This is a genomic window from Tolypothrix tenuis PCC 7101 (genome assembly GCF_963874875.1).
Taxonomy (GTDB): domain Bacteria; phylum Cyanobacteriota; class Cyanobacteriia; order Cyanobacteriales; family Nostocaceae; genus Aulosira; species Aulosira tenue.
In genome coordinates, this window is the sequence record NZ_CAWNJS010000001.1 from 5778969 (window position 1) to 5836639 (window position 57671).

Here is a 57671-nt window from a genome sequence, read left to right on the forward strand (position 1 = left end):
GCGGGATTCTGCCCAAATTGCAAGCCAACTGGAACGCTGATTGTCAGTAAAGGAGAATTTTGAGTATTGGTAGCACTAAATTCTGTACCATCGGCAAATATGAGGCTACTAGCCGTAGTTCCTAAAAAAGAGCCACCTATGTTTAGTTGAGCATTAGCACCAAAATTAATCCCACTCGGATTAATTAAAATCAAATTTGCGCCATAGTTTTCTCTAATTAATCCATCAATATTAGAAATTGAGCCACCTGTAACTCGAGTAATAATATTGACGATATTACTTCCATTCGGACTTTGCTTAAAAAAAGCTTCACTACCATTAAAAATAGAAAATTCTCTTAGACTATGGAATAGGTTATTACCAGCTTGTGTGCCTCCGGTAATTTCAAAAACATTATTAATTTGATTGACATTGCTTGGTGTCGGCAGCGTTCCATCTGAGGAAATTTGTGCCTGAGCGATATTATTTGTTAATATACAGCAAACAACTGTACTGCTAGTAAGTAAAATCTTCTGAGCAATCTGTTTCATTTGGAAAAATATAATTAACAGATTAAGTTTATTGAAACTTACTTAAGTACTCTTTTTATGTGAACTTTAAGTAAATTTTCAGGACACTTGGCATGAGACACCCTGGATCGCATCTGGCAAGTCATGAAACTGAGCCGATTTTTGACGGATTTAACCGTTTAAACTAGTATAACTGAAAATTTACGTGAAAATACTGACTTAAATTATTTTGTAGTTGGAACTGTCTTAATGCTTGTTGGTTAAAGGGAAAAAGGGGAATGGTAAAAGGGAAATAAAAAACTCCACCCACAAGGGGATGGAGTTTCCCGCCGACTTCCAATAAAAAACCTTTAACCTGTTCCCCAAAACCAATTTTGAGTTGAAAACGCTTAATTGAGTAGTATTGGAAACTATCTTCAGTGTTAGGCTGAGAGTAAAGCTTTGACTTGACCGAAACGGCGATCGCGTTTTTGGTAACTCAACAAAGCTTGATGAAATGCTTCGGTATCAAAATCTGGCCAGAGAATATCAGTAAAGTACATCTCTGTATAAGCCATTTGCCATAACAGAAAATTACTCAAGCGCATCTCGCCACTAGTACGAATCAGTAAATCTGGTGCTGGAGTATCTGCTGTGTAGAGATATTTTTCTACAAGGTTTTCATTGATTGCTTCTGCACTGAGTTGACCTTGTTGCACTAGTTGCGATATTTGACGACAGGCTTTTGTGATTTCGGTGCGGCTACCGTAGTTGACTGCAACAGTAAAGTGAATTGCTTGATTATGCAATGTTTCTGTCATGGAACGTTCCATTTCTGTTTGCAGAGATGAGGGTAAAGCTGACAAATCGCCAATAAAGGAAATTCTCACGCCTTCTTGATGCATCTGGGCTAACTCGCGGCGTAGCAATCGCTCAAATAAGTGCATGAGAAAGTCTACTTCTTCAATCGGACGCTGCCAATTTTCAGTAGAGAATGCATAGGCGGTGAGGGCTTTGATTCCCCAATCTTTGCAGCAGCGTAATAGTTGTTTGAGGGTGCTTGCGCCTTGGCGATGTCCGGCTATGCGTGGTAATCCTCGGCTACTAGCCCATCTACCGTTACCATCCATAATGACGGCTACGTGTTGGGGAATTTTTTCGGGGTTGAGCTCTGGGGGTAGGGAATTCATGAGATTTTTGGTGTTGATGAATATTATTAAAAGCTCACGTAGAGGAGAGTGTGAGGGGGTTATCAGGTTTCTAGTAGATTATTGAGATACTCTGGAGTGAGGCTGTTGTTCCATGTCCAGAGGCGGTGCATGGTGAGGGTGGAGGTGTATAGTAGGGTGGCTTTGTTGGTGACAGTCCAAGCATTCCAGTTGAGTGTCGCCATCATCCGGCGTAGGGTACGGATGAGGTTGTTACGTTGATAGGTTTGGGAACGGGTTTTGATGAGGGTTTTTCCTACTCGTATGAGTCCGGTATCGGGGAAAGCCCAGACTCCAAAGCCCCAGAATTTAGTCATGTGGTTGATTTCGTCTTTGGTGAGTTCTTCGAGAACATCTTGGAGTGCGCCTGTTGTGTGCGCCATCAACCACAGGTAAAGACAGGTTGCACCATATTCTGTAGCTACGCGATGTAAGCCGTGGCGATATAGGTCTTCTTGGGGATCATCTGTGGGGAGATAGCCTCTGACGATGCGCTGTTTAGGCGTGATTTTTTCACCTGTTAATTGGCTGTAAATCTTCATTAATGCGGGTGTGTGCTGGCGTTCTTCTTTTTCCCACAAGCCAATTTCTTGGAGTTCGCCGCCTTCACCAACTGTTCCACCAACAAACCGCGCCATTTGCGGATGTAATTTCTCTAAATACTTGCGGCTGGTTTGGGTATAACCGCGAATTGGGGCTTCTGTGTCCATTGCACCAATTAAAATGGATAAAAATATTTCTGGGTTTATGCCGATAATTTGATTGCGGTTAATAGCTTGCCAATCGATAGGTTTCCAGGGGCGCGGTTGGGGATTGGGAAACTGTAAAGGTAAATCTTGCAAGCGTTCATGGAGTTTTTCGGCTGCAAGATAGTTATTTATTAGAGAATTAATTCTGTGCTGTATTTGCCAGTAATTTAGACGATAAAAGCTTTGCGCCGCCGATGTTTCTATCTGTGGGCTGGCGGTATTCAGCATAATTTTTATACTTTAACTCTATGCCCAATAGCCTAAGCGATCGCACTTTCTGTTGTCAGTCGGCTGAAGTTGGCAGTTTTATCTGATGTGGTTGCAAAAGTTGGTAAAAAAGTAGGATTCACAGAATCTTATCCGAAAATTGGAGCAGAGGAATTGTAGATTAATCTATAGTTCTCATATTTCACTACCCTCTTCGCTACAGAATGGACGCTGAAGCAGCATTAGCATGGTTAGATACCATAATTCCTGCTCAGACCGGGGAACGGTTGAGCGATTTGCAAAAAGTTATTCTTGTGCAAGTTTGGTTGGGTAGAAAATATTTAGATATTGCCCATGCTTACGGTTGTACGGAAGGACACGTTAAGGATGTGGGTTCGCAGTTATGGAAGTTGCTGTCTCGGGTACTCAGAGAAAAGATTACTAAAAGTAATTGTCGCGCTACTTTAGAACGGGTGCTGAGAAAAACTGCGGCGATATCCGGTCTGATTGATTACTCAAAACCGTCCCAAGTTTCCGCTATTAAACCAGAGGATAGCAATTTTTTGGGTAGAGAAGATGCGATCGCTCACCTGAATACTTTAGTAAATCAGGGGTCGAAAGTCATTGTTATCCAAGGTGAAGGCGGTTTAGGTAAAACTACTCTCGCACAGCAATATTTGCAAAATCAGGGTTTCGAGTTGGTTTTAGAATTGTTGATGGCGAAAGAAACCCATAATATCACCTCAGCGCAACGGGTAGTAGAGGAATGGCTTAAACAAGACTTTGGTGAAGAACCGGGGGTAGAATTTGGTGTAACTTTGGGACGACTCAAGCGCCTACTTCATCAGCGGCGGATTGGGGTGTTAATTGATAATTTAGAACCAGCTTTAGATCAACAAGGAAAGTTAATTCCTCCCCACCGCAACTATTTAGAACTGCTGCGGATTTTAGCTGATGTTAGGGTACAATCTCTCACACTAATTACCAGTCGCGATCGCCTGTGTGAACCAGAACTAAATGTACATCATTATCGGCTTCCAGGTTTAGATCAAAGCGCTTGGCTGAAGTTTTTTCGCAATCGGGGGTTAACTATTGACCTTCCTAGCTTGCAAAAAATACATCGTACCTACGGCGGTAATGCCAAAGCAATGGGTATTCTCGGCGGTGCGATGCAAGCCGATTTTGGCGGTGATATGGCGCTTTATTGGCAACAAAATCATGGCGATCCTTTAGCCGCCACAGATTTAAAAAATTTAGCGGTTAGTCAAATTAATCGTTTGCAATCTCTCGATCCTCAAGCCTATCGTCTGCTGTGCCGTTTAGGTTGTTATCTTTACCAAGATATACCCACTATTCCAGCACAAGGAATATTTTGTTTATTATGGGATGTGCCACTTGCTGAACATCGCCAAGTCATCGCTTCCTTGCAAAATCGTTCTTTAGTAGAGTGCGTTCAAGGTGAATATTGGCTACATCCGGTCATTCAAGCTGAGGCGATCGCGCGTTTACGCATGAGTGATGAGTGGAAAATTACTAACCACAAAGCCGCAGAATTTTGGACAGCTAGTGTTACCCAAATTGCCACCTTTAAAGATGCTTTACAGGCTCTAGAATCCTATTATCACTATATAGAAATTAATGAATTTGAGTTAGCAGGTAAGGTGATTCTTAAGAGTCGTAATAATCAATGGCAGCAGTTTTTACCACTAGGTAGTACTTTATATCGCATGGGTTTAATTCAGCCCATACTCACGGCAATTAATCATATATTAACTCATATTGATGATGAACAAAATATTATCGAATTATACAATATTTTGGGAGATTTATATTGGATAACTGGTGATATTAATCAGGCGCTAACTTGCCAAGAAAAAACTATAAATTTAGCAAAGCAAGCGCTTAAATCACTTGTACATCAGTCAGAAAATAAACATGAAACACTTCACCCACAAGGTGATGGAGTTTTTAGGCATAGGGAACAGGGTATAGGGGATAGAGAAGAATTTACCAATGCCCCATGCCCCATGCCCAAAATGAAGTTTCCCGTCGCTGCCAATAAAGTTTACTATCTGAGAATGTTAGAAGTAGATTCCCTCTTAAGCATTGGTCTTTACAAAATAGATTTGTGGGAATTAGAAGCAGCTTTTGAGTTATTTCAACAAGTAATTTATCTGGCTCAAAATACCGCTCATCATCGCTGGGCAGAAAAAGCTTCTGTGTGTTTAGCTTTAGTTAATTCATCCTTAGGTTTATGTGATGCTGCCCATGAGTTAGCCAATATCGCCTATGAAAATCTTAAAAATGAAAAATTGCTCAAGAATGGCAGCTTTGCTTATTTTATGCAAATTTTAGGACAGACTTATGTAAATTTAGGAGATTTTTCTAAAGCCCATCAAATGTTTCATCAAGTATTGACTTTTGCAGAAGCAAGTCATTATATGCAAGTCAAAGCCAAAACCCTAAATAGTTTAGCAGAAATTTATCGCCAACAAGCAGATTATCAATTAGCTCTTGCCCATCATACAGAAGCAATTGAACTTTTGGATAAAATCGGCGCTAAATGTGACTTAGCAGCAGCTTATTTTCAGTTAGGGTTGACTTACAAAAATTTGAGCAAGATTGATGAAAGTCAAATGTATTTTCATCAAGCAATTCAGCTATTTACGGAAATCAAAGCACCAAAACAAGTTGCGAAAATTTCTCTAATTGCAAGTAGTTAAAATAAAGGAGGCAGAAGAGAGCAAATGGGTAGTAGGGGCACGGCATCAGTAAGATAATTTGATATTCCAAAAGATTGTATATGCCGTGCCCTTACAAAGAATTCATCTGTTGCAAAGTTTATTTGAATTGGTATAAGAATTTTGATAATTAATACTAATTCATATCAGGCGTAATTTTGAATTTTGAATTGGTAAGTTAAACCACATCTAGTTTTCATAATCTGAAATTGTATATTTATTGTGGGGGAGCCACTGTGTTGCGCGGGTTCCCACGGCAGTCCGCTCAAGTCGGGAAACCCGCCCACGCGGCTGCCTCCCCGTTGTAGCAAGTGGCGTTGGGCATCTTGCCAGTGGTGTCAAATTAACGTGAAACCCGCTCTTGTGCAAGGTTTCGCCCTCACCCCCAGCCCCTCTCCCACCAGGAGAGGGGAGCAAGAGATTTAGTTCCCCTTCTCCCTGAGGGAGAAGGGGTTAGGGGATGAGGGCGCGAGGTATTTGTACAACGCCCGCCCTATTAGTTCTGCAATCGCTGTTGTAATCTTGTGTAGCGCTGTTTATCTTCACTGGAGCGCACAGCTAGGGATATGGCTTTTTTCGAGCCAATGACAATTGCCAACTTTTTAGCACGAGTTAGCCCAGTGTAAAACAGGTTCCGCGACAGCATCATATAGTGCTGCATATATAGCGGCAAAATTACCACTGGATACTCACTGCCTTGAGATTTATGAATTGTGGTGGCGAATGCTAGGGATATTTCATCTAACACCCCCAGGAGACTCCCGCCACAGCGTCAGCTTCTCTACGAGACGCTCCGCGAAGGCGGTGAGGATGCCAGTCGCCTGCGGAGGGAAACCCTCCCGCAGCGCTGGCGCAGGAATGGGGAGTCCGCTTGAGATTCACAATGAAGTCGAGTTGTTGCGGAGCAGCAACAGACGACGGGGTGAGCGACGAGTGAGTAAATAAACTTTGGTACATAGGGGGTTTTATGTATTTCACAGATTTAATGGTAAAATGTGAAGCATGGAAAAAGCCTACCGCTACCGTTTTTACCCAACCACCGAGCAAGAACAGATATTGCGCCGGACAATTGGGTGTGTGCGGTTGGTATTCAACAAAGCTTTGGCGGCAAGAACCGAAGCTTGGTATGAGAGTCAACAGAAGGTTGATTACGTTCAGTCTTCTGCTATGTTGACGCAGTGGAAAAAGCTTGATGACCTCAAGTTTTTGAATGAGGTTAGCTGTGTGCCACTGCAACAAGGCTTGAGACATCTGCAAACTGCTTTCACTAATTTCTTTGCAGGTAGGGCTAAATATCCCAACTTTAAAAAGAAACGTAGCGGTGGTAGTGCAGAGTTTACCAAGTCTGCTTTCCGGTGGAAGGATGGACAAGTCTATTTGGCTAAGTGTTCTGAACCATTGCCTATTAAATGGTCTAGACAACTGCCAAAGGGGTGTGAACCTAGTACTATCACAGTTAGGCTTGAACCTTCTGGGCGCTGGTTTGTCAGTTTGCGGATTAATGATCCGACTGACGAAACTTTGCAACCAGTTGATAGTGCTGTAGGGTTGGATGTTGGGGTGAGCAGTCTTGTTACTTTGAGTACGGGTGAGAAGATTGCTAACCCCAAGGCGTTTGACAAGCACTATCAAAAGCTCCAGGTAGCCCAAAAGTCTTTGAGTCGCAAACAGAAAGCTTCTCGTAATCGAGACAAAGCAAGACTCAAAGTTGCCCGCCTTCAAGCCAAAATCTCTGACTCCAGAAAAGACCATCTGCACAAACTGACAACTCGACTGATTCGTGAAAACCAAACGATAGTGGTGGAGGATTTGGCAGTTAAGAATATGGTCAAGAATCACAAACTTGCCCGTGCCATTAGTGATGCTGCATGGGGAGAATTGGTGAGTCAACTGGAATACAAAGCCAAATGGTATGGTCGAACAGTAGTAAAAATTGACCGATGGTTTCCTAGTTCTAAACGCTGTGGCAACTGCGGACATATTGTTGATAAACTGCCGTTGAATGTTAGGGAGTGGGACTGTCCCAATTGTGGAACACACCACGACCGAGACATCAACGCCAGTCGAAATATTTTGGCGGTGGGACACACCGTTAAGGGAGCGCGTTGCGGGGGTTCCCCCCGTTGTAGCGACTCCCGTACAGTCTGTGGAGCGAACATAAGACCTGATGGGCATAAGTCTAAAGGGCAGTTGCAAAAAACCCGTAAGGGAAGGAAACAGAAACCCGAATCGTGAGGTTTGGGAATCCCCCGCTACACCCGTTCGCGGAGCGTTCCGCAGGAAAGGGTTAGCGGTGGGAGGATGTCAATTAGGTCAGCATAATCGTAAACTACTAAGCGCTCGCCATACTGCACTGTCACTTCCTGCTCCTCTGTATCAATACCTGCGATAATTCCCAAATCCCCATTGAAAACTTCGCGGTTGTAGTCATTCATTTGCTGAATAATGCGATCGCCTACACGTAAAGTCATCCCACCTCTAGTAATCTCAACTTTGTCGGGGCTGGGAGGGTTAATTAGCTGTTGCAATACAGTATTGAGGTTGCGAGTACCTACAACACCGCGTGTCATTGGGGAAAGTACTTGCACATCGGTAGCAGCATTAAATCCTAAGCGAGGAATTAAGTCTGTAATCAACTCGCAAATTGTTTGTACTCCATGTTCTGGCTCAAATCCTCCCCCATGCCACAGACAATCAGACACCGGCTGATCGGAAATTGGCTCGATTGTGGGAGATTGTCCGCGATTAATTTGATGTGCGGCGGTAACAATTGCACTTTGCTGGGCTTGCCTAAATACCTGTGTTAAGCGCACTACTGGCACTTGCTGAGAATTAATCAAATCAGCCAGTACTTGCCCTGGCCCCACTGAGGGTAACTGATCGATATCTCCTACTAATAATAGTTGAGCGCCAGCCGCCACAGCATTTATTAAAGAGTATGCTAAGAATAAATCCAGCATTGATGCTTCATCAGCAATAATTGCCTGGTGGGGCAAAGGATTGTGATTGTCGCACTTAAAACTCATGGTTTTTGGTTCAAATTCCAGTAAGCGATGTATTGTCTTCGCTTCTAGCCCAGTCATTTCACCCAGTCTTTGAGCCGCCCTGCCAGTTGGTGCCGCTAAAGCAATAGATTTGCCCATCGCCTTCCATAAGCTGACTATGGTGTGGGTTGTAAAGGTTTTACCTACTCCAGGGCCGCCTGTCAAAATCATTACAGGAGAATAAGCCGCCATTTCTACGGCTTGTTGCTGCTGTTCTGAAAGCTGAATTTTTTGGCTGCTGGTAAATCGCTCTAGCCAAGCCCGCACCCGAGGAATATCTTGTGCTACTGGTTGACTCAAACGCCGAGATATGAGTTGTGCTAAATTTTCCTCAGTGTGGTAGTAAGTTGGCTTATAACACAGTACCGTTTTCTCTGGTGTTTTCTCTCTAATTAAGTCATCTTTGAGTGCCATGTCTTTGATAGTTTGAGCAATGGCAGATTCTTGTGGCTGATGCTCATCAGTGGTGAGTAATTTAATGACACTCTCAGTCAATTCGCTGTCAGGTAAGTAGCAATGCCCATCTTCTGCGGCTGCACTCAAAGCATGAATAATACCTGCACAATATCTAAACTCACTATCTGGCGCAATTCCGATATTACGCGCAATTTTATCGGCAGTCAAAAATCCAATCCCATAGATATCGGCTGCTAGCTGGTAAGGATTTTCTGTAACTTTGGCGATCGCCTGCTCTCCGTACTGCTTGTAAATTTTTACTGCGTATGTAGTAGAAACACCATGCCCTTGCAAAAATACCATGACTTCTTTAATGGCTTTTTGCGTTTCCCAAGCGTTTTTGATTAACTTGATGCGCTTTTTGGCTATCCCTGGAACTTCAATCAATCGCTCAATTTGATGTTCGATAATCTCCAAGGTTTCCTGACCAAAGTGAGCAACAATGCGTTTGGCTGTGACTGGCCCCACACCCTTAATCAGTCCACTACCCAGATACTTTTCAATTCCTGTAAGTGTAGCTGGTTTGGTTTCCTGATAATTGACGACTTGAAACTGCGGGCCATACTGGGGATGATCGCGCCAAAAACCTGTTAGTTGCAGTGTTTGTCCTGGTTGAATATTGGCAAAGCTACCAGTAATTGTGGTCAAGTCTTTGGCATGAGGACGTACCAGCCGCGCTACAGTGTAGCCTGATTCCTCTGAGTAAAAAGTCAGGCGTTCTACTACTCCAGTGATGGTTTCGTAGTTAGGTGAGGCGTTGATTGTTTGCTGTTGATGGGTTGGGGAAGTGGACATTGCTCAATTAAAAATGCCGCACATCATTATAAGCATAGAAATAAAATTATTATAGTACATGAGTACTAAATGTTAACGGGCATTGGGCATTGGGCATTGGGCATGGGAAATTGGGCATGGGAAATTGGGTATTTCTTTTCTCCCCCTCTGCTTCCTCTGCTTCCTCTGCCCCCTGCCTCCTCATCCCTCTGCTCACCAACGCAACTGTATATTTTTATTAGCCCAAAGCCCCTATCTCTTTCAACAGAGCCAAATGCTTACTCACAGGAGCCAGGGTATTAGCAACAATCATCCCACTAGCGGCAACAGCTGGTAAACCGATGCCAGGGAATGTGGAATCGCCGCAGCACATCAACCCGGCTAAGGGTGTACCATGACCAGGAAATAAACCAGAGGCGGCAGAAATTGCAGGGCCGTAAGAACCACGATGACGACGTAAAAAACGTTCGTGGGTAAGAGGTGTACCAACCAAGGTGATTTCGCAACGGGTGCGGATATCGGGAATGATGCGTTCTAAAGCTTGCCACATTACCTCAGCACGCGATCGCTTTTGTTGTTCATATTCCTGACTTCTCCTATCCATTCCTTGCCAAAGTTTGTAGGGTTCATTACCAGGGGTATATACATGAATTACGTGCTTACCTGGGGGTGCAAGGGATGGATCGAGAATTGAGGGGATTGATACCAGCACAACATTTTGCGGTGCAGTGATACCCAATTGCCAATCATTGACCACAATATAATGGCAAGCTAAATCTGCTGGTAAACCTTGAGCATCAATACCTAAATGCAGATGCATAAAGCTGTCACATTCTGGTGTGGCTTGGCGTTGGTTGCGAAATTTTTCTGGTAAAGCCCCTTGTGGTAGTAATTTCAATGTATCCCACACCGCAGCATTAGACACAACCGCCCGCCGTGCGCGAATTTCTGCACCATCACGCAACCTCACACCTACTGCTCTATTTCCTTCTACCAAAACTTGCTCAACATGAGCGCCTAACATTAATTTTCCGCCATGTTTTTCTAGTCCTTGCACCAGTGCATTGACCAAAGCACCACTACCACCGACAGGGTAATCTAAAGTTACTCCGGGTTTGTACCAGTCGGCAAACATAAATGCCACTTCGGCGGCGTTAGTCCCTGATGCTGGTAGTCCCGAGAGCAGAAAACATAGTAAGTTTAGCCAATTGCTAATGAAGCGATCGCGGACAACATCATCCATAATGCGGGAGAAGGGCCCCGTTAATTTCATCATATTGCCAGCGTGTTGAGCCAGAGATGGCGCAAATCTGCCCACAGTTAAAGCCGCACCTATATCCCAGCGTAATGCAGCTGAAGGGAGAGCGATCGCAGCTTGGGCTAGTGGTGTCATCACCTCTTGCAAGCGTCGCCATTCAGACACCGCATCTTCTCCCCGCAGCCTAGCCAGGACTTCACAAAACTGTTCTGCACCAACAGATGTATCAAAATCACCCTCCGGTAGGCGACAGCCCCAAGTATCATAGGTCACACAAGGCAAATCAACCCCAATTACATCTAATACTTGTCGCAAAGGATTCACAGAAGGACTGTCAGACAACCCAGAATAAAGAGAAGGCCCCGAATCAAACTTAAATCCTTGACGTTCAAAACTGTGCGCCGCCCCACCCGCAATTGTATGACTCTCACACACAATCACATCAAAGCCATAGCGAGCCAGAACAGCCGCACAACTCAAACCTCCTATACCGCTACCAATTACAACTACATCTGTTTGGTTCATAGCCACTAGTCATGAGTGCATAGTCCATACTTATTGTGCCAAGTCTTGCACAGTCAACATCGGCGGCTAGTTTTTGTATTTGCAAGTTCCTTGGGCGATCGCTAAATCTTCAAAATCACTTCATCAAAATTGAGCAAAATCTGAGAAAAAGACGCAAAAATAGCGTTTTGGCAATTTGGCAGATCAATAATTTTGAACACTGATATTTTCTGGATTGTGCAACAGGAATGACAGAAGTTTTCAATTACTTCTGTACTTCCTAAAAGACATGAATTGCAACTAGTGATTTCAACCAGATGTAACAGTGTCGGTGCATAATCAGCTTCAACAGGAGATTATATCGTGTCCCGGTTAATTAAACGTCGTCAATTCCTGCAAGCAACCCTTGCAGCTAGCGCCAGTGTAGGAATGTCCTCTGTTCGCTCTGCCGCTTTTGGTGGGCAAGAATATGTAGAGGCGCTGGTTATCGGTAGTGGTTTTGGTGGTGCAGTCGCAGCATTACGCCTTGGTCAAGCAGGAATAGAAACCGTTGTCTTGGAAAGAGGACGAAGATGGCCAATCACCGATGCAGGTGATACTTTCTGCACATACCAGAATCCCGATGGTCGCTCAACTTGGTTAAGCCCAACAACAGTTGTCTTCAATCAAACTCCGATCAATGTCTATACTGGTGTTCTCGATATTAAGGTAGGTGATGGCATCAATGTTTATCGTGGAGCCGGGGTAGGGGGTGGTTCGTTGGTCTACAACGCTGTCAGCTATCAACCAACTCCAGAACTTTTTTGCCAAGTCTTTCCGCGCAGTATCAAATATCAGGAAATGGATGAAGTGTACTATCCAAGAGTACGTTCTATTCTTCAACCATCTCCTATCCCAGATGAGATTCTCAAGACTGACTACTATTTGGCCAGCCGCATTTTACAAGAACAAGCTACCAAAGCTGGTTTAAAATCCCGCAAGCTCGATATAGCTGTTGATTGGGATATCGTTAGACAAGAAATTGCTGGACAAAAGGTTGCTTCAGCGATTCTCGGTCAAGTTTACTACGGCATTAACAGTGGTGCGAAAAAGAGTTTAGACCGCAATTATCTCCGCATGGCAGAAGCTACTGGTCATGTGGAAATCCGACCTCTACACGTCGTAACGACGATAGAAGAATATCAGGCTGGGCGTTTTCGGGTTACCTGCAATCAAATCAATGAGCAGGGAGTTGTACAGTACCAAAAATCCTTTGTTTGTAATTACCTGTTTTTGGCAGCTGGTTCCATTGGTACCACAGAATTATTGTTGCGTGCCAAGCACAACCGCACTTTGCGCCGTTTGAACGATCAAGTCGGAAAATTTTGGGGAACTAATGGTGATTCTGTGGCTGCGATCGTCACCTCTGGACAAACTAATTCTACATTAGGTGGGCCAGCAACCATAGTCATTGAACATCTTGACAATCCCATCGCCCCAATAATTACTGAGCAGCTTCCTTTCCCCATTGTCCCGCAAGGTGTATTGGCTCCGGTGGCACTAGCAATTACTAAGCCAGAGGGCTATCTTACCTACAATCCTGTTAAGCAATCAGCTAATTTATTCTGGCCGAAAAACTCAGCTAATAATCAAAAAATTGCTCAAGCGAATCTATATACTTACCAAAAGATGAATCTAGCTAATGGTACTAGTTTTGGTAGAGAGCTAGACTTTAGCTCCACAGCTCATCCTCTTGGTGGTGCAACGATGAATGCTGTATGTAACACTTATGGACAGGTTCACGGCTATCCCAACTTATTTGTTGTTGATGGTTCTCTGATTCCAGGTTCAACTGCTTGTACTAACCCATCCCTAACTATCGCAGCCTTAGCAGAACGATGCATGGATCGCTTTCTCAACAAGACTTCTAAAACTAAGGAATGGGAGCGATAATAGCAGCTAGAGATTAAAATTTAGGGACTAGAGAAGAGAATTTTTTATATTTGGATTGTGAGATTTTCTTTAGCTAACAGCAATTTGAAAAAATAATGCAAAAATTCAGAAGGGCACAACATTGTTGTGCCCTTCTGAAGAATTTAATCTTATCCTAAAAAATCGTAATTCTTGTCAGGATAAGTATAGCTTTAAGCTGTGTAATAACTACCATTGAGAGAAAGGATGTTGAGCTAAATTACTATTAAAATACTTAGGAACATGGGAAACTTCTTCGCCAATCCAAAGTGGTAGTTCAAATTGCTGTTGCTCGTGGCTGAGTTCAACTTCTGCTAATATCAATCCTTTATTAACACCATCAAACTCATCTATTTCCCATATTAAATTACCGTATGCTATTTTGTAGCGAGTTTTTTCTATTAGAGGCTTTTCGCACAAAGTATTTAGCATTTCGCGAGCATCTTCTAGTGGAATGGGATATTCAAACTCTGACCTACTATATTGAATAGTTGCGCCCTTAATTGTTAAATATGCCTGGTTACCTGCTATCCGAACGCGGACAGTTGCTTCTTTTTTTGTAGAAATATATCCTTGAATATATAAACTACCCTCAGCTAGGTTTCTCCAACTATCTCCTTGAACTAGAAATTTTCTCTCGATTTCTGCTGCCATTGGAATTTAAAATAGATGTCATAGATATTTAAATTTACCAATAAGTCGTAAATGGTGGCAACCAAAATATCTATTGAATTTGATTTCTGAAAAATCTCAGCAAAAGCTTTGGTGGTGCGTTACGCCAAGGCTAACGCACCCTACTTCTTAGACATGATAGTAGTTACAATTTAGCTGTGTTAACTCTGCCATATCATGCTTTACATACCGTTTGTATTGGGAGTAATTCCTAATTCTTTTTTAGATTTTTTTAACTGCTTCCAGATTTTTTTTATTTGCCGATAAGCTTCGTCTGGTGAAAGTTTACCGCTAGTTTCCAAGCAGGAGATATAAGTGATTTTTTGAGAAAACTCTTGGAGATTGGCATTGAATAATAAGTTCTCTGGTGTTATTTGACCATAGTAACGACTGCGAGGATAGATAAAGTTTTCTTTGATAATGCGGTTTGATTCTGTCATAATAACCCCTTGTCTCTCAGAAAAAAATCAATAATTATCTAAAAATCTGAATTCACAATCACTATCCTTAACTACTGTAAATCATTATTGAGGTTGATTGGAGCGCACCATGAAAGCTGGAGAAACTTGCTCTGTTTAAATCCACATTGAGCAGGAAGGTTTCCTGATAGCGTTCCTATAAGTTTTATTACGCCATCAGCCGCAGACTGCAATAAACTTACCATTATTAGTTTTTCTAATTACTTCTGAGACTTATACTTATCATGCCTAGAATCATTGCCAAAAATCTTGAGATATGTAAATTTCTCAGCGATTTTAGCATTGCTAAACCCCTAAAATTTCCCGCTTAGGTATTTTTGCTAGGATGAAACTGCTATGGCATGATCCATCTGTCAGCTAAACTGAATTATTGAAGAGATCGCTTGTTTCATCTGTTGGATGCGTTAGTAGCGAAGGACACCTGTAGCAATGCTTTTTATGTATTACGGCTTTCACCTAACACAAGCTATGAAACTTAATCTTTGGGCAAATTTGAACTAGCGATCGCAAAGCACGTACAATCATGTTCGGTTATCACTCATCTGCATCTAATAGTGATTAGTCAGAATGTATTGGTGCAAGCAATTGCACTGTTACAAATTGACTAATTGTGCTTAAATTATTTAAATCAATATTAAACTTGCTTACCTATTTTATTTCTAAAGATAGAGACATTTTCCAAAAGTTGCAGCACACTGGTAAGAGCAACTTTTAGTTCCAATTATGGTGTGAAAATGTGGCTAAAATATGGTGTAGATAGAGATGGTATATTAGTAAGTATTGAAGATATCAGTAGTGGTAAAACTACACTTAAGTGCCCTTATTGTCAGGGTGATTTAATTGCTAAGAAAGGCAAGGTTAAAGAACATCATTTTGCTCATAATGAAGAGACTTGCCGCCCTGTAGCTAACCGAGAATTTCCCACTCTGCCACTGTATGATAATTTTAATATTCAACTATCAGGTAAGGATGTGGCACAGTTAAAATTACTGTGGCAGGAGTACGGAGCGCAAAATTATCCCATAAGTTCTTACTTAGTTACTCCTGGGTTACTCAAAGCAGAGATGTTGAAAAAAAATGTGTATTTCAGTCCGCCTGAATATGAATTTACGGAATTAGGTAAAATTCCTGCGGGGGCGTTAGAATTAACGCTATTCAACGAAGTTCAAGAACCCCTATTACTGAAAAAACTTTTGAAACTACAGTTAGCTGCAGAACACGCACTGCACAAAAATACTCCTGATTTAGCATCCAGGCTCACTGATTTAAAACTCTACCGCGCGCAACTCAAACGTATCTTATCTTGTACATTATATTTTTTAGAAGTTCAAACTAATAAAGGAACCCTCTATAAAATAGGAGTAACTGAGCGGCAAATAACTGAAAGACTAGCAGAAGTCAAAAAAGATTTACTCGCACATTACCAAAATGTTGCTATTAAGGTATTAGGAACCTGGGCTAATCGTGGCAATGTAGAATTATATTTCAAATATTGTTATCGTGAATTTAATTACAGGATACACAGTTTAACAGAATATTATAAATTTAATCCAGAAGAGATTTTAATCGTGCTGAACGACTTGCAACAAATGAAACTTAAAGTACTTTCGCAAATAGAAATAGATATTCTTGCTGAGAACTCTCGTTTAATTCCAATTGCTGTTTAATTAGCTCATACCATTGTTAATAGTAGGTAGGGGAAATGGCAACGCCCAGTGTTGTCAACTTAACGTGAAACCCTCTTGGTTGCAAGGTTTCGCCCTCACCCTGTGCCCCTCTCCCTCAGGGAGAAGGGAGCAAGAGATTCAATTCCCCTTCTCTCTCAGGGAGAAGGGGTTAGGGGATGAGGGCGTGAGGGATTTGTACAACACCCGCCGTATATAGCTTTTAGATTAAGTTGACACGTATGGGCAACGCCCTTGCCCTCTAGAAATATTGATGTGTCGCAAACATTAACTGTTTTCTTTGTACGGACTCAGCACTATTTCGTAGAGGGTGATTTATTTACCTGCAAATAGCTGTACATTAGGCGTGAGGTTGTTTCCAGAGAATCGCTGCCCAAGTTAGCTTATCTAAATATTTATTGATTTTTGCAATATTCACATATATTTTTTACAATTCGTTCATAATTTATCCATAGAAAAATAGATAAAATTTATACTTTCATAACTTGTTTATTTCTTTACTCCTACTTAGAAGTAAATAGTATGATCTTCATCACTACTTAATTTAAATATGCTGATTTATATCATTGTATTAACAGTCTAAGTGATTGATATTTGAAAAGGAGATTCCAACTATTGCTTGCTTAAAATTATGAATAAGAAATGGGCTGTTAAACGCATCACAATTAATCTCACATCCAACGAAGCCGAGAAACTTGAAAAATACTGCAATGTCACAGGTAGACCTGCTACTGATGTGATTCGGGAATTAATTCGCTCTTTAAAAACTGAAGTACCGGAGAAAGATAGTTGAGAAATTTAGCAAATACTGTAGGCGGAGATCAATACAGTTCGGTTAAGGGGAAAGGGAACCAGGGAAAAGGATTGAATTAACCCTTACCCCTTTTCCCAAATCACAAGGGAGATGCAAAATACTTATCCGAACCGTATTTGGGCAGCGATGATACTTGTTTAAATAAGAATTAAGTTTGATGCCAAATTATGTAATTTTAAAAAAAGAACGCGACAGATGGGTCGGGGCACGGCACCAGTAAGATAATTTTGATATCTCAAATTTGATATCTCAAAAGATTATGAATGCCGTGCCCCGACAAAAAATTTATCTGTCGCTAACCTTTTTTGAATTGGGATTACGAAGAAACTGGGCATGAGGTAGCAGTCATGGAAGAGTTGGGTACACCACTCGGTACTCCTGCTATGAGTGCAATTTGACCATCTGCAGTTCTAACCCATCCTTGCGCTTCGACCATAATCTCGGAACTGGAATCTAAACTTTTGATTTCTTCTTCTATTCGTGCGTTTGGGGAACTTGTTCGATCCAATGTTGCTAGTTCAATTAAGTTGAAAGTGCCTGTCATGGGGTCGAAAGTACTAGGGGGTAAACTACCGCGTCCAGTAATGATAAATTTTCCTAAAGGTTTGGCATTTGGGCCTTGAGGGCACACTTGAGCAAATTTAGTACTAGCATCAATGACATTAGAAGGTAGTTCGATGATTCCTTGGGTGCGTTGCAATTCAGGTTGATTGATATCAATTTGCCCTTGCACACCTAATTCCGAACTGGCAGTAATTTCACTTCGGTCTGTTGGGAAAGAAGCTGGCAGGATACCAAATAATCCTTCGGTGTTGATGGTGACGTTACCACCGTTACCTGTAAAAGCATTGGCGCGGATATCACTGTTTTCTTTGGCAACAGCTACGATCGCAGTGGCATTAATGGTAATGTTACCGCCGTTACCCGCACCTTGGCTAATCCCTGCGGTGGCGGAAACGTTACCACCACGCCGCAGCAGCAGTAAATCGGTGTTAAGCGTCATGTTTCCACCATCAGCGGCAAAAGATTCTGCATCGATTGTGCCTTGGTCTTTTACACTGATGCGTGGTGAGTTTACTGTCAAATTTCCTGCCTTTCCCTGACCGCGACTACGAACTGACAGAGCACTGGGAGTAGCATTTATATTAGAAATTCCTGTCACTTCTACAGCATCTCTAACATTAATGACCAGATTACCACCGCTGCCGGTACTTTTCTCGAATGTATCTGCAGCTATAACGCCACCACGGACAATTAAGCGTTTGGCATTTAAGGCTAAATTCCCTGCATTGCCAGAACTATTTGTAGATGTAGCGATCGCACTAACAAACTTATCATTTTGAGAAGTACCAACAACTTCTACCAGATCGTCAGCATCAATAGTTAGAGAACCTCCCTTACCTGAACTAACTGTAGCAGTTAATATTTGTGCCCCATCTTTAACTAGTAGGGAATCCGTTTTTAATGTCAAATCTCCTGCATCCCCCGTTGATTTTTGTATTGCCGAAGTAAACAAACCACTCCGACCATTAGGGCTGAAACCAATTAGTTGCATGTCTTGCGCTTCAATAGTTACAGAACCACCTTTTCCAGCGCCTATGGTAACAGTTAATATTTGAGCTCCATCTTTAAGAAGCAAGGAATGAGTTTTGAGTGTCAAATCGCCTGCATCCCCTGTAGAGTTTTGTAATGCGGAAGTAATCAAACCACTGGGAAACTGACCATTAGAACTGACACCAATTAGTTGCACGTTTTGAGCCTCAATAGTTATAGAACCACCCTTCCCCACACCAACTGTACCAGCACCTACTTGTCCCCCTTCTTTGGCAAGCAAGGAATCAGTTTTTATTGTTAAATTGCCTGCATTTCCTGTTGAGTTTCTGTCTGAGGAAGCAAACAAGCCACTACCCGTACCAATCAGTTGTATGTCTTTAGCATCAACACTCAACAAACCCCCCTTACCAGCGCCAAATGTAGTAGTTAATACTTGTGCTCCCTCCTTAAGCCGCAAGGAATGAGTTTTGAGTGTCAAATCTCCTGCATTTCCTGTTGAGTTCCGCTGTGAGGAAGCCGCTAAGGCACTACGACCAATAAGTTCTATTTGTTGAGCATCAATAGTTAAGGAACCACCCTTACCTGCCCCAAATGTAGTAGTAGCTACTTGTGCCCCATCTTTGAGCAGCAAGGAATGAGCTTTGAGTGTCAAATCTCCTGCATCCCCTGTTGAGTTTGGCTGTGTACTAGTAAATAAGCCACTACCTCTATCAATCAGTTGTATGTCTTGAGCATTAACAGTTAAAGAACCTGCTTTACCCGCACCAAATGTAATAGCACCCACTTGTGCCCCACCTTGAACTTGCAACTTGCTAGTTCTAAGATTGACATCACCTCCCTGCCCTTTTGCTTCTGGTTGTACAGCATTAAAAATTAAACTAATAGTGTTAAGATTGACGGCAATACTAGCATTGATATCGATATTTCCTGCTTGACTGCTATCAGAACCCATCCCACTTGCTATGCCTGCATTGAGGGCACTTTCGCCTGTCATTTCTAAATTCCGAGCATTTACCGCAATACTTCCGCGATCGCCTGCAGTAACATCTACTTGAGCAGCATTGCTGAGAAAAATATCACTTCTTTCTACGCCATCGGGAAAACTTAAACTGAGATTCTGTCTATCTGCATTTAATCCCACTGTTCCCACACCAGCCAAACCGCCTAACTCGACTCGCCCACCAAAAGCGTATAAATTTCCGCCATCCATTTGGATGTCGCCACCAACTAACAGCAAACTATTACCATCGGGTACGCGCAAACCCTCAGCAATAAAACTAGAAGATGGATCTAACCCAGAAGGCGCAACGGAGTTATTCGCGATCGCACCCTTGGTAATTTGGTTAAATAACAATGCATCAGGCTTGATAGTTAATAAGGGTGGTGCTTCGGGATTAGTAGCACTGAAGTTGCCTATTGTGCCAAAGCGAACTGCATTTGCTGTTGTGGCGACAAACGAACCACCAATATCCAACCTTGCATTAGCACCAAATAAAATCCCATTGGGGTTGATTAAGAAGAGATTGGCACTGCCTTGGGTTCCCAAAGTTCCGAAAATATTAGAAGCTTGAGTGCCTGTCACCCTTGTTAAAATATTCTCAACTCCATTCGGGTTGGCGAAATAAACTCTTTGCCCATCGTTAATATTAAATTGACTGAAGCTGTGAAAAAGATTGCTGCCTCGCCTAGCACCACCTTCAATGAGATCACCATTTGCGCCATTAATCAAAATATTAGGTCTAACAAGAGAACTTTCTGCGCCTAACGTGTTATCTGGGGTAAGTTGAGCGCGAACAGATGTGCTTGTCAATACTAAAACACCGCAGAACAGCAACAACTCAAACCCGTTCTGTCTTCTCAAATGGGGATGAATGCGCTCTTGTGAGTGACGGTTGTGGTGATGCATAGATGTGGTTGGGACTGGAATTACGCTATTGAACTATATTTCTGCCTTGATTTAACTTATGCATAATTTGGGTGACAGTAGAAAAGAAGCTGTCACGTCGCTTCTCTTAAGGAGACGCTGCGCGATCGCTCCAAATTCCCAATTCAAAATTCAAGCACGACCAGGATAAATCTGGGTGCTTGAATTGCTTCAGGGGAAATTGCAAGCATCGCTGCTTAGGTTGCCAAAAAGCAGTAGTTTATTCAATTAAATGTAAATTTAGGTGCCAATACCGTGAAGTTATCTCTGGGAAAGCGATCGCCAACTTTCCAAGTAATAACTTTTACAGGGTATAAGTATTACACTGTGAAATAATATATCCCACAAATAGGAAATATGGCTAAAATCATCGTTACAGGAGCAGCTGGATTTATTGGTTCTCATCTGGCAGAAGCATTACTCCAACAAGGTCAAGAAGTAATTGGTATTGATGAAGTTAATGATTACTATGACCCAATATTTAAGCGCAAAAATCTGGCACACTTACAAGTATTTCCTAACTTTACATTTATTGAAGAAGATATTCAGTTATTAGATTGGCCAGCACTACTTCAGGATGTGGAGGTAGTTTACCATCAAGCAGCGCAAGCGGGAGTTAGAGCCAGTTGGGGTAAAGGCTTCCGCGCTTATACCGAACGCAATCTTAATGCTACACAAGTTTTACTAGAAGCTGCTAAAGATGCCAAAAACTTGCAAAGGCTGGTATTTGCTTCCACATCCAGCGTTTATGGTGATGCAGAAACTCTACCCACTCACGAAGGAATTCCACCTCGGCCTGTTTCTCCTTATGGTATTACCAAGTTAGCAGCCGAGCGTTTGTGTGGGTTGTATCACAAAAACTTTGGTGTACCTTTTGTATCCTTACGCTACTTTACAGTTTACGGGCCAAGACAGCGCCCGGATATGGCATTCCACAAGTTTTTCAAAGCGGCTTTAGCAGATGAAGCCATTCCCGTTTTTGGTGATGGACAGCAAACGCGAGACTTTACCTTTATTAATGACGCTGTCGCCGCTAATTTAGCCGCCGCCACTGCACCTAATGCGATTGGCGAAATATTCAATATTGGTGGTGGTAGCAGAGTAGTGTTAGCAGAAGTCTTAGCGACGATGGAAGAAATAATTGGCAAACCCATCAAAAGAAACCATATAGAAAAAGCAATGGGAGATGCGCGCCACACTGCTGCTGATGTATCTAAAGCGCGGGAAATTCTAGGATATCAGCCCAAAGTTTCCCTCAAAGAAGGTTTGACCCAGGAATGGCATTGGATCAAGGCTTTGTATAGTTAAAAATTGACTGCGATCGCAAATACAGCAATTGAGTTTTCAACAATAGTAAATGCGATCGCAAAAGCAGTAAATGAGATCCCAAATACAGCAATTGGGATCTCATTTGCTATAAATGCTTATATTTTTATGCAATTAATTAAGCAAAACTTATTAATCTCAACAATTTGCAGGCGCACAACATTCTTGTGTCTTCAACCCACTGGTAATTTCCCCCCAATCCCTAATCCCCAATCCCTAATCCCTAATCCCCAATCCCCAGTCCCCAACCCCCACTACCTCGCCACAGAATACTCTTGCTGCTGAGATTCCTGGTTGAAATAGTAGTAACTATGACTTTCGTTTTTGGGAATCACACCATTCACAACTTGTCCTAAGACATTCTGACCAGATTTTTCCAAAATTTCACAAGCGATCGCTGCATGGACGGAATCAACTACCCCAGGACGAACGATAAATAAAACACCATCAGCCATTTGTCCTAAGGTGGCTGCATCGGCGGCGACGTTTAATGAAGGCGCGTCAATAATCACAAAATCGTAGTTAGTAGCATAAGTTTGCATTAAAGAAGCCATACGTTTTGAGTCTAATAAAGATGCGGGTGAAGGCGGTACAACTCCCGCTGTCAACACATCTAAATTATCTGTAACTTGTTTGATAGCTATATCACTTTCAGCCTGTCCAATAATTACATGGCTCAAACCTTGACTATTAGTGAGTTCCCAAATTTTATGCTGAACTGGACAATGTAAATCCCCATCTATGAGTAGAACTTGACGTTCTGTTTGTGCCATAGCTAGAGCTAAATTAGCAGCTACTGTTGACTTACCTTCTCCGGGAATGGAACTAGTAACCACAATAGTTTTTAACTCTTTATCAGCACTCATAAACTTCAAATTGGCGCGTAGCATTCGGTAGGCTTCGCTAATAGGAGAACGGGGATAATCTCTCACAACTAGCCTAGAAGGATAGATTTCTAAACCTTCCTGGCTATGATGATATGTTCTCGGCTCTTGAAAAAAGGGTATAACCCCCAACAAAGTTAATCCTAGTAATTCTTTAGCTTCATCAATTGTTTTAATTGATTTATCTTTGGCTTCTAAGATATACATATATGCTATCGCCGCTAAAGTAGCTAATAAACCTGCGCTGATATATGCAATTAAAGGTGAAGATACAGGCTTATCGGGAACTTGAGCCTCAGAGACTAAACTGGCATTACCAACATTTTGATTTTCGGCAATACGGCTTTCTTGCAGCTTTTGTAGTAGCAAAGAATATGTATTTTGCGATGCTTGAACTTTGCGTTCTAACTGTCGCTGCTGTTGCTCTAAACGGGGCAAAATATTGAGTCGTTGCTTATATGCTGATTGTAAGTTAGATAAGGCTGCAACTTTACTGACTAAACCTAAACGATTTGACTCTAATTTTACCAAATCTCCAGCAAGTTGTTGTTTGAGCGCTCCATTTTGAAAATTGTTATTATCTTGTGTTTGTGTTGTGCCTACAGCTTGTTTAATACGCTGGTTTAATATTGCTTTTAAAGCTTTTTGTTTGTTTACTAAACTGATGATTTCTGGATGATCATCCTGTAAAACAGTACGCCTTGCAGCTAGTTGCGATTCTAGTTGCTGAACTTCTTTGAGAATATCTTGCACTCCAGCAGTTTGGCTGACGTTAGTTGCTGCTACAGCCTGTTGCGAGGTCATGTTTAATTGCTGGCGGAGTGATTCAGACTGTGAGTTGATATCGGCAAGCTGAGATTGAGATTCACCTATTTGCCTTTGAAATTCTGTAACTAATTCAATTGATTTACTGGCTTCTTCTTCTAAAGAAACGACTTTATTTCTTTCCTTAAATCTTGCTAGTTCAGCTTCGGCATTACTGACGATTGATTCGGCAGTCGGTAATTGCATAGTAATAAATTTGCGGGCGGCGGATGCTTCTTTGCGTCGGGAAGATACATTATGATCTAAATAGGCGCGCATCACTGTATTCACAACTTCTGCGGCAACTTCTGGGTCTCTATCCCGATAGGAAATTTGGATGACATCCGCCCCCTTAATATCTTTTACTGTAAAATTCTTCAAAAATTCCCGTGGTTTTAAGGGTTGCCCGTGGTCATTTTTTAAGTCAAGCTCAATGATAGTTTGTTGCACTAAAGGAATAGAACGGATAATTTCTGCTTCTGTATTTAAAGGATTAGTTTTATCATCCTGTGTTACTGCTTCTAACTTGCCTAATTCTGGTGCTACTCCGGTCATAGTAGAAATGGTATTTGACCTTTGAAACATCAGTTTGCCCTCTGCCTCATAAGCTGGTTTTTGGAAATGTAAAGCCAGCAGAGTCAGAAACATTACTGGGAAGAAAACTCCTAAACTAGGGTACCAACGGCGCTGGATAATTTGCCAATATTTATCAAATGAGGATGCAGATTCGATTGTATTCATAACGGTTTTTGTTTTTATAATAAACAAATTTAAGTAATTACTAATTCGTAATTCGTAATTCGTAATTAAAAAGTTATTTCTCTTGCTATATAGTGATAGGATATTTTTCTCATAGGAAGCTTCTGAGCTTAACAAGATGAAAAATGATTTTTTAAATTAGTTGTAGAATTTTGATGGTGAATTGTGGCGATCGCACTAATTACCCTTTCTAAATCTGCGTTGGTTAAATTGGAACCGGAAGGTAAACAAAGACCTCTGGTAAATAAATCTTCGGACACCGCACCACCGATATATTCACAGTCAGCAAATACAGGCTGTAGATGCAAAGGCTTCCATACAGGACGGGATTCTATTTGCTGTTCTGCAAGGAAGAGGCGGATTTGTTCTCGATCTGCACCAAAGGCTTTGGGGTCGATTGTCAAGCAAGTAAGCCAGCGAGTAGCTTGACCAAAACCCACTTCTGGCATAAATTCGATTCCTGGTAGCTTTGCTAAAGCTTTTTGATAGATTTTAAAGTTGCGTCTGCGGGCTGCAACTCGTTCAGATAAAACCTGCAATTGACCTCGACCAATTCCCGCCAAAACGTTGCTGAGACGATAATTGTAACCGATTTCTGAATGTTGATAATGGGGAGCGCGATCGCGGGCTTGGGTAGCCAAAAACCGCGCTTTCTCTATTAGTTGGGAATCATGAGAGACTAACATCCCACCGCCAGAAGTGGTAATAATTTTATTGCCGTTAAAGGAAAAAATACCGATGCGTCCGAAACTTCCAGTGGCACGTCCTTTATAAGTAGCACCTAAAGATTCGGCTGCGTCTTCAATTAAGGGTATGTCAAAATGATTGCAAGCTTCTAAAATGGGGTCGATATCTGCACTTTGACCATATAGGTGAACCACAATCACAGCTTTGGGTAAATTACCAATTCTGGCGCGGCGTTCCAACGTTCCCCATAATAGATCGGGATTCATATTCCAAGAAACGCGATCGCAGTCAATAAAAACTGGCTTTGCACCTAAATAAGTAATGGGGTTCGCTGTAGCCGCAAACGTCAAAGTAGAACAAAAAACTTCATCCCCAGGCTGTACCCCCACCAATCGCAAAGCCAAATGAATCGCCGCTGTTCCAGAACTCACAGCCGCAGCATAAGGCGCACCTATCACTTGACAAAATTCCTGTTCAAAAGCATCGATATGCGGCCCTACTGGCGCAATCCAGTTAGTGGCAAATGCTTCTTTGACGAATTCTAACTCGCGATCGCCCATGTGAGGCGGTGACAGGAGAATTGGTTTCATGGTGGGGGATTGGGGATTGGGGAACTCGGGGCCCCCTCTGGGGATAAGGGGTAATGGGGATTGGGGACTGGGGACTGGGGATTGGGGAACTCGGGGCCCCCTCTGGGGATAAGGGGTAATGGGGATTGGGGATTAATAAAAACTCACAATTACCAATTACCAATTACCAATTACCCATTACCAATTAGAAAACTATTTAGTACAAACAAAATACAGCATTCCCTGATTTTGTTCTTGCAGAAAATCTTCTAGAGAAGTCGATAATTTGCCTTGATTTATTTGAAAATTAGAACCCAGTGCAACTATCTCAAAATTTGCTGCTTTGATAATTTGATATGCTTCTTCAACTCGATACCAATATAAATATGGCGGTTGATCGAGTAGCGATTGCAAGTTAGTATTTCCTGCATACTTCAATTGCGGTAGATATTGTATTGAGCGATTGACATGAGTAAGTTTCCTTAATAAGCGTAAATAGGCTAAATAAGGTAAGTAAAATGGACTTTTGGCTCGACTATCAAAATTCAGCAATGAAAATATTGCTGTGCCACCTGGTTTTAAAATCCGATATGCTTCTTTAAAAGCATTAAATCTGCCAGTTTCATCTTCAATATTACAAAGTACTTGTTGCAGATAAACTAATTGCTCGAATTCATTATCGTCATAACTTAACGATACTGCATCCTCAACAGCAAAACTAATACTATTAGTAATATCTCTTCGCTTTGCTATTTCAACAAATTCAGGTACATAATCGAAAGCATATAGATTGGTGAATCCTCCTTCTTTCATGCAGGAAATTATCCTGCCTCCACCTGTACCAGCCTCTAATGTTTTCAAACTTTCATCTAAATAGGTGGCTATCAAAAATTTATCAGAAGATGAGAGAGAATATTCTTTATATGCCCAAAAGTTAAATTCTACCGTACTATACATTTCTTTTGGGCTATATATTTTAACTGCACTTGCCATGATGATAAACTCCTGATATTTCTGGTAATCAATCACTATGCAATACTTGTCGGTTAAGAGGAACAAGGGGAATGAGAAAGTGGAAAGAAACAACCTTTAACCCAAAACAAATTTTGATTTCAAAATGCTTAACAGAGTAGTATTGAATCACTATGTTTCCTGATAACGATAGGCAGGAAAAAACTGAGAATTGAGTATGGTTTTAAAATCAAGATTTAAAGTCTTCGCTTGTAAGTTAACTAATTCCAGATATTTTTCTTCATCGAGAATTAGCCGCATTGTTAAAAAGTTATGCCGGAGTTTAGAAAAACTCGCTTTGAAGTTATAAAGATTTGTTGTAGCACCTCCTAATCCACCTCCTAAATGAAAAATATGATTACTACGGTTTTTAGCCCAAAATCGGACATAATTAATTTCTAAGGAACCTGGAGAAAGCGTAATAAACTTACTGCTAGTTCCACGAAAAACACTCTGCACTATACCGCTATATTCGGTATATAACCCAGCAGATGCTACTTGATTATCAATTTCAACGATACATAAATGTAATTTCTCCTTTAGCACATCTTTCATTTTTTTAAAATATTGAGCGTTAAAAGAATAGTAAATTTCTGCTGCTGCTACTCGCTGCATTGTTTCTTGATAAATTGCTGTAAATTTATCAAGATATTCATCAAAATTTACCATTCTTGCTGTTAAACCTACTTGCATACAGTAGTTAATTTTCTTGCGGCGATCGCGCTTAGTTTGATTCCAAATTTGTTCTTCAGAAAGATGCAAGTTAATATATACGGTCTTACCGTTAAATGTTAGAATTTTCTGATTATATAAAACCTCATTTAAGTTATGATTGATAATCGGATGTAGGCGAAAAAAAGCTGAACATACACCCTTATCTTTTAAGACAACATTTAATTTTTTAATGGCAGCCTCGACAAAATCTGGTGTAATCTTAGCTGCATCACTTAACAAAATACCTGGATAGCCATAAGGTGAAACTATATCAATACTTTCTATAGGTATTGATGTCTCTACCCCTAAATCATCACAATTACGTAGCAAATAAGGCGCAAATAAAATTTTGTCATTTTCAGAGATTAAGATGGCTTCAGCAACAGCTTTATTCCTCATCGCTTCTAATGCAAAATATTCAGGAATTTGATAAAAGTCATGTTTGATATTTTGCAATATTTCTCGCCAATAATTGCTTTCTAAATCAATTACCTGAATATTCATAAATCCTCAGATTCAAGGTAAATTAAATAATTTTGATTGCTGTAGGCTAACGCACCTATAATTTTAACGGTGCGTTGCCCTAAAATACCCTAATTTCTCTGGTTAATTTCTTCTAGTTTCTTGTTAACCAACTGCTCAAGAGTTGCTGTATTATCTTTAACATCAGCGAGTTGATGTTTAGCTTCTTCTTTATCCAAGAAACCAGTAATAACTTCTCGCGAAAGTAACTGTAATTCTGGATGATAACCTAATCTTTGGCTAACTTGATATTCTACTAATCCCGGCAGAATGCAATTAGTACTATTACCATGAATTTTGACTGTTGACCAGCCAAAGTCATCGAGAATTCTATAAATATCCTTCTCAGTTAATTGCAACACAAATGGCAGAGAAAATATTTGTATTTTCATGCCTGTCGCTGCATCTGTCACCCACTTTGTAGAACGTACTTCTGGTTCTATCCAGTGCCACCAGTTACGCCCCATAATTATGCGATTGATGCGATGTTTTACACAATAATCTTGAATTTCTTTGTAAAACATATCCCCGCACTTATAGCATGGATAACCATTTTTAAAGTTATTATCCATCATGTCTTTTACATAAGGTGCTAGGTCAATATTTAATACAACTAATTCTACTCCTAATTTGTCGCACAACTTTTTACCATTTTCAATTACCTGCTCAGGAATAAACCCATTTTGAACTAAAACAGCCGTTACATTTAAACCAAATTTTTGTCGTGCTGTAATCAGACAAACTGCACTATCCTTACCACCAGAAAAACCCACAACGGCATCCATATTTGCCCCCTCTTCTCTAGGAGTATGCAAAAATGTTTGTAATTCGCTATCCAAAATTTCTTGTTTAAAATTCTTTTTGTAAGTCATGCACATATTACAAACACCATCAGAGCCGATATAGATGTTTGGTATCCGCGTATCGAATAAACATTCCTGACATTCTACAGGCTTAATAAAAGGATTCTTACCTGTATTTACCCAAGTTTTAATTTGATTTTGTAAATGTATTCTCCGCGCGCGAAGATTATAGTTAATGCCGTTAATAGAAACTTTGCATTTATATGGAGAATAATCTTCCCGGAGGAATTGAGGAATTAGGAAATCGAAACTTTGTAATAAAGTATTTGCTTGGCTCATAAATACCTCGGATTCTCAAAATATTTTTTGTGAAAATTCTTGCCCAAGCTGGTATTAAAAATTAGCGAAATTGAAATCTTGTTTGATATATAGATAAAAGAAACAAGGGTAACAAGAGTTCTGGAGAATTGCTATATTTCGTACTAACGATGATTTCCAGTATTAGCAAAGTCATTTACTCTTGACTCTCTCCACTAATTTGTGACAGTAGAACGATAAGCCGGAAAGAAATTTGATTTTAGTAATGTTCCTACTTGGCTATTTAAAGCTTTGGCTCTTAACTCCACCAGATGAGCATACCTTTCTTCATGAATAGTTAATCTCAGCGTCAAAAAATTCTGACATTTTGGCGAAAAACCTGCTTTAAAATTGTAAACACCATCTTTACTTCCCCCATATCCACCCCCTAGATGCAAAAGTTTATTACCCCGTTCTTTTGCCCATAACCTGGCATAATCAAACAGTAGTTTATCTGGGGAGAATTTTAAAAACTTGTTTTTTGTACCGCTTAAGTAAGATTGAACTATTCCACCGCATTCTGTGAATAGACAAGCGCACATAATCTCACATTCAAATTCTACAATTCCTAAGTGCAATTTGTTACCTAATTTATGTAACAAATTCCTAAAATATTCTTGCTGAAAGTGATATAGCTGAGGCGCGCCTACTCGTTGCATTGTTTGATAATAGATTTCTAAAAAATCAGCAAAATATTTGTCAAAATCAACAATTTTTGCTTGCAAACCATAACGTTTCTGCCGATTAATATCTTTACGATGATCCGAGCGAGTTTGCCGCCATATTTCTTCAGCCGAAAGTGTTAAATCTACAGCTATTGTTTCTCCACTGATTTGGCAAATATGAGGAGGATAAACTTTCTCTAATCCAGCATTTAGTATAGGATGTAATCGGACAAAGGCTGAACAGATATTTTGCTGTCTAAATGTAGATATTAATTCCTGCATTGCTAATTCGAGGAAATCTGATGAACTAGCCGCAGCCTCACTCAATAAAATCCCAGGATAGCCATAAGGAGAAATTACATCAAAAAGTTCTGGACTTTCTGAGGGATCAGCAAAAAAATCGTGACAGCGACGTAGTAAATAAGGTAAAAAAAATAGTTTTTCTCCCTGAGAAATTACAATCGCCTTGGGAGTAGTATTAGTTCTTAGCGATTCTAAATATACATATTCTGGTAAGTGGTAAATATCGTGACGTACTGTTTGCAAAATCTGCATCCACAAAGGGTTGTTTAACGCGATGATTTGAATATTCAACATAAGGGTTTAATCCCATTGCACTACAAAGTCTGAAATGGTATTAACGGATTTGACGTACCAACATAAAAGCTTCAGCTGCACCCAGGCTAACAGTTGCACCCCGTAACTTAGCTAAAGCTGCGATCGCATCTAAAGAACGAGGATGTGGTGGTTCTTTGATCTGGCTTTGATAGCAAGTCATGGCTTTGAGCTTTTGCTCTAAATAGTTGGTGATATCGACAAATACCGTCGGGATAAAAGCCTCATCACCAGAAGGGGGAGCCCATTCTGTTTCGGAGAGAGTCTCATAACAAAAAATCTCACGCACAGAACAACCATTAATCGGGCGACTAGCAACCAATGTAGCTTGATAGACGAGTCGGTGATCGGCATGAATATCACCTCGATGTGGTAAGTAAATAATGTTGGGTTGCAGTAAGCGAATTGCCGTGCCAATAGCATCAGCTAACTTATATCCTGGGTAAATATCCAGCTTGGGAGCGAGAAAATCCAAGAAACTGACGCTGGATATACCTAAAATTTCATGAGATGCTTTTAACTCTTGGCGGAGTCGCAACTGCACCTCTGCTGGATAAATATCTGGATCGCCACAGGTAACTATAACAGCATGAACCTCATCACCCTGATCTATATGACGTGCGATCGTCCCTCCACAACCTAAAACTTCATCATCTGCATGGGGTGCAATAACTAATACATTGTTTTTCATAGCTTTACTAAATCACGCCCTAAAAAATTTCTCGTTTCCGCACCGCAACAAAAGAGAGTATCTAAAATTGACAAGTCAGGGATAAAACCTAATTCCGGAAAGGCTTGAGGATAGGATGGGTAAGCGAACTCTTGCCAAAGTAAATCAATCCCCGCCGCCGCAAAAGCTTCTAAATCCATATATCTTTTACCTCCGATACCAGATAGGTAAGTATCAGCCCCTACCGCCTGACAGATATTGATGAGTAATTCGGTTTTGTTACCTTCTACACCCAATGCAGACATATACACAATCGGTTTGTGAATGTGTAAAACATCCATCACCCATTGAATTAGCGCCATATCGAGTTCACACAGATAACGCCAATCTTGATTGAGTATTTGTTCCAGTTCCGGCGCATACTGATGAAAGTAGGGAGCGCGAGCATAATTTGTGACAATAGTTTGCCAATGCTTTCGCGCCCAAGGTAGTTCTGAGTTAATTAACATCTCATTAATTCGTTCTTCATCTCTGTTGCGATGGAACACTGGTACAGTTAGCCATTGCACTCCATTAGCGGTTTTAATTCGGTTGCGGTGTTGAATTCCACGCCGTTGAAACTGCACGCTATCCATAACTACAAAAATGTCGCCTTGTTGTAGTTTGTGAAAGAATCCCAGGTAGGGCAAAAATTGTGCTTGGTGAATTACCGCTATTTTCATAAGTTATTAGCCAAAATTAAAATGATAATTAACCGCCGATAAATGCTGATGATAGATACTTGGATAAGAGGCTAAATTTATTGTGCGTTTGGCAAATAATATCTATCAAATGGCTATTTATCTAATTTTTTACTGTCTGATATATTTGCATCTTTGACATAAACTCCTTCTTTGCGAAGCACTACAGGAATTGTTCGCAAGATAATTAAAATATCTAACCAAAAACTCCAGTTATCTACATACCACACATCAAAATTAATTCTCTGCTCAAGGCTATTATCTAAGCCACCATTAACAGCTTCCCAAGCTGTGAGACCAGGTAACATTAATAAACGTTTCTTTTGGCAATCGCTGTAGTTGAAGAGGCTAGCAACTAATAGTGGTCTAGGGCCAACTAAACTCATATCGCCACGAAGAATATTAAACAGTTGTGGCAATTCATCAAGATGGTATTCGCGCAAAAATTTACCAATGGGCGTAACTCGCGGATCGCCGCGAAAGGTATTTAGCCCAGCACCTAGATTAATTGCGCCATCAACCATTGTGCGAAATTTATAAATCACAAATGGTTTTCCCAGCGTTCCTAGGCGTGTTTGACAAAATAAAATTGGCCCCGGTGAAGTTAATTTAACTGCTAAGGCAATTGTCAGTAAAACAGGTAATAGAAGGAAGATGGCTATACTGGCAAGAATAATATCTAATAACCGCTTATATATTAGTTGCCATTTCATTCTTGGATGCTCTGCCAAAAATGAATTCTTAACTTTTTGCCATTGTTCTTCTGTCCATACATCTATAAAAATATTACCATAATTCGGGAATAATTTATTTTTTTGAAATTCATTTTTCATCAGAAATGCACTCCTTGGTTTAAAAAAATAAACATCTTGAAATTACCAATCACCAATTACCCCATTACCAATTACCAATTACCCATTACCAATTACCCATTACCCATTACCAATGCTCAAACATAAACAGGATAATTCACCTGATTTAAAGCCTCTGCATATAAACTTTCATGTAGTTGTAAAATGTGTTGTAAATCGTAATTAGCCATAATTTCCCAGCCACGTTTACCCATTGCTTTGGCTTCTTGGGGATGGTCTAATATATAGGCGATCGCATTTGCTAATTCTGCAATATTTCCCAACTGCACCAGCAAACCACAACCACCCTCTAGCAAATCGCGAATCCCGCGAATGTCGCTACCAATCGCCGGAACTTGCATACACAAAGATTCCATAATGCTTCTGGGTAGTCCTTCTTGTTCGGAAACGAGTATAGTAGCGATCGCACTGCCAATTAAAGTTGCAATATCCCGTCGGAAACCTAAAAAGCGCACCCTGTCTGAGATTTCCAGTTTCTCTGCTAACTGCTGCATCTGTGCTTTTAAAGGCCCATCTCCAGCTAAAGCCAAGCAACTATTCGGTCTAGCAACCTCAGCAAAAGCTCTTAATAAATCTTGATGACGCTTGCGTGGGATGAACTCGGCAATACACAGCAATAACTGAGTTTCTGCTGTTAATCCCATTTCTTGGCGTACTTGCAAAATCGCATCTGATGCAACTGCATTCACATTGTATTGTTGCAAATCAACCCCAATTCCTGGCATATAGCGCACCCTCTCTGGAGGTACGATATGATACTGCTTTGCTGCTTCTTCATCCTCGTAATTAATCGCTACGAGGTAGTCAGTCCAGCGACCAGCTAGTTTTTCCAGCGCCAAAAAGATAGCGTTTTGTAAAGGTTCGCCTCCACGGTAAAAATTCAAACCGTGAGATGTGTAAATTATCTTGGGTGTTCCTCCCTTCCTAACATCCTTGAGAGCATAGCGAGTTACAAAAGCAGGTACAGCTATATGTACATGAACTATGTCGTATTTTTCCTGGGCTATTACCTTACGGATTTGTGCCGGAGCAATTAAAAGATTTCGCGGATTTAGAGGATTGCGAGCAAAATCTACATCCCAAACCCGGTCAAAAGTTTGCAAACACTCAGCATCATTTGTCACCCTATCTGCCATAGCATCTACGCGCCAACCCCGAGCACGAAAGTAGTCAGCAAAGGGTAAGAAAAAGGCGCGGAGGGTTTGAGGAAGTGTGGTAATGATTAATAGTTTGTTCATTGGTAATGGGTAATGGGTAATTGGTAATGGGGATTAGGGAGGACAAATGACAACTAACTAATAACTAATGGCTCTTGACTCTTGACTCTTGACCTTTGACCCTTGGCTCTTGTACAAACAACTTCTACCCTCTACTTGCATCCAATTCTCTGTTTTTTCGCGCAGATATTGGTATAAATTATTTCTTCTAGATTGCAATAACTGTTCTCTGTAATTTCTGGCTTTCTGCAAGTTCCGGGCGGACATCTGAGCCATACGTTTTGGGTCTTCTATGACTTCGCAAATTTTGTCTGCTAACACCAGCACATTACCTGGAACTACCATATCTTCATCGGGTAGAAGTTCGGGAAAACCGCCGACAGTGGAACCGATGCAAGGTAAACCCCGTGCCATTGCTTCAATCATTGCCCTCGGTAAACCTTCTTGATGGGATGGTAAAACAAATAAATCGGCTCTATCTAACTCGGCGCGTACGGCATCCCCAGCTGGTAACTCACCACAAAAATAGACGCATTCTTTTATACCTAGTTTGGCGGCTCTGGCTTCTAATTCTGGTCGGTGTTGACCATCTCCCACTAAAACTAGCTCGAGATTTAGCCCCAGCTTGAGACATACAGCAACCGCATCAATTAGCACATCTGGAGCTTTATAAAGTTGATCCATTGTGCCCACAGTAATGATGGTGAACTGAATTTGATTCTCACGAGGGAGACGGGGAACAGAGACAAAAGCCTCATCAGGTAATTCGACGCTGGAATAGTTTGTTGAGAAAGCTTTCTTGGCTGGGGGATAACGTTTTTGCAAAGCAGATTCAGTCACATAAGCTGCTGCACAAGCTTTCATACACTGTGTTTGCAACTGACGCGGGAACCACCACCGGAAAAAAGGACGTAAAGGATTTTTGACTGCACCAGGCGCAAACACATCGTAGGGGTCGCCTATTACTTCCACAGCATAGGGATAATCATATCTGCATAACAGCGAATGCAGATGGCTGGCGATTTGGGAGGAAACACGCAAAATTACAGCATCACCAGGCGTAAAGGCATTTTTAATAGCTTCTTTGACTTTCTCTGCTACCAAAAGATACTGCCAAGGCCCTACGTAATAGGGTACAGCAGCAAAAGCAACTCCCTCACCGTCCGCCCGTTTCCAGTGAGATGGAACGGACTCAACTTCGCGGATACGAGCAATTACCCGCACATGGTCAAACACTGCCAAATAACGTTGATAGAATGAATGGGCAAATGTGGTTTGTGTCCAAACTGCTCCGTCGGGAGTGCGGTCAAAACGATGATCTAAGGTGAGGAGCAGATTCATTTTACTTTGTTGCTGTGGTGATGCCTGGTTCATTTTGATAAGCTCCGATTTTTATGGCGTTGCTCAATCTTATTTAAAGTGTGCTTTTTCAGAAAATTAGAATTCAAATGACGAGATTCTAAATTAGGGTTAGGGATAACTTTTCTGTCAGAAGTTAGGAAAATTACAAAGCTTGCTAAAGAGCCATTTTTAAATAGAAAAAATATGTAATTATCTGAATCACTGGCAAGAATGATAAAACAAAAGTTTATTAAAAAAGGTAACATTAATAAGCGGTCATCTCCCCTTGTCCAATCACACAAACACCGCCGTACTTGACCGACAACAATACCCAATGCAATAAACGCAATTGGAACCACATAAGGGCCAAAGTTAAGCATTGTTTCACCAGCCAGTCCATACACTTTGGAAGAGTTCAAAAATATAGGATCGTAAGTGCCTTTACCATATTGAACTTCCGTGCCTTCTTTCATCTTATCAGGTGGTTTATCCGGCATGATGGCGCTGGGTATGAGCATGGTTAATGCTGGTAAATATGTTCGCCCCCAAGCATATTCATAATCACTATCTTGGCGCAGAATTCTGTAGAGTAAAAAAGCTTGAACATCACTTCTACCAAGGTCTTGTAAGACTAAGCTCTGCCAAGAACGCCCCGATTTTTCTTCTAAAGTTACACGTGCTTCTTGCCCTTGTAAGGCGGTAGTAACTGCTTCTAAACCTCCTGTTTTAAAAAAACCATATATATACATAAATAAAACCAGAAATACTAGCCCGATCGCAATTTGCTTTTTAGAAATTTGGCGCAACCAAAAATGAATGATTCCAACTACCCAAAACATTGCCCAAATTGTGTTACTGCGGCTACCCCTGAGTCCACCAAATAAAAATTGTAATATCAAAAAAATAATTAAAACTCCTAACAATACTTTGACATTTTGCAGTCGTTTGTTAGTTTTGGCATAAATAGTAAATGCCATCATTGCCAAGATTGGGAAGCTTTCTGAAAGCACAAATAATATGCCCATACCTTGAAACTCATTTTCTCCGCCTCCCATAGCAGATCTATTAGCAGCTTCAATATAGTTAAGGATGCCACCAAATTTTTGATAAACCATCAACTGTAAGCTGGCAGAAATGATCAGCGCTATAGAAATAATTGGGAAAAAACGCTGATGATTGATTTGCCAAATTGTCTGTGTTGGTTGATTTTGAGAGGCATTAAAAATAATGTTGCGGGTAAAACGATAAATCCCCAGACCTAAAAAATTGAGTATGGCCATACCACCCAACCAAGGCCGCCAGTCTGTAGGGGGAATGATATCTGAATCAATCCAAAAGTCTAAACCAACATGCAGTAGCGGCGCGACGAAAAAGAAATGAAACCCTAATAAGCCGATAATTCCTACTGGATCAAAAAGATTCAATCGACCGCGAAACCAGTCAATAGCATCGATCCCAATGAGAATGCCACACAAGGTAACGGGAATGACAAACCAGTGCAAAAACTGTGCAGAAATTTGTAGTAAGCACAAGATGGTCAATAAGCAGATAAAAATAGCAATGACCAAACTATCTGGATATACAACTTGCGATCGCACTTGGCGTTGGTTCATACCATAACCTCGCAAGCTAGTTGTGTTTGATACATCCTCTGGAGATTCTGCACAGATGTTTCAATGCTCAAAGGACTCTGTTTGATTAGCTCTAGGGCATGATAACTAGTAATATTAAATACAGCTTTTCTTTGTGCTAACAGTGTCTCTGCCCACTCAGAAGCAGATTGTAATATTGACAGGCGATGAATTAGAGGCTGAATTATATCAACTTCTTGAGTAATGTCATCCGAAATAATACAGGGTAATTCTGCTGCTTGAGCCTCTAATAATACTAATGGTAACCCCTCATGCAGAGATGGTAAAAGGAAGACATCCATTGCACCTAGCATTAATCTTGGAATATCCGATCGCGAACCAGCAAAGATAACGCGATCGCCTAAACCCATCTGTAAAACTTGTCGTAAAATTTCTGGTTGCAGATAGCCTTCACCCAATAGCAACAGGTACATTTTGGGTTCCCGTCGGGCGACTTGGGCAGCAATTTCAATCAAAAATTGATGATTCTTTTGCGGGTGAAACCTACCGACGTGACCAATCACAAAGGCATCAGCAGGGATATTGAATTCAGAACGCACAGCTACCGGATCGACAGGATTTTGGAAGGGTTCGAGGTCAATGCCATAATATAGAAGCTGCCAGCGCGGGTCAGCTTGCCATTGGGAACCAAACAAGTCGGCAACGGCTTTGCGACTGCATCCCAAACCTAAGGTAGCGTTCTCGGCTATCCAAGATTTCATGACAGAACAATACCAACGTCGATATAATCCTGACTTTGCGTGTTCGGCGGAAATATCGTTGTGGCTGTGGGCAATGCAGATCGGTACACCTGATAGCCTAGCTAACCGCAGGGTATAGCCACTGAAGTGGTGGAGATGGCTATGCACAATGTCATAGGGGCCGAATTCCCGGAGAATTTGCCGGAAGTTGGCGGCGTAGTCCCAAGGTCGCCAGGGCTGTAGGGGACAGGGGATGATCTGACTACCCAAACGGCGAATTTCATCGTCGTAAGCACAGGGATCTGTGGTGTGAACTAAAAAGTCCATCTGAAAGCGATCGCGATCTATATGTCGCAGAATATGCATCAACCAAGTTTCAATCCCGCCTCTTACCATCCCGCCAATGACATGGAGAATACGGATAGGTACTTGATGATTTTTTTTGTAGCTGTCGATGGTCGAGGAATTAATATAAGTTGTCATCTTATCTCCTCAAATTAACGAATTAATATTTGATTTTTCCGATTTCAAGTAATATCGGCTTTTATAGGAGCAGAAAAAGCATAGTCTTGGGTAAATAAACCCATCCGACGTAAAAGTCGGTAAATATTGTAAGAAGGAGGATAGTTTAATAGTTGAGCTAATCGCCCGTAACTAGCACCACGATTACTGTATCCCTGGGGTAAAGGACGGTCTTTAATAGCTTGGATATCTAAGATATAGGCTGGTTTGTTATACAATTTCCAATATCCAGGATGAGTAAATAAACATGGTATTGATGCGTCAGGATATCCCCATTTTTCAATAGCCACACTACCTGAAAATGGGGTAAATAAACTGCGGATTTTATCCAAATCACCCAGCATAAACTCTCGCGTTCCATGAAAGTGAATCGGCACATTCATTAAAACTCTTCCCAAATATTTACAGGTGCGGAAACATTGAAATAAACCCCATTTGAGCGTACAGCCATTTTCTGCCCAATGCTCCATAGTTTGATTGCCAATGACTAAGTCAAAAAAGTCGTTGGGAAAAGATAAATCTGCTAAATTTTCAATTCTAGTTGCAACTGTTTTTTTACCAAAATATTCAACGAGTGAGTCGATACCTTCATAACTTGCTCCTACAGTTTGACAATAGTCTTTAATCAAACTCCAAGAACCACAACCTATTTCCAAAACCTTCATTCCCTCTTGAATGAAAGGCAGATAGTTCTCAACAATAGGAATTTCACATCCACCTAAGGGTGGCGGTGGCATTTCTCTACCTAATATTTGACTAGCTTGTATATATGCAGAACAGTTATTATCGATGAATTTACTACAATCTAAGCATATTGGCATAGTTTTTGTACCTCATAATTTTTCTGATTAACGAATATTAACTACTGCTTGAAAATTAGGACTCAGCATATAGCTGGTGCTGTGAGGTTGGTTCTCAAGGGAGAGGAAGACTGTCTCCAATCGTTGACGCAGGTTGTGATTTTGGGGTTGAATAGCGATCGCTACCGTATCTGCACCAACGGGAATTGTGACTTCACCAGGAATTTTTTGGTAATCTTTGCCGTTTTTTGCTGTTCCCCGAATTGTATATTTCACTGTTAAAGGTTTGCTCTTGTCCCCTGTGCGTGTAATCTGAAACTGCCCAGCATTGCCCTGAGATGCATACAAAGCGCTGGCTTTGATGTTCACAATCGTGGGATTGCTGCTAGTAAACTTCAATTGCACATACTGATTTTTAATGTCGAAATAGGCATCGTGGGGATTTAAAATCTTTTTACCCTCAATGCAGAGATTGTCAAAGACAACGTTGCTGATGTTGCGTTGGGCATCATATCCCAGAAAAACTGATTTTGCACCACCGCGATGCTCTACTGTCAGGTTATTAATAAAGATATTTCTGATATGCCCAAAACGTTCAGGTGATGAATCTGGATCTCCGGAACCCACCCGAATTAGCCAGGTGAATAGACGGGCAGATTTATCATCTTCTGGGGTATCAAGAATATCTTCAACTCGAATATTTTTGAAGTAAATATTCTCAAAGTATCCGCCGGAAATTGGCCAGAATCCTGATAGTTCGTTAGCAAATACTACATCTATATTTTCATAAGTAATATCTTTAATGTAATTGGGGATTTTTGTTGCCGCTATTTTGAATCCGTTACCATTATAGAAAACGGAATTCCTGACATTAATATTCTCATTATTATGAATTTGACTCTTGCGATCGCCACCATGAGCAGTGGCATCATCTGTACCAACATAAAGTACATTGTTAATTGTAATATTTCTCGAAGACCAGAAATCAAAGCCATCTGTATTTAAAAATTCTGGTTGAGGATTAGCTAAAATTTTGAGATTATCAATTTTGACATTTTCTGAATAAGACATCCACACATTCGCGACTGCTGGGTCTTTGAGTAAGATATCTTGCAACCAAATGTTTTTGGCATTTTTGAGTAAGATTAAAGTGTACCATCCTTTTCTCGGTCGCCAATAAGAACCATTACCATTAATAGTTCCACGTCCAATAATTTTTACGTTCTGGACATTTTCTAGTTGCAGTAACCCCCGACCATGAGAAGGGTCTGCTTCTGTAATTGCAGCTAATACAGATCCTGGAGCTAAATATAAAGTGATATTGCTTTTGAGGTTAAGTTGGCGTGTTTTATAAACACCTGCAGGAAAATATAAAATTCCATGATGTTCAGCAACATCATCAATAGCTTGTTGAATTTTGTCAGTAGCATTGATTTTACCTGTGTTATCCACTTGGTAATTGATGATATTAGTTACTTGCCGATCGCCCAGTTGGGGAGGATTTTCTTCTAAGGGATCTGCCAAAATAAACAATTTCTCATCTAAGGAATTCACGTGATGTAAAATCAGCTTTCTGGGGACAGTTAAAGAAAAGGAAATTTTGTTACCCTGTTGGCGTGATGTCAGTTTGTAACTTTTGGGGCTAATTGTGTAGTTATTAACCTTTTCTTTGACTTGAATTTCAATATTAGCCGTACCTGCAAAGGCAAATTGTACATAACTCAAGGAGTTATATTTTTCCACAAATACAGGTTTGTTATTTACCGTAACTGAATAGATACTACTGGCGGTAGCGGTAGTCAGTGGCGGATAAAGTTTCACTATACTGGCAGCAGGTGGTGCAGTGCTATTCAAAGAAGCAAGAAAACAGTTAAATAACAGTGCGACCAATAGAGAAATCAGCAACAATTTTCGGGAATTAATTTTTTTGTGCCACCACCTCTGGCGGTAACTGAAGTTTGTGTAATGCATGAATGATTACTCCAAAACTTTTGTGAATTACAATTGGGTATTCACTTTTTAAAGCCAACAGCGCAAACATTATAGGTAAAACATCTTTCTCTGCCGCGACCACAAATTAAAAAAATACTTCTGTGTAAAAGATACTCAATTATCAGACGCAGATTACCAATCAAATGAGCAGAACGAATAGGCACAATTCGGCAATTTTTTAAGCCGCCTACTTCCATTAATTGCAATAAAGAGGTACTAGTAAAAGCCCGCTCATGTGTAAAATCCATATAACGGGAATAACATCCTGTTAAATTAGCGGCATTCGGAACTCGACAATAAAAGAAGCCACCAGGTTGTAGGGCTGATACTGCTGCTTCAACCCATTCCAAACATAAATCTTTTCCCGGTATATGTTCCAATACATCTGTACAGAAAATGCCAGAAAACTTGTTGGGGTGCTGTCGCAAATAGTGAAGTCCTTCGTCACAATCAATTTCAATACCTGGCAGATTGCGGATTGCTATTTCCACCTGACTGACTGAGCTATCGACCCCGATAGGAACAATACCTGGTTGCTGGGAAAGCCAATTGAGAAGAAAGCCAGTCCCACAGCCTAAGTCGAGAACTTTGCTGTTAGGGGGTAGTGCCCTAACTAGCTCTCCATACATCAATTGCATGGCTTGAAAATCTCGGAGTGTGAGTGCTTGGGGTTCGATATTGTCATTAATACGACCATAAAAGTCTGCATAGGTTTCAATTAAGCGATCGCGAACAGAACTCATGATTGTTTTCCTTTGTGAATCAAAACTAAAATGCCGATAGGCATAATACAGGTAGCTACGTTAGCTGCACATAAAGCCCAGGTAGCACCAATCAGACCATAGGTAGGAATCAGTAGCACAGAGGCTATAGCTGTAATCCCGGTCATCATTAGATAAGGAAGCAGAAAATAACTAAATGCTCTGGTTGCAGTGATGCCATACCCTAAAAAACTGCCGATGTATCCAATAGCGGCTGCTAGCATCAACCAAATCAAAATATCTGAATGCTCCGCATACTCAGGTTTGTAGAACAGGGTGAGAATCTCACGACCAGCTAATAAAGCTACAAGAATAGCAATTCCACCTAAAAATGCACCAACTGCAACTAACTTGATCAGAAGTGTGCGGAAAGCCTGACTATTCTCCTGTGCGTAGTATTTTGCCAGTCGCGGACTAGCTGACTGTCCTAGCGCCAGTACTACCATATTTCCTGCAACCATGAGGTAAGCCATACTTGCAAAAATACCCAGCGATCGCTCACCTAAATAGGATTTGATTAGGTAGCGAGGAATATTATCGTTGAGTGAAATTAGCATCATGACTAAACCCAAAGGCAGAGAAAGCCAACTCAATTTTGCTAATGTTTTCAGATGCCAACGTGGTCGCCAGCGATTGTGGCTTGGGGATTGAGAATCCTCAACAGAAGTTTTCAAAAGCCATACACCACTAGGAATGTCGTAACCTATAAGAACAAAGGCCCAAGCCAAGATTAATCCCACTACACCCCATACTAAATTGCCTGATATGTAGACTCCCATACCTAAAAACAGCAGTGATAGAGAACCTTTAATCATCAACGACATGGCAATGCGATCCATACGTTCATGCTGCTGAATTAAGCCGTAATAAACGTCACTAATCGACTCAAATGCTTTTGCTAAACCCACTAACAAAATAATCAGCGATGTCTGCCATTGGTATCCAGATATCAACGCGATCGTGGCAATAACTACCAGTGCTATTGTTGTACCCAGCAGCCTCAAACCCAAGTAATCGCTAAATAAATACTGTTGTTTGGCATCTGTTGCTTGAACGGCTCGTAGTTGCAAATTAGTAAACATCATCACAGGTGCCGTGACAGCCAACCCTAAAGTAAACTGTCCTACCATCTCTGGACTGCCGAGTTTAGCCATCACTACCAGCATCCCCCATTGGCAACCTGCATAGACAGCATTACCAATGAATGTCCAAGAAAAGTTATACTTCAGCGTTAGTGGTGTGAGTTGTGCCATAGCCTCTGTTTATCTGTTGATAGGTGTAGACACCGAAATCATTTCTTTCCAGCCATCGGATATTTACCAGTGAGGAAATAGTAGGCAGATGAATAACGCCAACGGAAAATGGGATCGATCAGTGGATGCACCGCTACCTTGGCAGGAATGTGTCTGACTGGAAAACCCATTCCCTCTTTGAAGGTCGAGAGTGCTGGATCTTTAGGAGTATGGTAACCGTAGACAATTTCACGAATTTTCCCCGAACGGCGACAGGCTTGCACAAACTCAAAGACTAAGCCTGTACCAATATAAGCTGATAGTGCTTCGGTGGCCAGCAAGGCTCTTTCGATATAAGCTGTGCCGTCAACAACGTAAGTTGTCATATAGCCACCTAATTTATCGTTGATTAATCCTGCAAAAACATAACGCTGTTTAGAGGGTAGATGTTTTGCCAGTTGAGATAGATAAACTTTTTTAGGAATTACTTTGCCGCCAAATCGGATTGTTGCGGAATAAAAAACATCATATCCTTGCTCTTCTAAGAGATCTGGACTCAATAACTGCAGAATTTGTGCGCGTTTGTGACATCTTTTTAGGTGATTTCTCCGATTTGCTGACAGACTTTGCAAGTTGTAGCTTTCGACATCAGATAGTAGATGAATAGGGATTGAGCCATTGGCTGTTGCCGCATCAGCTTCGCACAAAGAAGCTCGAAATCCTAAGTGAATTTTTTTGGGGCAAGTTGCTTGCTTTGCAGTCAAACGAGCTAGTAAATTAATAGGCTCATAAAAACCAAATTTTGTCTGTTTCCAATAATGCCCCTGATGGTAGAAAATTTGCATTCCTTGCTGGCGATACCAATCAGCTGCCGCTGCTTCGGTCATGGGCAAGATTACATCTGCAGAATTAGTTTGCCTTATCTGTAAATTAGTCATTGATTCATCCCCCTTCAAGTTCTCCCTCTCCTGAGATGGCAAATTTACATATCTTGAATTCTCGCTTTTTATGCTTCTTGAGGTTTGAATTTTCCTCGTTCATTGACATGGGAATTTGTCTTGGTATAAATATTTGATGCGGCATTGGCTGACACTTTATTTCCTAAGAATTTGGGTTTATATCCTGGTACTATTTGTGCTAGCAAAAACATAATATAATCCCCATCATTTCTATCTGCTGCTTTACACAAAGACTCGACGACAACATTAATATTCTCTGGGATAATCCGACTGGCATTTTTCACGACTAAGAGCTTTTGATGTTCGGTGGGTTTATATTCTTCTCCCGCAATAAACAATTCTTCAAATAACTTTTCTCCGGGTCGCAAACCTGTAAACATAATCTCAATGTCTTTGTTGACTTCGTATCCCGAAAGACGAATGAGTTCTGCTGCTAAGTCCACAATTTTGACTGGCTGTCCCATGTTCAGCATTAAGACTTCACCACTACGACCAAGAACAACGGCTTGTAAAACTAGTTGAACTGCTTCTGGTATGGTCATGAAATAACGGCAGATGTCGGGATGGGTGACGGTTACAGGGCCACCTGCGGCGATTTGCTTTTTAAAGGTAGGAACGACGCTTCCCCTACTACCTAAAACATTGCCAAATCGCACAGCTACATAGGGTTTACCGCTTTCTCTGGCGGCTTGCAGTACTAACATTTCTGCCACCCGTTTACTAGCACCCATGATATTTGTCGGATTAACGGCTTTATCTGTGGAAATCATCACGAAATGTTGAACACCATATTGCAGTGCCATGTCCAACAAATTTTTAGTACCTACAACATTGTTAGTAATTGCTTCTGCTGCATTGTCTTCCATCAGAGGTACGTGTTTATGAGCTGCAGCATGAAACACTACATCGGGTTGGAATTGCTCAAAAGCATTTTTTAATCGAGACCGAAAGCGAATATCAGCAATCAATGCAGAAATCCGTGGGATGTTTGGTTGTGCTTTACTACCCTGTTTCAGGACTGCTAGTAGTTGTTCTAATTCCTGTTGGATATTAAAGACAGAATTTTCGCCATGTCCAATCAGGATCATTTGCGCGGGACGACATTGAAAAATCTGTCTGCACAGTTCGCTACCAATTGAGCCACCTGCACCTGTAATCAGGACTTTTTTACCGACAATAAATTTGGCGACTTTCTCAATATCTGTCTGTACAGATTCTCGTCTGAGTAAGTCTTCGATGCGGACATCACGAATGTTGTCTACCCGAACACGACCGTTGAGAATTTCATGTATTCCCGGTAGGGTGCTAGTGTGAATACCTGTGGCTTTGCAAATGTCTACAATCTCTCGAATCACTCCCCCAGCTACGGTGGGCATTGCAATTACCACTTTTTGGATCTGGAGAGATTGGATCGCTTGGGGAATGTGGAAGCGATCGCCAATTACAGGAATACCGCGAATACGTAAGTTCAATTTTTGCGGATCGTCGTCAATATAGGCTACCGGATAAAAACCTAGTTGGGGATTTCTTTGCATCTCTTGCACAAGTGAAACCCCAGCACTACCTGCACCCACTATTAAGACTCGTTCGGTTATGGGAGACAATACTGTTTTTTGGCTAGTTTTATCGACAGCACGAACGCTAAAACGCAGCGCACCCACGAAAATAAAAGACAGTAAACCATCAATAAATGGTAGAGATTGGGGAAGTTTCTTTATAGTCAAATACGGTATGTAGTGAAAAGCATCAAAGACTAGGCTTTGAATAACTACCGCAGCCAACATTAACATAGCTATATATGTTAGTTCTTCAATACTGGCATAGCGCCAGTAACGTCGATAAAAACCCAGATGCCAAAGTAAAATTAGTTTAATTGCTAAAAACAGTATTGTGGCGATTTCTAGTTCTGTGATATATGCCTTTAATGCCAAAACTCCATCTAAGCGGAGAAATAAAGCTAATAATGGTGTGATTGCAAATAAACAAATATCACAAATTAATAAATGTCTATTTTGCAGTTTTAGCAATCCGCATAAGAATGTTTTGGCAACTTTTCGAGATGCCGACTGAAAGCTAAACATTAGGTATTTCATGCTCTTAGAGCTTTTCACCCCTGGTAAACGATCAATGTTTATTGTGCAAACAAGCCTTAAAGTTTTATGAAAACCCAGGCAAAAAATTTATTTTTGTTATGGATAAAACTAACCAGAATTTTACTCAATAAATTCTGGATAATACTTCTGAAATTTGACTTTTTTTGTTGAATAGTAATGAGAGCAAATCTCTAGAAGATTTATGACAATCATCATTTTTGAGAGTAAATATTTATTAAAATATTTACCCTATTAATTGAATCTCAGTTACATAAATTCAGTTTTTTTTGCAATCTTCTCATGATCTATAGGCTGGGAATAACCCAACTAAATTGGCACAAGCGAGCCATGCCAAACTTTACAGATTATTGCCAAAATTAAAGAGGAATCCTATAGATATTATTGATGCCAATATAGAGCTATATACTGTCAGCAATACACTCTGGGTTTACCGCGAATTAGAGTAGCCTATTGCTGCAATATAAAAAGCACTAATTTTTGACAATTCGTCATTGAGAGCAGCCAACCTACATGACCAACATGAAATATTTCCAATATTAAAACTAAATTAATATGGAAAAATTTTCTTATTATAATGAATTTCGCCGCTAAAAAACTCAAGATGAGTACGTTTAAACCAAGTTATTTTGAGGTTGAATTTGATGGCTACTCTTTGGGAAGCCTCTCCAATTCTAAATTTTCGCAATGATGAATGCGATTCTCAGAGCAATTTTCTCAAACACGCACACCCTGTTTATCGCGTTGTGCATTTCCCCTTAAGTTTGATACACAACTATGTTAGGTAGATAATTTTTCCTAAACTTTCTGAGTTACCTCAGCGATAAACTATGAATGTTAAATCAGGTTGTTTTTATTTAATCTGTCAAAGCTTGGCGTTAATTTCAGACTGATTTGTCAGATGTAGTAACTATCCTCCTAGAGATAGGTAACACTGAGAGTATTTAAAGCTTTGTCTATAAACTATATATCACTTTATTCTTGTGAATGTATATATGAGTTTATAAATTGCAATATCTCAGATACTAAGCTTTTATCAACTTTTTTAGCATATTCTGAATATTTTTTATATATAGATTTCATGAAATTACTAACACAATCTCCGTAAATTTATATAGATTTCATGAAGCATTGATAAAATTAGTCCCAATGCGACCAAGTTGATATGAGGTTTAAATAAAGTTACTTGCTATCCAATCTGCCTGTAACGGAGCATTCCTTTTTCGGAGATAAAATTTTGTCCGTTATTTGTGATTGATATCATAGTTTAAATAAAAATACCCCTTTTGATAGTTGTCATTTCATCAAAACATTTTTCATCTATGAGAATCACATCTATCATCGGGGAACCTCATCAATAAGATGATTGATGGTTTGTACAGAATTGTGGGAATCACGATGATTTAATTCCTTTTCTCACCAACTCTGGAATTTGGGAAGGGCGTTCGGCTACTGGAACCTGTGCTTCTTGGAAAGCAGCTAATTTATTTTGTGCAGTGCCAAAGTTAGGATCGCGGCCGATGATGGTGGCTAAAGTGCCGGTTTGTCGCCAATGTTTTCCGGGTGGTGCTTGTCTACCTGCTATATAGGCAATTACTGGTTTATCGATCGCTTCGCTAATGTAGCGCGCTGCAGCTTCTTCACTACCGCCACCAGGCTGGCCGACTAAAACGATCGCTTCTGTAGTTTCATCTTCATCGAGAATTTGCAACCATTGCAGAAATGAAGAACCAACGATCGCATCACTCCCAATACTGACACTAATCGATTGTCCTAAACCCGCTTTGGTTAATTCCCAAGCAACTTCGTAGGTGAGGGTGCTGCTACGGCTGACAATTCCCACATGACCAGGAGTGTAAAATTCACTGGGGTGAGTTCCTAAGAGAATTCTACCAGGCACAATAATTCCCGGACTATTTGGCCCTACCACCAAAGTTTCATGGGATTCAGCTTTCCTGAGTAATTGCACCATATCCAAAGGTGGTACACCCGCCGCAATGATAATAATTTGGCGAATATTAGATGCGATCGCTTCTAAGGCTGCATCTAGAACTTGGTAAGGGTTGACACAAATAATTGTTGTGTCAATGGGCCCAAATTGTCCTACTACTTCCTCAAGTAAATCAAATACAGGCAAATCGTACTGTTTTTGTCCACCAAATCCAGGATTGACACCAGCAACCACATTTGTGCCATAAGCTTTCATCTGAGTAATATGAGTTGCTGAGATAAATTCGCTGAACCCTTGAATTACAACTTTGCTATCTGGCGTTAAGTTCATAAACTGATTGGGGATTGGGGATTGGGGATTGGGGAATGGGGATTGGGGAATGGGGACAAACAATTCAACATTAAGACATATCTTTGACTATTGACTGTTGACCCTTGACTGTTGACTCCAGACGCGATTAATCGCGTCTCTACAATTTTGGGCAAAATCGCCATCTGTCCGTACACAAATCATGATGGCTACTTATTTTTTATAAGTAGTTGATTTGGCTAGGCGGACTGATTCTGCTACTGCCTCATCTAAATTTTCTACTAATATCAGGGTATCGCCTTGGGTTTTTAATGAGGCTAAAGCTTTTCTCGCTGCATTGAACTCAGAACCAGCAAGCCGCACAACTAAGCGGGGGAAATAGCTTTCACGACGGCTTTTGCTGCCATTACTACGCACAGATGAGGATTTGAGTTCGCTTTTATCTTGTTGCAAAAATTTACTGATTATTTCCACAAATTCGTCGGACTGAGAAATGCTACCCAAAAGATTGAGTAGTATGACTTGAATACTTCTGTCAGCAGCGAGGATTTGCAAACTTCTATTGAGGCGATCGCAAAATGTTGTCTTCGCGGTGTCAGTTTGAAAGCCATGACGCAGATTCAAGCAGACACCAGGCTTACCACCAGCATTGGCTACTAAATCTAAAGTTGCCAAGACTGAACCAGTACCATTGCCAAGAATGCCAATTTTACCGTGCAATTCTATCCCATCCCAATTGCCCAAATTGCTATTAACTTCTCCTGGCCGATGAGTTGAGTTGATTTTTGCTGCCATTTCGGCAATGTCTGGATGACGGCCTATGGAACGTTCATTCACCCTGACTTTACCATTCAAAGCCATCACTTGACCCGTGACGCTAATAGCCAGAGGATTAATCTCTACTAAATCGAGGTCTTTTTGGATAAATAACTGATACATCTTCTCGATCACAGCACTGATCGATTGCATGAGTGTACCTGCTAAACCTAATTTTAAAGCTAGCCTGCGGGCATAAAATGGTGAGAATTCTTGTTCTACAACCACATATTCCATTTTTTCCCCTGCCGTTTCCCAGTCAATATCTGCTTCCTTGCAGCCTAAAAGTACTGGTCGGCAAAGTGCTGTATCTAATACTACTGCTAAATATAATTCTTGCTTGGCATCATATTTAGATTCTGCCAGTAAAACTTCTGGTAACTCGCCCCAAATTGGCAAATTGAAGATAGTTTGCGCGGCGGCGATCGCATCGATTGTAGTTTCGACAATTCTAACTCCACCAGCTTTGGCTCTTTCAGCTGCATGTACCTGCGATTTCAGTACAACTGGATAGCGAATTTTTAACCGCTTCAGATCTGTGGGATGATCGATGCGTTGGGAAGGCAATACTGGAATGCCGATTTTCCCAAACCATTCTTTAACTTGGTACTCCAATAAATCCATGAACACGCACCTGGTAGCGACACTAGCAAAGCTTTTCTGTTCTTTGTTTTCTTTAATCTACTGCGGCATTTTCATTACGGAATTTAGCCTGAGACAGGTATAAATAATCATTTTCATTGATAAATTTTATCGAATTCAGCAAATGGAGTAAATTAAATTTTACTGCCTACAATTTCACGGTAGTTCAACCTGACGTAATTAATCTTCTCAGTGATTTTGCCTGGAGATCATCAAACCACTATCCACATTCATAACTCTTTAGTCATATAAATTTGGTAATCTACAATTCCTAGTGTAGAGTGTGAAGTACGATAGCGTAACGTATTACTTCTGAAATCAGAGTCAACCTGCCTGTAATAATTTTTGCGGATAATTTGTCAAGAGCCTAAAGTCAAATTTTCCACAAATCCAGATTTTGGAGAGCCAAGGGACTTTCCTGTTGAAGACGCTCAGGGAACCCCCAGAAAAGGGCCTTCCAAATAAAAAATAATCAATAGCTTTGGCAAGTAGGGGAAGTTGCGGAAGTCAGGGAAGCCGGGGAAGCAGAAATCTGATAGTTATATTCAATGGCGAAATTAAGTAATTTCTGCTTTGGAAGTCCCAAATTTGGAGATAGTGATGGATCGCTCTGACTCATCAGTGCGATCGCCCACCTAAAACGATGTAATTTTAAGATTTGAGAGTTGTGATTAATATAAATTTGTATACTTTTGCATTGAGATAATTTTGTCACAACTTGAGTACAAATGCTGAGATCAAGGACAGCAGTTTTGAAGCATTTTATTGTGCTACAGCAAATAGTAAAAATGCCGAAATATTTTATTATGCCCATTTTATTTTTGTGAATTTATACTTGTTGCTTAATTGTCAAAATTTAACTCTAGCCGTAATAGATTAGCAAATGAAAAAATCGCCAAATCTCGCTCAATGAGAGTCTTTGGAGATTTTATACTTGTTGGATAATTATTTTTTTTGTATTCCTTAATCAAATCTGACGACCGTAAAATTACTGCTTTTTTGATTTTTGGTTAAACTCGAGAATTTGTGTTAGAAAGTTGTTCAATCTAATTATCCGGCTATGGTTGGTTAAACTGTGCATCTGCATTCAACAAACGAAAGCCCTTACTTTCCTAACCTCGAAGATAAGAAAAACAATATAGAAGAAAAGCGGGAACGCTCTATGAAAGTAGCAGTTCAACAGGATGACTTACAGCTGCTAGCTAAAACTTTGCAAGAACAATTACTTGCGGAAGTTCCATCTGGCGGAGTCTTCCAAGTTAAATGTGCCGTCAATAAAGACGGATTGATGATTTTAATTCAACATCCACCAGGGTTGATAGCTGACACTCGCACCATCTTTCAACTAATTGAGGATGTGATCCAGTCGCTACCAAACCAGCAGGAGCGACAGGTTCAATGTTTTCTGCGAGTATTGGGTGAAAAATATCCTTATACTAATCGTTCTCTCGATTTACATCAACGGGTAGAACTAAGTGAAATTACTAGCTATCCTCATCTCCCAGAACCCCCTATAAGCACATCTACTAATTCTCCTTTAGAGGATAGTAAAGCTGCTGGTAGTCGGCTGATATTTCCACCAATCCCTGAATCTCTCTCAGCCGCTTCCTTAAAGGATGAGGCGGATTCACCATTCACGCCAAATTTTTCAGATGTTTCTTTAGATGATGAGGATGATTTACCATTTCCGCCCAATTTATCAGCAGCTGCTATAGAAGATGAGGCGGATTTGCCATTTGCGCCACATTTCTCGGCGGCTTCTTTAGAGGATGACACTGATTCTACATATGCATCATCCTTCTCAGCGGCTTCTTTAGATGATGACGCTAATTCCACATATCCCTCATCTTTGCCCAAAGCTTCTTTCAGCGATGACATTGAGGAAGAAGAACCTTTTGATCCCTTTGCTGGTGGCCCAGATTTATCGACTTCTAAATCAAAAAAACTGATTAAATCTGGTCTTATTGGTTTAGGCGTTTTGGCAATTATCGGCTTAGGTGTTGGAGGGTATTTACTGCTGACTCCTTGTTTGCTATCGGAGTGTAAACCCGTGCAAACAGCCGAACAATTAAAAACTGAGTCTAGGCGATCGCTGCGGCGTGCTAAATCGGAAAGAGAATTAGTCACAGTACAGCAGCAACTGCAAGCATCAGTCTCAGAATTAGCCAGTATTCCAGCTTGGTCACCTTATTCTCAACAAGCCGAGGAACTACAAACGAGTTTATCTGCCTCATCAGACAAAATCGATCAGGTGGTAAAAGGTTTACAAGCAGCAGCCTTGGCGACGAAAAAATCGCAAACGCCTGCTGAGAACATCGAGGAATTGCAAGCTAGACAAAAACTCTGGCGACGCGCGATCGCACCATTGGAAAGCATCAGTGCTAACAGCGATTTTTCTCAACTAGCTCAAGTAAAATTACTCAGCTATCGTACCAGTTTGCAAACTGTCAATCAGCAACTATTGGTGGCAGAAAAATGGGTTAAAAAACTTTCTGCGGCTAAAGCTGTGGCTAATAATGCCACGCAGATGGAAACGACTGTTAAATCTTTAAATGACTTACAAAGAGTACAGTTTGCTTGGCAGGTAGCAGTCAATGCCTTAAATAGTATTCCTGCGGCTAGTTCAGAATACCCAGAAGCACAACAGCTATTGCGAGAGTACAAACCAAAACTAGTAACAGCACGCAATCGTACTACTAAAGAACAATTAGCAGCTAAAACCTATCAACAAGCTGTGGCTGCAGCCAATCAAGCTAAGGTATCCGAGCAAAAACAACAATGGCAAGCCGCAGTTACCCAATGGCAACAGGCTGTACAGTCTGTAAAACAAGTACCTAATGATAGCTTTCAATATCTCCAGGCTCAGTCTTTAGGTGAACCCTACTCTGCTGCGCTCAAAGAGGCTCAAGGAAAATTAGAAATTGCTAATAGTTTGCAACAAACCCGCAACGACCTGAGTAGAACTTGTACGAATGGCATTCGGATTTGTAATTTCACTGTTGATAGTAAAGGAATTACTGTGCGGTTAACCCGTGAATATGACCTAGCAAGGAGTGCTTTACCTAATACTAATCCTGCGACACCAAATGCGGTTCCGGGGCTAAGTCAGCACTTGCAAATTTTACAACAAGCGCTGGGAGTAATTAGCGATAATGCCCACTTACCTTTGTCCGTCTACGATTCCCAAGGCAAACCAGTATATACGCGATCGCTCGAAGGGTAATCCCATTTCTCAGAGCAAGGGAGCAGGGAGCAGGGGGAAAATAATAAATCCTCAATTATGAATTATGAACAACAATCTCTTGTTTCATAATTCATAATTTTTGATTTGTCATACCTGTGGCAAGACTGCGCCCAAAACAATCACGCATCTACCTAATTGATAATTGAGAATTGATTGCTTATGGCTTCTGGGATTTATGCGATCGCTAACATAGGTCGTTTCAAACTTTATGTTAGCGATGTCAACCATATTAAAAAAATTTGGCCTCCCATGCTGGAGGTACTCAACAGTGGTCAGCATCCTGACTTGGGGTTACAACAGGAGTGGCAACAATTAGCACAGCAGCGATACTTTACATTTCACACTCAAAATGAGATTGCAGGTAACCGAGAAATTATCGGCATTGAACGGCTCAAATAAATTAAAATCTAATTCCTAATTGCCCATTGAATCCACGCACAGAGTTATAACCAGCACCGACAAACAGGTGATCGGTAGCGCCTACCTGAACACCACCAGAAACCGCAACACCTTTATCTTCAGAATAATACCCCAGTCCTACATAAGGTGAAATCACTGGCAAACTGAGAAATTTCAGAACATCGACTCCAGCCGAACCGTCGGGGCCACTTCCAACTTCCACCCCCAAATTTAAAGCTCTAGCTCCCACAGCATAGGTAACATCGCCATCTTGTCCACCAACCGAAACCCAAGGTTGTGGTACAAGTTGAGCAGATGCGCGGCTGGGGCTAAATAAAGCTAGCAAACCGAGTGATGCAATGACTGTTTTGGCAATTATCGCTGTTTTCACGTGATACTCCGACATAATCTGCAACATTTTAATTGTTTTCAATTAGTCATAGTGACGAATTAAACCTTGTTCAAGTGCCTAATACTTCCTTTAATTAATTTTGCTCAGTCTCGTATTATAAACCTCAAAAATCTTTGGCACAATCACTCATATTGAAAAGCCCATAATTACTAAACGTGCGTCTTGCTCTCTACATAAATATTAGTTTTATGTTTTTCATCAATTAATGGATGAATGCCAAAATTTGTACCTTTCTAGAATCCCAATTCAGTATTCGCAATTGTGGCTAAGACTAAGCTAATAATTCAAAAAAACGAACCACATTGTAAATAGGGAAAAGAGAACGGGGAACGGGGAACAGGTAAGAATTACTTACATACTTGGTGGTGTAATTTGTTTCATAAAGGCTGCCCTCTGTTTTTGTTGATCATCCCATAATCTCACTTATGCAAGCCAGATAGTTTGATGAATTATCTGTCTTTAATGTAAAGTTTCTCAGTACCCCTTGCCAAAAATAGATACCTTTGGCACAATGAGACGTTGAAGCGCAGCGTCACCTCTCTTGCTTATGATGTGAAGCTTTTATGCTTGTGGGTATTGTGTTCTACCCATAGCCCGACAATTTTATATGGCGGGCGATATTAAGAATTGGCTAAGGCAGGTATTGAATCAAACAATCAGTTTGTTTCAAAATTCAACTGTCAATATAGATTCTAGATATCCAGATCTTTGATTTTTAGGTTGAGTATTCACCTAAAATCAGGGTTATTTTTACTTGGACTCAAAAATCTCTAATGCTTTAACTTAATAGCTATATAGCAATCCTAAATTATTTGTGAAGAATTGCAGATTTGGTGACTGTTAATTATTGATAGTCAACAGCCAAAATGCATATCTTTCATAACCTAAATAGGATTAATTGCTATGGGCATAATTGTACAATCTAAGACTAAATTTGCATGATTAAGCCACAAGATTGGACGAATTTTTCCCTACAACGTCCCAACTATTTTCCCGGGCAATACCTTCTAGATGAAGATTTCGAGTTAGCGCACAAATATCTGAGCGATCGCCAGCGTTACATCAATAGCAAACTTCATTTAGCAGGTATTGTAGAAGGACTAGAAGTAGAAGCGATCGCAGGTGAATCGGCTGTTACTGTTAAATCTGGTACAGCGATTGACGGCGAAGGCAATCTGATTATTCTCCCAGACGAAAAAACCAACATTAAAATTAATTCCCTATGTTGGGTGTGTCTGCGATATCATCAAGAGCCAAAAGTATTACAACAGCCGGAAATTCCTGATAGCTTCACCCGCTTTATCGAGGAACCTCTATTAACTTTAGAAGCGATTGAAACTAAAGACACAAAAACCATTACTTTAGCCAAAATCACCCTAGAGAATGGACAAATTAGCATAGACAACAGTGTCAGGCAATATTCTGGAGCGCGGTTACCTAGCGGACAAAGTGAAGAGATTGCTCTCCGTAGTGATGGTCAATCTTTAACTATTAAAGGCAATTTGACTATATCTGGAACATTAGAATTAGGCGGTTCGGAAATTATTGGTGTATCGGAAACGATCGCCACAGATAGCGATCGCACCGATGTTGTACCTTCAGAAAAGGCTGTCAAAGAGCATTTAGAAAGGCGAATTAAAGAGAGATTGGCAGCTTTAAATGCTCCCACAGAGGAAAAACCAGCAATTGCTCTCTCTAGCAAACCAGATGGGCTATATGGTTGGGCAACCGAAGGTGGTGATCCAGCAGATGTTTCATCTCTAATCAAATTGGTATCCTATCGCGCAGGAGTAGCAAACCCACGGCTAGCCATCGAACGTGATACAGGTAATGTTGGCATTGGTACAACTACTCCAGGCAGAAAACTGGATGTTAACGGTGTAATCCGCGCCTTACATCTGGAATCAACAAATCCGATGCGGCATCGAATGTATCCCAATGATGCGCTCGTTTACCAAGATATTTTTGAGGCGAAAGCTGCGGGTGCGATCGCTAAACATGGTGTCTTAAAAAACGCACCTGGTGATGCTGAAACCAGACATACAACCAAAAACCTATGGCACGACCGTCAAATGATCTGCTATGGAGGTGCAGATGAAGATGATGGAGGGGCACTCGTTAACGTTCCAGAAGGATACAATACTCTCTGGATCAGATTGCATGGCGATACTTGGAATGTCATCAAGGCGCAGTTTCTAGATGGATTTAAGGAAGATTTAGGACGCTGGGCAGGTGGAAGAAGATATGGTAATTGCTACTGTCCTGATGGTTCTCTAACTGATAGCCACCGCGATGCACATCAATGGCTCCCCATTCCTGTTGGCAGATCTGGGAAAGTCAAACTGATTTCCAAACAAGGTTCTGAATTTTGGTTATCTGGATTAGCATTTAGCAAAAACCCTTGGTCTCACGCAACTCAGGCAGCACTCGGATATCACTGGAAAGTAAATACAGGTGATGCTACAGAGTGGGACAAAGGCAGTGACAGTTGGAATTGGGACACCTACACAAGAATTCCTCAAAAAAGTAATTTGGAATTGATGGTTCCAGTAGTATGGTCTGGAAATGACAAGTTGCTCTATATTGTTGAGCATGGTAATGACTGGAATGGTTGTATGCACAATGGCATTACTGTCAACGGTCAGCCCATTCAAAGGTTCCTATCCACTTACGATAATCCCTTCGCCCGCCATTGGAATAGCAAAAGCTTTAACCGCTATATCGCTGCTTATATTCCAGCTGATTTAATTCCCAAACCCAGACCTGATATTACCCCCCATATCAAAGTCAAAATCGATATGAGTAAGCAGAACAGCGACCTTCATTTCCGGGAAATGGGTACTCATGATCTGGAAATTCCCTATAGTTTTTGATACTACTCAAGACCTTTAAACAGCAAGTGAGATCGCAATGAAGGAACAACTCGAAAAGCGCCTTCAGGCACTAACAACCGAATACGAAGCAGGGCAGAAAGCAATAGCTAATTTAGATGCACAAAAAGCCAGCTTGAGAGAAACCTTGCTCCGCATTAGTGGTGCAATTCAAGTATTAGAAGAAGAATTGGCTTTGTTTAATAGCCAACAGAATCATAAAGTAGAAAAATTTTCCCACTCTACTCTAGAAATGATTTCTGAACCTTAGTGTCTTCAGCCTTCTGCCTCTTCAATAGGAATTTAGTGATGCTAGATGACTTGGATAGCACCTTAGAACAATTAATAACTCACGAATTACCAGGGTTAAATAAATCCACTGAAACCACAGTAGCGATTAGCTTTGATATGCCAATAGAAGGGTCTATCAAACAAAAACCAGCCATCAACCTTTTTCTTTATGATGTGCGGGAAAATCTGGAATTACGGAGTAGCGAATGGTCGGTGCAACGTCTACAAAACGGTACAGCCGTGAAAAAACGTTCTCCAGCTAGAATAGATTGTTCCTATTTGATTACTGCTTGGGTGAATTCTGACGACCCCCAACAAGAACATCACATCTTAGGAGAAGTAATGAAATTGTTGCTGCGTTATAAGACATTACCAGCAGCAATTTTACAAGGCAGTTTAAAAGGCCAAGAACCACTTCCCAGCGGCGTTAGTTTACGTTCTAGTTACTTACAAAGTTTAGGGGAGTTTTGGCAAGCAATAGGCGGAAAACCAAAAGCCGCACTCACTTACACAGTGACAATTGCTGTTCCTGTTGAAGAAGCTGCAACGGAAGTTCCTTTAGTTCTGGATGCAAGAAATGAACTGTTCAGGGTATTGTAATTCCAATTCTTGATGAAGCTTCATAGAATTCGATCCCCCCTAACCCCCCTTAAAAAAGGGGGGAACCGGAATAAATTTATCAAAGTCCCTCTTAAAAAGGGGGATTTAGGGAGATCTAAATATGTGCAACTTCACATTAAATTGGTATATAGCTAAATATAAATAACTACAGAATCAACTACTAACCCTGATTACTAATTTTTGAATTCTTTTCTGAACACCATCAAAAAAAATGCTGAAGCGACAAAGATTTCATCATCAAGTAGCAATGGCTGGACAAGTTAAGGATGCCATTACAGGGCAGGGAATTTCAGGCGCTGTGGTTAAAATTATTGATGCCCCGGATGAGTTTATTAACTTTGTTA

The 57671-nt window shown here is 40.8% G+C and carries 42 protein-coding genes and 1 pseudogene (2 of these 43 cut by a window edge); 12 read left to right on the forward strand and 31 right to left on the reverse strand.

The window, feature by feature from the left end:
- The 3 genes from AACU25_RS22795 to AACU25_RS22805 form a co-directional block, all read right to left on the reverse strand.
- Positions 1–530, reverse strand: the beginning of a protein-coding gene (locus AACU25_RS22795; protein ID WP_096579551.1) for a two-partner secretion domain-containing protein. Its footprint begins 2800 nt before the window's first position; 530 of the gene's 3330 nt are visible here — the first part of the coding sequence; the start codon lies at positions 528–530; the stop codon falls past the left edge of the window.
- A 401-nt stretch (positions 531–931) separates the two neighbouring features.
- A complete protein-coding gene (locus AACU25_RS22800) occupies positions 932–1678 on the reverse strand; it encodes an isoprenyl transferase (RefSeq protein WP_096579553.1) in 747 nt (248 codons plus the stop codon).
- Between the two features lie 62 nt (positions 1679–1740).
- Positions 1741–2673: a hypothetical protein gene (locus AACU25_RS22805; protein WP_096579555.1), complete on the reverse strand. Its 933-nt coding sequence runs from the start codon at positions 2671–2673 to the stop codon at positions 1741–1743.
- Between the two features lie 203 nt (positions 2674–2876).
- Here AACU25_RS22805 and AACU25_RS22810 point away from each other — a divergent pair, with 203 nt between their 5' ends.
- Positions 2877–5375, forward strand: coding sequence for a helix-turn-helix domain-containing protein (locus AACU25_RS22810; protein WP_096579557.1), 2499 nt, complete (start codon positions 2877–2879; stop codon positions 5373–5375).
- A gap of 514 nt (positions 5376–5889) precedes the next feature.
- On the opposite strand, the pseudogene AACU25_RS22815 reads toward AACU25_RS22810, so the two are convergent.
- Positions 5890–6138, reverse strand: a pseudogene (locus tag AACU25_RS22815) (ATP-binding domain-containing protein); the annotation flags it as partial.
- A 257-nt stretch (positions 6139–6395) separates the two neighbouring features.
- On the opposite strand from AACU25_RS22815, the gene AACU25_RS22820 reads away from it, so the two are divergent.
- Complete coding sequence (locus AACU25_RS22820; protein WP_096579561.1) at positions 6396–7628, forward strand: RNA-guided endonuclease InsQ/TnpB family protein; 1233 nt, start codon at positions 6396–6398, stop codon at positions 7626–7628.
- A 17-nt stretch (positions 7629–7645) separates the two neighbouring features.
- Here AACU25_RS22820 and recD2 read toward each other — a convergent pair whose 3' ends face one another.
- Positions 7646–9688 carry an SF1B family DNA helicase RecD2 gene (gene recD2 / locus AACU25_RS22825; RefSeq protein ID WP_321206698.1) on the reverse strand — a complete coding sequence of 681 codons (2043 nt, stop codon included), beginning with the start codon at positions 9686–9688 and terminating at the stop codon, positions 7646–7648.
- Between the two features lie 217 nt (positions 9689–9905).
- Entirely contained in the window at positions 9906–11450 is a 1545-nt protein-coding gene (locus AACU25_RS22830; protein ID WP_096579563.1) for a phytoene desaturase family protein, read from the reverse strand.
- 342 nt (positions 11451–11792) lie between these two features.
- Here AACU25_RS22830 and AACU25_RS22835 point away from each other — a divergent pair, with 342 nt between their 5' ends.
- Entirely contained in the window at positions 11793–13361 is a 1569-nt protein-coding gene (locus AACU25_RS22835) for a GMC oxidoreductase (protein ID WP_096579565.1), read from the forward strand.
- Between the two features lie 207 nt (positions 13362–13568).
- Here AACU25_RS22835 and AACU25_RS22840 read toward each other — a convergent pair whose 3' ends face one another.
- Together AACU25_RS22840 and AACU25_RS22845 are read right to left on the reverse strand one after the other, a co-directional pair.
- Positions 13569–14033, reverse strand: coding sequence for a CYTH domain-containing protein (locus AACU25_RS22840; RefSeq protein WP_096579567.1), 465 nt, complete (start codon positions 14031–14033; stop codon positions 13569–13571).
- A gap of 200 nt (positions 14034–14233) precedes the next feature.
- Entirely contained in the window at positions 14234–14491 is a 258-nt protein-coding gene (locus tag AACU25_RS22845) for a DUF7219 family protein (RefSeq protein WP_096579569.1), read from the reverse strand.
- 773 nt (positions 14492–15264) lie between these two features.
- Here AACU25_RS22845 and AACU25_RS22850 point away from each other — a divergent pair.
- Both AACU25_RS22850 and AACU25_RS22855 read left to right on the forward strand, forming a co-directional pair.
- A complete protein-coding gene (locus AACU25_RS22850; protein ID WP_096579571.1) occupies positions 15265–16197 on the forward strand; it encodes a GIY-YIG nuclease family protein in 933 nt (310 codons plus the stop codon).
- Between the two features lie 649 nt (positions 16198–16846).
- Positions 16847–17008, forward strand: a complete 162-nt coding sequence (locus tag AACU25_RS22855) for a ribbon-helix-helix protein, CopG family (RefSeq protein ID WP_096579573.1) — start codon at positions 16847–16849, stop codon at positions 17006–17008.
- A 337-nt stretch (positions 17009–17345) separates the two neighbouring features.
- Here AACU25_RS22855 and AACU25_RS22860 read toward each other — a convergent pair whose 3' ends face one another.
- On the reverse strand, positions 17346–20489 hold the full coding sequence (locus AACU25_RS22860; protein ID WP_096579575.1) for a two-partner secretion domain-containing protein: 3144 nt from the start codon (positions 20487–20489) through the stop codon (positions 17346–17348).
- Positions 20490–20864: 375 nt separating this feature from the next.
- Between AACU25_RS22860 and AACU25_RS22865 the strand changes: the two genes are divergently transcribed.
- The gene (locus tag AACU25_RS22865) at positions 20865–21815 is read left to right on the forward strand and encodes an NAD-dependent epimerase/dehydratase family protein (RefSeq protein ID WP_096579577.1); all 951 of its coding nucleotides are present in this window, start codon (positions 20865–20867) and stop codon (positions 21813–21815) included.
- Positions 21816–22087: 272 nt separating this feature from the next.
- Here AACU25_RS22865 and AACU25_RS22870 read toward each other — a convergent pair whose 3' ends face one another.
- From AACU25_RS22870 to AACU25_RS22970, 21 genes are all read right to left on the reverse strand, one after another.
- Positions 22088–24262: a GumC family protein gene (locus tag AACU25_RS22870; protein WP_096579582.1), complete on the reverse strand. Its 2175-nt coding sequence runs from the start codon at positions 24260–24262 to the stop codon at positions 22088–22090.
- Positions 24263–24390: 128 nt separating this feature from the next.
- A complete protein-coding gene (locus AACU25_RS22875; protein WP_190445767.1) occupies positions 24391–25557 on the reverse strand; it encodes a DegT/DnrJ/EryC1/StrS family aminotransferase in 1167 nt (388 codons plus the stop codon).
- 192 nt (positions 25558–25749) lie between these two features.
- The gene (locus AACU25_RS22880; RefSeq protein WP_199347318.1) at positions 25750–26529 is read right to left on the reverse strand and encodes a class I SAM-dependent methyltransferase; all 780 of its coding nucleotides are present in this window, start codon (positions 26527–26529) and stop codon (positions 25750–25752) included.
- A 150-nt stretch (positions 26530–26679) separates the two neighbouring features.
- Positions 26680–27765 (reverse strand): peptidoglycan bridge formation glycyltransferase FemA/FemB family protein, encoded by a 1086-nt coding sequence (locus tag AACU25_RS22885; protein WP_096579586.1) that lies wholly within the window; start codon positions 27763–27765, stop codon positions 26680–26682.
- An 89-nt stretch (positions 27766–27854) separates the two neighbouring features.
- The gene (locus tag AACU25_RS22890) at positions 27855–28925 is read right to left on the reverse strand and encodes a 7-cyano-7-deazaguanine synthase (RefSeq protein ID WP_096579588.1); all 1071 of its coding nucleotides are present in this window, start codon (positions 28923–28925) and stop codon (positions 27855–27857) included.
- A 194-nt stretch (positions 28926–29119) separates the two neighbouring features.
- A complete protein-coding gene (locus AACU25_RS22895; RefSeq protein WP_321206697.1) occupies positions 29120–30205 on the reverse strand; it encodes a GNAT family N-acetyltransferase in 1086 nt (361 codons plus the stop codon).
- A gap of 40 nt (positions 30206–30245) precedes the next feature.
- On the reverse strand, positions 30246–30914 hold the full coding sequence (locus tag AACU25_RS22900; RefSeq protein WP_096579590.1) for a PIG-L deacetylase family protein: 669 nt from the start codon (positions 30912–30914) through the stop codon (positions 30246–30248).
- A complete protein-coding gene (locus AACU25_RS22905; protein WP_096579592.1) occupies positions 30911–31615 on the reverse strand; it encodes a WbqC family protein in 705 nt (234 codons plus the stop codon). Before AACU25_RS22905 ends, AACU25_RS22900 begins: the two co-directional genes overlap by 4 nt.
- Before the next feature lie 113 nt (positions 31616–31728).
- Positions 31729–32466 carry a sugar transferase gene (locus AACU25_RS22910; RefSeq protein WP_096579594.1) on the reverse strand — a complete coding sequence of 246 codons (738 nt, stop codon included), beginning with the start codon at positions 32464–32466 and terminating at the stop codon, positions 31729–31731.
- 116 nt (positions 32467–32582) lie between these two features.
- Positions 32583–33743: a glycosyltransferase family 4 protein gene (locus tag AACU25_RS22915; RefSeq protein WP_096579596.1), complete on the reverse strand. Its 1161-nt coding sequence runs from the start codon at positions 33741–33743 to the stop codon at positions 32583–32585.
- A 57-nt stretch (positions 33744–33800) separates the two neighbouring features.
- Positions 33801–35096, reverse strand: coding sequence for a glycosyltransferase family 4 protein (locus AACU25_RS22920; RefSeq protein WP_321206696.1), 1296 nt, complete (start codon positions 35094–35096; stop codon positions 33801–33803).
- Entirely contained in the window at positions 35093–36676 is a 1584-nt protein-coding gene (locus AACU25_RS22925; protein ID WP_096579598.1) for a hypothetical protein, read from the reverse strand. Before AACU25_RS22925 ends, AACU25_RS22920 begins: the two co-directional genes overlap by 4 nt.
- Positions 36673–37878 carry a glycosyltransferase gene (locus AACU25_RS22930; protein ID WP_096579600.1) on the reverse strand — a complete coding sequence of 402 codons (1206 nt, stop codon included), beginning with the start codon at positions 37876–37878 and terminating at the stop codon, positions 36673–36675. The genes AACU25_RS22925 and AACU25_RS22930 overlap by 4 nt, the downstream gene beginning before the upstream one ends.
- A 44-nt stretch (positions 37879–37922) precedes the next feature.
- Positions 37923–38738 carry a class I SAM-dependent methyltransferase gene (locus tag AACU25_RS22935; RefSeq protein ID WP_096579602.1) on the reverse strand — a complete coding sequence of 272 codons (816 nt, stop codon included), beginning with the start codon at positions 38736–38738 and terminating at the stop codon, positions 37923–37925.
- 27 nt (positions 38739–38765) lie between these two features.
- Positions 38766–40688 carry a glycosyl hydrolase family 28 protein gene (locus AACU25_RS22940; RefSeq protein WP_096579604.1) on the reverse strand — a complete coding sequence of 641 codons (1923 nt, stop codon included), beginning with the start codon at positions 40686–40688 and terminating at the stop codon, positions 38766–38768.
- 41 nt (positions 40689–40729) lie between these two features.
- Positions 40730–41452, reverse strand: a complete 723-nt coding sequence (locus tag AACU25_RS22945) for a class I SAM-dependent methyltransferase (RefSeq protein ID WP_096579606.1) — start codon at positions 41450–41452, stop codon at positions 40730–40732.
- Positions 41449–42723 (reverse strand): lipopolysaccharide biosynthesis protein, encoded by a 1275-nt coding sequence (locus tag AACU25_RS22950; RefSeq protein ID WP_096579608.1) that lies wholly within the window; start codon positions 42721–42723, stop codon positions 41449–41451. Before AACU25_RS22950 ends, AACU25_RS22945 begins: the two co-directional genes overlap by 4 nt.
- Before the next feature lie 38 nt (positions 42724–42761).
- The gene (locus tag AACU25_RS22955) at positions 42762–43640 is read right to left on the reverse strand and encodes a hypothetical protein (RefSeq protein ID WP_321206695.1); all 879 of its coding nucleotides are present in this window, start codon (positions 43638–43640) and stop codon (positions 42762–42764) included.
- 68 nt (positions 43641–43708) lie between these two features.
- Complete coding sequence (locus tag AACU25_RS22960) at positions 43709–45742, reverse strand: polysaccharide biosynthesis protein (protein WP_321206694.1); 2034 nt, start codon at positions 45740–45742, stop codon at positions 43709–43711.
- A 1423-nt stretch (positions 45743–47165) separates the two neighbouring features.
- Positions 47166–48053, reverse strand: coding sequence for a succinate--CoA ligase subunit alpha (locus tag AACU25_RS22965; RefSeq protein ID WP_096579612.1), 888 nt, complete (start codon positions 48051–48053; stop codon positions 47166–47168).
- A 192-nt stretch (positions 48054–48245) separates the two neighbouring features.
- A complete protein-coding gene (locus AACU25_RS22970) occupies positions 48246–49472 on the reverse strand; it encodes a succinate--CoA ligase subunit beta (RefSeq protein WP_096579614.1) in 1227 nt (408 codons plus the stop codon).
- Between the two features lie 1180 nt (positions 49473–50652).
- On the opposite strand from AACU25_RS22970, the gene AACU25_RS22975 reads away from it, so the two are divergent.
- Both AACU25_RS22975 and AACU25_RS22980 read left to right on the forward strand, forming a co-directional pair.
- The gene (locus AACU25_RS22975; protein ID WP_096579616.1) at positions 50653–52713 is read left to right on the forward strand and encodes a hypothetical protein; all 2061 of its coding nucleotides are present in this window, start codon (positions 50653–50655) and stop codon (positions 52711–52713) included.
- 180 nt (positions 52714–52893) lie between these two features.
- Positions 52894–53133 carry a hypothetical protein gene (locus AACU25_RS22980; protein WP_096579618.1) on the forward strand — a complete coding sequence of 80 codons (240 nt, stop codon included), beginning with the start codon at positions 52894–52896 and terminating at the stop codon, positions 53131–53133.
- 1 nt (position 53134) lies between these two features.
- Here AACU25_RS22980 and AACU25_RS22985 read toward each other — a convergent pair whose 3' ends face one another.
- On the reverse strand, positions 53135–53524 hold the full coding sequence (locus AACU25_RS22985; RefSeq protein WP_190445766.1) for a hypothetical protein: 390 nt from the start codon (positions 53522–53524) through the stop codon (positions 53135–53137).
- 959 nt (positions 53525–54483) lie between these two features.
- On the opposite strand from AACU25_RS22985, the gene AACU25_RS22990 reads away from it, so the two are divergent.
- From AACU25_RS22990 to AACU25_RS23005, 4 genes are all read left to right on the forward strand, one after another.
- The gene (locus AACU25_RS22990; RefSeq protein ID WP_096579622.1) at positions 54484–56418 is read left to right on the forward strand and encodes a hypothetical protein; all 1935 of its coding nucleotides are present in this window, start codon (positions 54484–54486) and stop codon (positions 56416–56418) included.
- 37 nt (positions 56419–56455) lie between these two features.
- Positions 56456–56686 (forward strand): hypothetical protein, encoded by a 231-nt coding sequence (locus AACU25_RS22995; protein ID WP_096579623.1) that lies wholly within the window; start codon positions 56456–56458, stop codon positions 56684–56686.
- A 38-nt stretch (positions 56687–56724) separates the two neighbouring features.
- Positions 56725–57306, forward strand: a complete 582-nt coding sequence (locus AACU25_RS23000; RefSeq protein WP_096579625.1) for a Pvc16 family protein — start codon at positions 56725–56727, stop codon at positions 57304–57306.
- A 232-nt stretch (positions 57307–57538) separates the two neighbouring features.
- Positions 57539–57671 carry the 5' portion of a peptidase associated/transthyretin-like domain-containing protein gene (locus AACU25_RS23005; protein ID WP_096579627.1) on the forward strand. It continues 773 nt past the right edge of the window, so 133 of the gene's 906 nt are visible here — the first part of the coding sequence; its start codon is at positions 57539–57541; the stop codon falls past the right edge of the window.

Excerpts from the sequence above, each read along its gene's own strand:
- AACU25_RS22800 (WP_096579553.1), bottom strand. The coding sequence starts at position 1,678 with ATGAATTCCCTACCCCCAGAGCTCAACCCCGAAAAAATTCCCCAACAC.
- AACU25_RS22805 (WP_096579555.1), bottom strand. The coding sequence starts at position 2,673 with ATGCTGAATACCGCCAGCCCACAGATAGAAACATCGGCGGCGCAAAGC.
- AACU25_RS22810 (WP_096579557.1), top strand. The coding sequence starts at position 2,877 with ATGGACGCTGAAGCAGCATTAGCATGGTTAGATACCATAATTCCTGCT.
- AACU25_RS22820 (WP_096579561.1), top strand. The coding sequence starts at position 6,396 with ATGGAAAAAGCCTACCGCTACCGTTTTTACCCAACCACCGAGCAAGAA.
- recD2 (WP_321206698.1), bottom strand. The coding sequence starts at position 9,688 with ATGTCCACTTCCCCAACCCATCAACAGCAAACAATCAACGCCTCACCT.
- AACU25_RS22830 (WP_096579563.1), bottom strand. The coding sequence starts at position 11,450 with ATGAACCAAACAGATGTAGTTGTAATTGGTAGCGGTATAGGAGGTTTG.
- AACU25_RS22840 (WP_096579567.1), bottom strand. The coding sequence starts at position 14,033 with ATGGCAGCAGAAATCGAGAGAAAATTTCTAGTTCAAGGAGATAGTTGG.
- AACU25_RS22845 (WP_096579569.1), bottom strand. The coding sequence starts at position 14,491 with ATGACAGAATCAAACCGCATTATCAAAGAAAACTTTATCTATCCTCGC.
- AACU25_RS22850 (WP_096579571.1), top strand. The coding sequence starts at position 15,265 with ATGTGGCTAAAATATGGTGTAGATAGAGATGGTATATTAGTAAGTATT.
- AACU25_RS22855 (WP_096579573.1), top strand. The coding sequence starts at position 16,847 with ATGAATAAGAAATGGGCTGTTAAACGCATCACAATTAATCTCACATCC.
- AACU25_RS22860 (WP_096579575.1), bottom strand. The coding sequence starts at position 20,489 with ATGCATCACCACAACCGTCACTCACAAGAGCGCATTCATCCCCATTTG.
- AACU25_RS22865 (WP_096579577.1), top strand. The coding sequence starts at position 20,865 with ATGGCTAAAATCATCGTTACAGGAGCAGCTGGATTTATTGGTTCTCAT.
- AACU25_RS22870 (WP_096579582.1), bottom strand. The coding sequence starts at position 24,262 with ATGAATACAATCGAATCTGCATCCTCATTTGATAAATATTGGCAAATT.
- AACU25_RS22875 (WP_190445767.1), bottom strand. The coding sequence starts at position 25,557 with ATGAAACCAATTCTCCTGTCACCGCCTCACATGGGCGATCGCGAGTTA.
- AACU25_RS22880 (WP_199347318.1), bottom strand. The coding sequence starts at position 26,529 with ATGGCAAGTGCAGTTAAAATATATAGCCCAAAAGAAATGTATAGTACG.
- AACU25_RS22885 (WP_096579586.1), bottom strand. The coding sequence starts at position 27,765 with ATGAATATTCAGGTAATTGATTTAGAAAGCAATTATTGGCGAGAAATA.
- AACU25_RS22890 (WP_096579588.1), bottom strand. The coding sequence starts at position 28,925 with ATGAGCCAAGCAAATACTTTATTACAAAGTTTCGATTTCCTAATTCCT.
- AACU25_RS22895 (WP_321206697.1), bottom strand. The coding sequence starts at position 30,205 with ATGTTGAATATTCAAATCATCGCGTTAAACAACCCTTTGTGGATGCAG.
- AACU25_RS22900 (WP_096579590.1), bottom strand. The coding sequence starts at position 30,914 with ATGAAAAACAATGTATTAGTTATTGCACCCCATGCAGATGATGAAGTT.
- AACU25_RS22905 (WP_096579592.1), bottom strand. The coding sequence starts at position 31,615 with ATGAAAATAGCGGTAATTCACCAAGCACAATTTTTGCCCTACCTGGGA.
- AACU25_RS22910 (WP_096579594.1), bottom strand. The coding sequence starts at position 32,466 with ATGAAAAATGAATTTCAAAAAAATAAATTATTCCCGAATTATGGTAAT.
- AACU25_RS22915 (WP_096579596.1), bottom strand. The coding sequence starts at position 33,743 with ATGAACAAACTATTAATCATTACCACACTTCCTCAAACCCTCCGCGCC.
- AACU25_RS22920 (WP_321206696.1), bottom strand. The coding sequence starts at position 35,096 with ATGAACCAGGCATCACCACAGCAACAAAGTAAAATGAATCTGCTCCTC.
- AACU25_RS22925 (WP_096579598.1), bottom strand. The coding sequence starts at position 36,676 with ATGAACCAACGCCAAGTGCGATCGCAAGTTGTATATCCAGATAGTTTG.
- AACU25_RS22930 (WP_096579600.1), bottom strand. The coding sequence starts at position 37,878 with ATGACAACTTATATTAATTCCTCGACCATCGACAGCTACAAAAAAAAT.
- AACU25_RS22935 (WP_096579602.1), bottom strand. The coding sequence starts at position 38,738 with ATGCCAATATGCTTAGATTGTAGTAAATTCATCGATAATAACTGTTCT.
- AACU25_RS22940 (WP_096579604.1), bottom strand. The coding sequence starts at position 40,688 with ATGCATTACACAAACTTCAGTTACCGCCAGAGGTGGTGGCACAAAAAA.
- AACU25_RS22945 (WP_096579606.1), bottom strand. The coding sequence starts at position 41,452 with ATGAGTTCTGTTCGCGATCGCTTAATTGAAACCTATGCAGACTTTTAT.
- AACU25_RS22950 (WP_096579608.1), bottom strand. The coding sequence starts at position 42,723 with ATGGCACAACTCACACCACTAACGCTGAAGTATAACTTTTCTTGGACA.
- AACU25_RS22955 (WP_321206695.1), bottom strand. The coding sequence starts at position 43,640 with ATGACTAATTTACAGATAAGGCAAACTAATTCTGCAGATGTAATCTTG.
- AACU25_RS22960 (WP_321206694.1), bottom strand. The coding sequence starts at position 45,742 with ATGTTTAGCTTTCAGTCGGCATCTCGAAAAGTTGCCAAAACATTCTTA.
- AACU25_RS22965 (WP_096579612.1), bottom strand. The coding sequence starts at position 48,053 with ATGAACTTAACGCCAGATAGCAAAGTTGTAATTCAAGGGTTCAGCGAA.
- AACU25_RS22970 (WP_096579614.1), bottom strand. The coding sequence starts at position 49,472 with ATGGATTTATTGGAGTACCAAGTTAAAGAATGGTTTGGGAAAATCGGC.
- AACU25_RS22975 (WP_096579616.1), top strand. The coding sequence starts at position 50,653 with ATGAAAGTAGCAGTTCAACAGGATGACTTACAGCTGCTAGCTAAAACT.
- AACU25_RS22980 (WP_096579618.1), top strand. The coding sequence starts at position 52,894 with ATGGCTTCTGGGATTTATGCGATCGCTAACATAGGTCGTTTCAAACTT.
- AACU25_RS22990 (WP_096579622.1), top strand. The coding sequence starts at position 54,484 with ATGATTAAGCCACAAGATTGGACGAATTTTTCCCTACAACGTCCCAAC.
- AACU25_RS22995 (WP_096579623.1), top strand. The coding sequence starts at position 56,456 with ATGAAGGAACAACTCGAAAAGCGCCTTCAGGCACTAACAACCGAATAC.
- AACU25_RS23000 (WP_096579625.1), top strand. The coding sequence starts at position 56,725 with ATGCTAGATGACTTGGATAGCACCTTAGAACAATTAATAACTCACGAA.